A 57,140-nucleotide genomic window follows, 5' to 3' on the forward strand; every position below is an offset into this window, starting at 1 on the left:
TGCTGATGCACCGGCTCAGGGCATTGGGCTTCACACGAATGGTGCCCCCGCATCCGCCTGAGAACCGCAAGGGAGCGCCCAGGTCCTGCGCATCCTCAACCATGCTCTCCAGCAGGGAATCTATATCGACGACTGACCATTCCTCCTGTGTTTCCGTGCTGGCAGCCAGGTCCAACCCTTCCTTGACCAGCGTCTGCATCGCCTGATGGTCCTGCAACAGCCGCGCGCGAAGGTCGTCATTCTCGACAAGTTCGAGCCGCAGCCTCAACCGGGTGAGCGGCGTCTGCAGATCATGGCTGATCGCCGCCAGCAACTGCGTACGCTCGGCAAAACCCGCGCGGGCCCGCCTTTGCATGACATTGAATGTCGATAGCGCCGCCCGTACTTCCTCGGGACCGCTTTCGGGAATTTCCTCGGGATCGAGCGACAATGAAAAGGACTCGGCGGCATGTTTGAGCCGGCGCAAGGGCTCGGCCACGATCCGCGCCACGACGATGGCGAGGCCCGCAGAGGCGATGACGATCAGCAGCATGTAGAGCGGGTTGGCCATCATGCTTGCGGGCCGCTCCATGCGCGGCAGGTTGAGCGCCAAGGACCTTCGCGCACCTGTCCTGTCGGTGAAGCGCACGATCCAGCAGGAAGGGCGTGGCGCGTCCACGACGCCTGCCGCACCTACCGAAGGATCATAGCGTTGGCGGGGGAAGCAAAGGCCCGCGGGGACCTGACTCGCCTCCGGGTTAGATCCGCGTCCAAACCTTACCCTGAGCGCTTTGGCCAGCGCCGCGTCCGGTTCGGCTACGGCGATCCCTTCGGGCGCCAGAGCTGCACCCATGATCTGCTGGGACGCCAGCATGGCCTCCACCCTTTTGGGATCGCGTTGCAGGCGATGCGCGATGTCCTCGGCGCTCGCGACGACGCGCTGGATGCGCCAGCTTTGAAAATCCCGGCTGCGGCTATGTTCGGCGACCAGCAAGGCGAGCATCGCGGCCAGGGACATGCCGATCGTCAACAACAGGAATATGCGCCCGGTCAGCGACCGCAAAAAGCTCCGGACGCGATGCCACAGCGGCCGGATCATTCGAAGGATACCGGACTGGCAAGCACATAGCCTTCACCCCGCACCGTCAGGATGAGCTCTTCGCCCCCCGGCATCGCCGCGAGCTTCTGCCTCAACCGGCTGACCTGAAGATCGATGGACCGATCGAAGGCGGCCGTGGCGCGGCGCTCGGGGACGAGGTTCTCGCGGGAGAGCACGACATTGGGTTCATCGATGAAGCGCGACAGAAGACGGAATTCAGCGGACGACAGCATGACGAGGCGGCCATCCTCCGCGATCAACCTGCGCTGAAACAGATCAAGCCGCCAAGGCCCGAAGCTGGCCGTTCGCGCGCTCTTGTCGCGCTGCCGTTCCGGATCGTCGATTTGGGCGCGGCGAAGCAGGTTGCGTATCCTCACCAGCAATTCGCGCGGCTCGAACGGTTTGGTGAGATAGTCATCGGCCCCCAGTTCAAGCCCAAGCACCCGATCGATCGCGCTGCCGCGCGCCGACACCATGATGATGCGAACGTCGCTGCCCTGTGCACGTAATTCCCGGCACAGGTTCAGGCCATCTCCATCGGGCAGGTTGAGGTCCAGCACGATAAGGTCGGCAGAGTGCACGGCAAGCGCGTCCTGAAGCTCCGCCAGGCTACCGGCAGGCACGACATCATAATGTTCCTGCTGAAGCTGCCGGACGATCAGGTCGCGAATATCAGGGTCATCATCAACAACGATCAGGCGTGCTGGGCGGCTGTTCATCTGGTCAGGCATGGCCGCCTTCTAAGGCTTTAGGCAGGAAAAGTCTGCCCATCTCAAAGGGGCTGATACGTGCTGATACATTCCGACATATTGCGATGCACAATGGAACATCATCGGCCTTTTAATGGACCTGCCGAAGAGCGAATAGGAAGCGTCGGAGCATGGCCCGTGACGCTCGTCATCAAGGTCGGCCCGTCCTTCACCCGGCGCTCCCCCCTCCCCCTGCGCCGGGTGAAGTTCTCGCAATTGTTGATTTCCTTATTGGATTTGCCCGCCGCCATGCCGCTGCGCTTCGCTCCCTCATCATTCCCCGGCGTTCAATTGATCCTAGCACTATGCATGCTCGCGGCCGCCTGCAGCCAGAACAAGCCGCCGGAGAAGAAACAGGTCGAGGTCGGCGTGGTCACGCTCCGCGCTCAGGATGTGACCGTATCAACCGAACTTCCCGGCCGCACAGTTTCAACGATGATGTCGGAAGTACGCCCACAGGTGGCAGGTGTCGTCCAAAAGCGCCTTTTCACCGAAGGCTCATACGTCCGCGCCGGTCAGCCGCTCTATCAGATCGATCCGTCGCTCTATCGCGCGTCCCGCGACGAGGCGCAGGCCGCCCTCGCCAACGCCCAGGCTACGGCGGTTGCGGCTCAAGCCAAAGCGCGCCGCTATCAGGCTCTCGGGAAAACCGAGGCCGTAAGCGCTCAGGAACGTGACGATGTGGTCGCCGCTGCCCGGCAAGCGGGAGCGGCGATCCAGCAGGCCCGTGCTTCGCTTCAGACCGCGAACATCAACTTGCGTTTCACGGAAGTCAGGGCGCCGATCAGCGGTCGGATCGGCCGATCCTTGTTCACGCCCGGCGCGCTGGTGACTGCCAGCCAGGCGAGCCCGCTCGCCACCATCCAGCAACTCGACCCCATTTTCGTCGACATCACGCAATCGAGCGCCCAGCTGCTTGCACTCCGGCGCAGCCTGGCTGCCGGCAAGACGCTGCCGGCAAGCGCGACCATCCGTCTGAAACTGGACGATGGCAGCGAATACCCGCTCGAAGGGCGCGTCGAGTTTGCAGAGCCCATCGTGGACCCGAACAGCGGCACGATCACCCTGCGCGCGCGCTTTCCCAATCCCGACAGCCTTCTTCTTCCCGGCATGTTCGTGCGCGTCGTGGCGCCTCAAGCCGTGATCCCCGGAGGCATACTTGCGCCCCAGCAAGGCATCAGCCGTGATCCGAAGGGAAATGCCACGGCATTGATCGTCAATCGCGCGAACAAGGTCGAGCGCCGGACAGTCACCGCGGCTCAAGCCATAGGCGACAAGTGGCTGATCACCTCAGGCCTCAAGGCTGGTGAGCGGCTGATCGTCGAGGGGACCGACAAGGTAAAGCCGGGCGACACAGTCCGCGCCGCCACGATCAGCCAGGGGCGTTAGGACCTCGAAATGATCAGCCGCTTCTTCATCGATCGCCCGATTTTCGCATGGGTTATCGCCATCGGCATCATGCTCGCCGGCCTGGGCGCCATGCTGTCATTGCCGATCGCACAATATCCCGACATTGCCCCGCCCGCAGTCAATATTCGCGCGAATTACCCGGGCGCTTCGGCGGATACTGTCGAAACCAGCGTTACCCAGGTTATCGAGCAGCAGCTGACCGGCATCGATGGCCTGATGTATTTCTCCTCGACCTCCACGGCCAACGGCCAGTCGCGCATCAACGTCACCTTCAACAAGGGAACGGACCCCGACACCGCACAGGTGCAAGTTCAAAACAAGGTGCAGCAGGCGCTAAGCCGCTTGCCGAATGCGGTTCAACAGCAAGGCCTGACGGTCACCAAGTCGCAAACCGACTTCCTGATGCTGGTCGCGCTGTACGACCGCACCGATCGATCCACTCAGGCCGACATTTCGGATTATCTGGTCAATAATTTCCAGGATCCCATTTCCCGCCTGGAAGGCATCGGCGACGTTCAGATCTTTGGTTCGCAATATGCCATGCGCATATGGCTGGACCCCTATAAGCTCGCCACCGTCAAATTGATGCCGTCGGACGTGGAAAGCGCCATCCGGTCGCAGAATATCGAGGTCTCCGCTGGGCAGATCGGCGCTGATCCAGCGCCTGCCGGGCAGCAGCTCAATGCTACCGTGCGGGCCCGCTCCCGCCTCCAGACGCCAGAGCAATTTCGCAACATCATCGTCAAGACGCAGAATGACGGTTCGGTCGTTCATCTCTCCGACGTCGCCCGGGTTGAACTTGGCAATGAAAGCTACACGTCTTCCGCGACGCTGAATGGGCATCCGGGTTCAGGCATCGCGCTGCAGCTTGCCCCCGGCGCGGATGCGCTGAAAACTGCCGAACTTGTAAAGGCCAAGGTGGAAGAATTGTCCACCGGACTGCCCTATGGCTACAGCATCGCATTTCCCCGCGACACGACACCTTTCATCCGGCTTTCGGTGAACGAGGTCATCAAGACGCTCATCGAAGCGGTCGGGCTGGTCGTCGTCGTCATGTTCGTCTTTCTGCAAAGCTGGCGCGCGACCCTCATCCCCGCAGTCGCAGTGCCCGTGGTCCTGCTCGGGACCTTCGGTGTGCTTGCGCTCTTCGGCTATTCCATAAACACACTCACCCTGTTCGGAATGGTGCTGTCGATCGGCCTGTTGGTCGATGATGCCATCGTCGTCGTCGAAAATGTCGAACGCTTGATGCACGACGAGGGGCTGGATGCGCGATCCGCGACGATTAAGTCGATGGAAGAAATTGGCAGCGCCCTGGTCGGCATTGCGCTCGTCCTGTCGGCCGTCCTGTTGCCGATGGCGTTCTTTGGCGGATCGACGGGCGTGATCTACCGGCAATTCTCCATCACCATCGTCTCTTCCATGCTCTTGTCCGTGGTCGTGGCGCTCATTCTTTCGCCTGCCCTGTGCGCCACGCTACTGAAACCGACGAGCGAAGAGCGCCGCCAGCAGGGCTGGGCTGGCAAATTCAACCGCTGGTTCGAACGTGTAACCGGCGGCTACATGCGCCGGTTGGAAAAGGTCATGCATCGGCGTGCCCTTTTCTGGGGTGTTTATGTGCTGATCCTTGGCATCCTTGCCCTGTTGTTCGTTCGCCTTCCGACCAGCTTCCTGCCTGTCGAGGACCAGGGACAGGTCATGGTGCAGATGACGCTTCCCGCAGGCGCCAAGTCAACCCGGACAAGGCAGGCGATCGACAGCGTCCGCAACTATTTTCAAAGCGAGGAAAGCGAAAACGTCGGGAGCGTCTTCATCGCACAAGGTTTCAGTTTCGCTGGGCAAGGCGAGAATACCGCACAAGGCTTCATCAATCTGAAGCCTTGGGAAGATCGATCGGGCAAGGCGAACAGTGCGAGCGAGATCGCGAGCCGCGCCACTAAGCAACTGGCAGCGGTGCGTGACGCAAAAATCCTCGCGATGACGCCGCCTGCCATCCGCGGCCTGGGGCAATCAAATGGCTTCACCTTCGAGTTGCTCAACACGGGCGGTCTCAGCCGCGACGAGTTCCTGGCCTTGAGGAATCAATTGCTTGCTGCGGCTGAGGAAAGCTCCCTTCTTGCCGGTGTCCGCGCAGCGACGCTGGAGGACACGCCACAGCTCAAGGTCGATATCGATAGTGAGAAGCTTGCGGTACTTGGACTTACGCAGAGTGACGTCGATGACGTGCTGAGTTCTGCCTGGGGAAGCACCTATATCAACGATTTCATCGACCGCGGCCGTGTGAAGCGGGTCTACATGCAGGCTGATGCGCCATACAGAGCTTTGCCGACCGACATCGACAACTGGCAGGTCCGTTCGGCGGCGACAGGAGAAATGGTTCCTTTCTCAGCATTCGCGACGACGCATTGGGAGATGGGTCCCACGAGCGTGGCTCGCTTCAATGGTCAGTCCTCCTATGAAATACAGGGTCAGGCCGCGCCTGGCGCAAGTTCCGGCGAAGCCATGGATGAAATGGTGAGGTTGCAAAAGCAACTGCCCGCCGGCACAAGCTACGCGTGGAGCGGCCTTTCCTATCAGGAACAATTGTCGGGTGGGCAGGCGCCATTGCTCTATTCCCTTTCGGTGCTCGTCGTGTTTCTCTGCCTCGCCGCGCTGTACGAAAGCTGGTCAGTGCCGCTCGCCGTGCTGTTCGTTATTCCGCTGGGTCTGATCGGTGCAGTCGTTGCGGTATGGGGGCGCGGTCTGGAGAATAATGTATTTTTCCAGGTTGGGCTGCTCACCACCATGGGGCTCGCCGCGAAGAATGCGATCCTGATCGTCGAGTTCGCCGAATTCGCCTATCGGGAGGGCAAGGACGCCATGAGCGCGGCGATCGAGGCCGCCAAGCTTCGTTTCCGCCCGATCATCATGACGTCATTGGCGTTCATCGCGGGCGTTCTCCCGTTGGCGCTTGCCCATGGCGCAGGCGCGCAGAGCCGGGTCGCTATCGGCACAGCAGTGGCGGGGGGCATGCTGACCGGCACGGTGCTGGCCATCTTCTATGTGCCTTTGTTCTTCTTCACCATCGCGCGCCTGTTCACCCGCAAGCGTGCCTCGCCTGCGCCCGGTTCGGAGGTGCCCGCATGAGGCGCGTCCTCCTCCTTGGCCTCACCGCGGCCTTGACTGCCTGCAATCTCGCGCCAACCTATAAGCGGCCTGCCGCGCCCGTCCCTCCAGCCTGGCCTGCTGGAGCAGCCTATCCTGCGGCGATCTCCACGGAAGAAGCAGGGCTGCCATGGACGGCGCTGCTGGGCGATCAGCGACTGCGAACCATCATCGGGCGAGCGCTCGCGAGCAACCGCGATCTGCGCGTCACGCTGGCAAATCTACTCGCCGCAAGAGCGCAATATCGCATCCAGAGAGCGGCGCAGCTGCCCACGGTTACGGCGGATGCAGGCGCTACCTTCTCGCGCCGCAATGATCAACGGCAGGATAGCTACAGCGCCGACATCGGGTTCAGCGCTTTCGAAATCGATCTGTTCGGCCGATTGCGCAACTTGAGTGAATCCGCGCTCCAATCCTATCTGGCGACCGAAGAGGGAGCGAGGGCAGCCCGCATCGCACTCGTCGCGGAAACGGCCAGTGCCTATGCGGTGCTCGCTGCTGATCAACAATTGCTTACTGTCGCGCGCGACACGCTTGCCAGTGCAGAACGAACGCTGGCGCTCACCAGATCGCTCAACGGGGTAGGCCTTTCCGGTAAGCTCGACGTTCACCAGGCTGAGACCGTGGTAGAGCAGGCGCGGTCCGATGTCGCGGCCGCTGTCACACAGGTGGCGCAGGACCGCAATGCACTGGACCTGCTCGCCGGAGCCTCGGTCGAAGAAGCACTCCTGCCCCTCTCCCTCTCATCATTGATCGGAACGACCGCGCAGGTGCCCGCAGGGACTTCATCGGACGTCCTGCTGCGACGGCCGGATGTGCTGCAGGCTGAGCACCAACTGCAAGCTGCCAATGCCGACATCGGCGCAGCGCGCGCCGCGATGTTCCCGCGCATCAGCCTGACCTCAGCAATCGGCGTGGCGAGTTCTGCGCTATCGTCTCTTTTTACAGGCAATGCCTTCACCTGGTCAGCAGCGCCCTCCGCCAGCCTTCCCATATTCGGTGGCGGCGTCAGGGCCAATGTCGAGTTCAGCAAGGCGCAGCAGCAGGCAGCGGTCGCCAATTATGAAAATGCCATCCAGAACGCATTCCGCGAAGTAGCCGATGCCTTGGCCCGCGCTGGCACCATAGGGGAACAACAGCGGGCTCAGCGGGCCTTGGTTGTTTCCAACGAGAACGCCTATGCTCTATCCGAGCAGCGATATCGCGCGGGCATCGACCCGTTCCTGACGACACTCGTCAATCAGCGATCGCTCTATTCGGCGCGGCGGAGCGCGATCGCCACGGATCTTGAACTGCTGCAAAACCGGATCACCCTCTATCGCGTGATCGGCGCCGATTTTTAGCGGGATATTGATAGTCTCCTTCCCGGCTAAAAGCTGAAGTCACTTAATTGCTAATGACTTGCATCATACCCCCATCGCAGTATGAAGGGGGCATGAAAGCGAAGGCTGGACCCCCTGCTCAGAAGCGCTGGAGCCGCATCCTCTTGGCAGGACCAGGAGCGATCTGCGTCACCGTTATCGTGATGGCGGGCATGACCTTGTGGTTGCCCGGAGGAAGGGCGGGAATCGACAATCTGGTCTTGCCGCTCGTGCTCGCGCCATTGATCTGGGCTGTGCTTTTCTTTCACGCCTGCCTTGATCGCAGCGTCGGCCGTGTCGCGCTCATTGCGCTGGCGCTGCTGCTGACACATGGCGGGCTGCTCGCGCATAAATGGGCCAATTGGCCATCCACAGCCAAGGAGGGAGGCAGATGATCCATCTCCCGAAGAATGAAACCAAGCTGATGGTGGCTGTCCATGGCTGGTCTGGGATATTGCTCGGCCTTATCCTCTATGCCGTGGTCCTGACTGGCACGGCTGCCGTGTTCGCGGAGGAAATCGGCATTTGGTCTTCGGGTCATATGTCCAGTACATCAGCGTTCGAGCGCCCGATCGGGCAGAGCGTCCAGGCACTGGGAAGCCAGACCCCAACCAAATATCATGAAGGCGTCGATCTCTTCGAGGTTGGCGACCATGATCTTGGCGCCTTCTTCCACCGGCATGAGATTGACCCGGACGGTGAACTGGTAAGCAGGGGCATCTTCTACAGGGTCAACAGCAATGGCCAAGTCATCGATCGTCAAGCCGGCACCAGCGAGGAAGTATTTGGTCCACGCAACGACGACGCGCTCAGCCATTTTCTCGTCGACACACATGTCCGTCTACATTTGCCCAATCCTTGGGGCCTGCTGCTGACCGGCATACTCGGACTGGCGATGCTGGTCGCGGCGGTGTCCGGCCTGATGATACACCGCCACCTGTTCAAGGACATATTCACCCTGCGGCGAAAGGCAAATCCGGTGCTTTTCAATCGCGACCGGCACAGTGTCGCGGGCACGTGGAGCTTGCCCTTCGCCTTCATCCTCGCTTTCACGGGAAGCTTCTTCTCCTTCTTTGGCACGGTAGGCGTTCCGATCGTTGCCATGGCCGCGTTTGGCGGCGACGTTCAGGCTCTCAACAGCAGCGTATTCGGCAATCCGGGGCAAGCGGACCCCCGCCCGGCCCCCACCAGCGGCATTGATAGGATCACGCGCGACGCCATCCAGCGGACCGGTGAAATCCCGACCTTCGTGACGATCGAGAATTTCGGCCGCGCAGATGCCAAGGTCACGACTTTTCACCCGCCGGAGAAAGGCGGCGTCGTGCCCATCAGCCTGCTATATGACGGTGCGGACGGCCGTTTCGAGCAGGTGAAGCCGCTGATTGGGACAAGGCCGTCCGCCGGTGGCGCCCTGGCAGGGATCATGTCGCCACTGCACTTTGGCAATTTTGCTGGCATATTGTCGAAAGCGGTCTGGTTCGGGCTTGGCTTTGCGATGTGCTATGTGACCTTGACCGGCCTGCGCCTTTGGGTCGTTCGCCGCGCAAACGAGACTAGGTCATTGGGCTGGCTTGATCGGATGGTTACAATCGTCGGTCTCGGGCTGCCGTTTGCACTGCTTTGTACCGCTGTCGCATTCCTGTGCACCACCTCGTCCGGAAGCGCCCTTTTCTGGACACCGGCTGGTTTCCTGATGGCTTCCGCTCTGGTGATAATAGGCGGAGCATTCATCAGGGACCGGATAAAGCTCAGTATCCTTCTTGAATGCGGCATGGGCATATTGATGCTCATCCTGCCCTCCCTCCGCCTGTTCATGGGCGGTCCGGGATGGGTCATCGCCATGAAAGCAGGTCAGCCCATTATAGCCGCGGTCGATATCGCACTTCTTATCGCAGGCTTCTGGATGCTTGCCCGCCATTTCCCGCAGCGCGCCCCGCGTTCAGGCGAACTTACACTTCAGGCGGCCGAATGATGATCTGGTTTGTCCTCGCCGCAACGGCATTTTCCGTCGGCCTGCTCACCATCCTGGGCCTTGGTGATCCCAAGCGGAGGCGGGCTGCGGGATTGCACGGTGGCCATGGTCAGCCAATGCGCCATCTCTATGTAGTTGGCGCTATCGTGCCCGGAGTGGGCATCGCCTACACGGGCGATGCCGCGATGTGGTTGATCTGGTTCGGCGGCTGTGCCGTCGCGGGATGGATCGTGGCGCTTTGGCTCGCCCAGTCGGGTGCCGCGCGGTAATCGCGGCACCTGATGCCTTCGATCGTTGGGACGGCTTATGCTGCTAAGGCCTTCGAGGGGTGACGACGCGCAGCCGCCGGTATCGAGCTTCCACCAAACTGAACAACCCAAATAGCGCGAGTCCAGCGGCCACGATCAGCAGCAGGATCGGACCCTGATCCTGTTCGCGCAATTGCCTGAGCGCCGCGCCTAATCCGCCAGCCTCATCAGGATTGCGATGAAGCACGACATTGATCAAAAACCACCCGATCATCGCAAAGACCAATGCCCGTGCAGCATATCCGATCCGGCCGAGCCAACGCACTTGCGCCGGGGCTGGTACGTCGCCTGCCAAGTCATCGAAGCTGGCCTTGTAGGCCTTGAGCGCCTGAGCGGCCGCTGTCGCGAAGAATGCTATCGCCACCAGAGCCAGCAAAACCGGCCCGGCCGGCTGTTCGAGCAGCCAGGCGGACCAGCTTTGTGCTGCCTGGTCGCCGGGGCTCCCGCTCGCAGGCGCGGCCTGTCGCATGGCAAGCTTTGCAGCTGCGGCAGCCAGCCCGACATGGATGATCCCGCTCACGGCATAGCCCGCGCGCTCAAACCGGCCTTTCATGTTCTCGCCCCTATGTTCGGGGTCCAAGGCCGCCTCTGTAAGCCGCCAGAAAGCATAGCCAGCAAAGCCCAGGGCGCAAAGAACAAGGAGAAGTCGTCCCATCGGCGCTTCCGCGATCGTGCCCATCACCCCCTGATTGTCGCTGGGACGACCTCCATTGAGCGCAGCGTCCATGGCGAACACGCCGATCAACAGATACACAATACCGCGCGCGGCAAAGCCAAGCCGCGCCAACATGGTCAGCCAGCCAGCGGGATCTTCTCTCATCATTTTCATCAGCATCTCCTTCCGCCGCAACGCAGGGGAGCCGCCGAAGTTGCTGCGTTCATGACATCGATCATGCAACCGGATGCTCGAACATACGTTGCGCTAAAGCAACGGATCAGGAGATGCCGATGAAATACCTTGCCTTTCTGATCGCCGTGGCGGGAGGAGCTTCGATGGTGCAGGCTCAACTTCCAGCGGCAACGCCGGTTCTTACACCGGATGAAACGCTACTCGTGGTCAGCGGCGAAGGGCAGAGCCGGCAGGTGCCCGATCTTGCCGTTTTTTCGGCAGGCGTGGTCACGCAGGGAAAGACTGGAGGCGAGGCTCTGGCGGCCAATGCCACGCGGATGGATGAGGTGATCAAAGCGCTCAAACGTGCGGGCATCGGAGACAGGGATATTCAAACCTCGGCGCTCTCGCTTCAGCCGCAATATTCCAATCCTGAACAGGAAGCGCAGCTGAGGGCGCGAATGGCGCGGGAACCCTATGTCGCGCCCGTTCAGCCAGAGGCTCCGCGCATAATCGGCTATGAAGCGCGCAACAATGTTCAGGTGCGTGTGCGCAAACTGGGCGAGATGGGGCGCATCATCGACACGCTGGTATCGGCAGGTGCCAACCAGGTGGATGGTCCTTCCTTCACGCTGGACGATCCAAAGGCCGCATTGGACGAAGCACGGGTCGCCGCCGTCAAGGATGCTCACGCTCGCGGCGAGCTGTACGCCCGCGCGGCAGGCCTGAGGATTTCGCGAACCATCTCGATCAGCGAGGGCGGCGGCTACTATCCGGTTCAACCCATCATGGTGACAGGTCGCATGGCAGGAGCGCCCCCTCCCCCGCCTCCACCCAGTCCTGTAGCGCCTGGCGAATTGACTTTGGGTGCGACCGTCTCGGTCCAGTTCGCCTTAACCAGATGAAGTTTGAGCCACGCTGCGCGCTCGCGGCGTGGCTCAATTCAGTTCATGCAGATATCAAGCGCTGACCTGTACTTCGCTTATCAGGCTCAGCACCTGCTCGGCATGTTCCTTCCTGCAGATGAGCAGGTCAGGCAGATACACATCTTCCTGATTGTAGATCAGCGGACTGCCGTCGATGCGCGAACAGTGCAGGCCGTGCGCCTGCGCCACCGCGACCGGGGCCATGCTGTCCCATTCATATTGGCCGCCGGAATGGAGGTAGATGTCCGCCTGACCCAGGATCACGGCCATCGCCTTCGCGCCTGCCGAACCCATCGGCACCAGTTCCGCGTCCAGCCGTTCGGCGACCGCCACAGCTTCTTTCGCGGGGCGAGTGCGCGACACGACCATGCGGAGCTTTTCCGGCGCGTCCGGCAGAGGCCGCGGCTGATCGGACCGCAACACGGTGCCGCCTCCGCTGCCGGTGAGGTCGAGGCCCGGTAGCGCGACCGCGCCCAGCACGGCCTCGCCATCGACAGCCATGCCGACATGAACCGCCCAGTCGGACCGCTCTTCGCCATATTCGCGGGTGCCATCGACCGGATCGACGATCCAGACGCGGCTCTTGGCGAGCCGTTCGGGATTGTCCTTCTCCTCCTCCGACAGGAGGCCGTCTTCGGGACGGACCTCCCGCAGGGCGTGGACGAGGAACTGGTTGGCGGTCTGGTCGCCCGCCTTGCCCAGCGCCTTGGGGCTGAACAGCCCCGAGGCCCGCACGTTGATCAGGATCCGTCCCGCGACCTCGGCGAGGTGCGCGGCGAGATCGCCATCGCTCATCGCCTCGCTCATGGGATCAGCCTCGCGATGATGAGGTCAGCGGCCTGGTCTGCCGTCAGCGACGTGGTGTCGATGCGGATTTCCGGGTCCTCTGGCGGCTCATAAGGGCTGTCGATGCCGGTGAAGTTCTTGAGCTCACCAGACCGCGCTTTCTTGTACAGACCCTTGACGTCGCGCGCCTCTGCTTCGGCGAGTGGCGTGTCGATATGCACTTCGACGAACTCGCCAGGCTGCATCATTTGCCGCACCATTTCGCGCTCCGAACGGAAGGGCGAGATGAAGGCGGTGATGACGATCAGACCCGCGTCGGTCATGAGCTTTGCAACCTCGCCAACGCGGCGGATATTTTCCACGCGGTCGGCATCGGTGAAGCCAAGGTCCTTGTTGAGGCCATGGCGGACATTGTCACCGTCGAGCAGGAAGGTGTGGCGGTTCATCCGCGCCAGCTTCTTTTCGACAAGGTTGGCGATGGTCGATTTGCCCGCGCCAGACAGGCCCGTGAACCACAGCACAGCAGGCTTCTGGTTCTTGAGGCCCGCATGGAATTCGCGGGTGACGTCGGTCGCCTGCCAGTGGACATTCTGCGCCCGCCGCAGCGAGAAGTGCAGCATGCCCGCAGCCACGGTGGCGTTGGTGATCTTGTCGATCAGGATGAAGCCGCCGAGCGTCCGGTTCTGCTCATAAGGTTCGAACACGATCTGCTTGTCGGTCGACAGGTTCGCGACACCGATGGCGTTCAGGTCCAGCGTCTTGGCCGCCAGATGCTCCATCGTGTTGACGTTCACCTGATATTTGGGCTGCTGCACCGTCGCGGTGACGGTCTGCGTGCCGACCTTCAGCCAGTAGGGACGGCCGGGCAGCATTTCCTCGTCCGCCATCCAGACGATGGTCGCTTCGAACTGGTCGGCGGCCTGCGGCGGATTGTCGGCGAGTGCGATGACGTCGCCGCGCGAGCAGTCGATCTCATCGGCGAAGCAGATGGTCACGGACTGGCCCGCCACTGCTTCCTCAAGATCACCATCCAGCGTCACGATGCGGGTGACGGTGCTGGTCTTGCCCGAAGGCAGCACGCGCACGGCGTCGCCCGGCTTCACCGTGCCGGTCGCGATCAGGCCGGAAAAGCCGCGGAAGTCGAGGTTCGGGCGGTTCACCCATTGCACCGGCATGCGGAAGGGCTTTTCCGCATCGGTCGCGCTGTTGACCTCGACAGTCTCCAGATGCGTGATGAGCGACGGACCCTTGTACCAGGGCGTGTTTTCCGAAGGGCCAGTGATATTGTCGCCCTTGAAGCCCGAAATCGGCATGGGCACGAAATGCTGGATGCCGATCGACCGCGCGAACTCGGTGTAATCCTTGACGATGCCATCGAAGACCGCCTGGTCATAATCGACCAGATCCATCTTGTTCACGGCCAGCACGATATTTCTGATGCCGATCAGGTGCGCCAGATAGCTGTGACGCTTGGTCTGCGTCAGCACGCCCTTGCGCGCGTCGATCAGGATGACGGCGAGGTCCGCGGTCGATGCGCCCGTCACCATGTTGCGCGTATATTGTTCGTGGCCGGGGGTGTCGGCGACGATGAACTTGCGCTTTTCGGTCGCGAAGAAGCGATAGGCGACGTCGATCGTGATGCCCTGTTCCCGCTCGGCGGCGAGGCCGTCGACGAGAAGGGCGAAGTCGATCTCCTGCCCCTGCGTGCCCACGCGCTTGGAGTCCGCCTCCAGCGCCGCCAGCTGATCCTCGAAGATCATCTTGCTGTCGTAGAGCAGGCGGCCGATCAGCGTGGACTTGCCATCGTCCACCGACCCACAGGTGATGAAACGCAGCATCGTCTTGTGCTCATGCACCTTCAGATATTCGTCGATATCCTCGGCAATGAGGGCGTCGGTCTTGTAAATGGGTTCGTCGAGAGTGTCGGTCATGTCATCTGTCCCGTCATCCCAGTGCAAGCTGGGATCTCGTTGATCTGGTTAAGAGGGTTCACGCGGAGCCGCAGAGACGCAGAGAGGCCGCGCACGCGGCGAAGCCGCATTGCCGGACAAGTCGCAGCATCGGGCCGCACCATGGCCAAAAGGAGAAAGCCTGCGGCTTGATTGCAGCCCCTCCGCGTCTTCGCGTCTCCGCGTGAGCAAAGATGGGCGCACTGCCGCCATCAGAAGTAGCCTTCCTGCTTCTTCTTCTCCATACCCGCGCCGCCCGCGTCCTTATCGATGGCGCGGCCCTGGCGTTCGGATGTGGTGGTCAGCAGCGTTTCCTGAATGACTTCCGGCAGCGTCTGCGCGTTGCTCTCCACCGCGCCGGTCAGCGGATAGCAGCCGAGCGTCCGGAAGCGGATCGAGCGCATCACCGGCTCTTCGCCCGGCTTCAGCGGGAAGCGCTCGTCGTCCACCATCAGCAGCATGCCGTCACGCTCGACCGTGGGCCGTTTCTGCGCGAAATAGAGCGGCACGATCGGCACATTGTTGAGGTGGATATACTGCCAGATATCCAGCTCGGTCCAGTTGCTGATCGGGAAGACGCGGATGCTCTCACCCTTGTTCTTCTTGGCGTTGTAGAGGTTCCACAGTTCGGGACGCTGGTTCTTCGGGTCCCAGCCGTGCGAAGCAGTGCGGAAGGAGAAGATGCGCTCCTTGGCGCGGCTCTTTTCCTCGTCGCGGCGCGCGCCGCCGAAAGCTGCGTCGAAGCCATAGAGGTCGAGCGCCTGCTTCAGACCTTCGGTCTTCCACATGTCGGTGTGCAGCGGGCCGTGGTCGAACGGGTTGATCCCCCGCTCCTTCGCCTCAGGATTTTGATAGACCAGCAGTTCCATGCCGCTCTCCCGCGCCATGCGGTCGCGCAGGTCGTACATCGCCTTGAACTTCCAGGTCGTGTCGACGTGGAGCAAGGGAAATGGCGGCGGCGAAGGATAAAATGCCTTGCGGGCGAGGTGCAGCATCACGGCGCTGTCCTTGCCCACGGAATATAGCATGACCGGCTTTTCAGCCTCGGCCACAACCTCTCTCAAAATATGAATGCTCTCCGCTTCCAGGCGCGCCAGGTGGGTGAGCGTGTTATTGTCTGTCATCGTCTTTTCCAGCCTTTCGCCGATCCAGATGACAGAAGGTGCGAATCATCAAACCTCCCAAATGGGAGAGCTTCATTTTCTCTCGCAAAAGTCAGGCCCGGCGCGCTTTTGGCCCCAGGGATTGCAGATCCGCCTCGTAGCCCGAAATGATACGTTCCAATGTAATCCGGTAATCACCGAGGATCGCTGGCAGCGGATCCCATTCATTCTCGTCTTCAGCGATCAGTTGAGCGAGTCCTTCTCTCCGCATCATGCTGATCGCAGCGCCAATCACGACCTGGTTGACTTCGATATATGCGTCGACTGCCAAATTCGCAGGAAGGCCTCTGTTTTCCAGCATCATGAGCACCCTTGCTGAATAGTCGAACGAATGCTGCTCAGGTTCTTTGGCCATCAGGTTAGTGATGAGTTGAGGCAGAGATTGAAACAGCCGATAGGTAATCGTGGCATGCTCACGCAATATTTCTTGCCAGCTCTGCCCTTCATCCTTAATCAGTGCCTGCCCGACAAGGCGCTGCGCCACGAGTTCAAGCAGATGCTCGCGGCCACGGACATAGCCATATAATGTTGCGACGCCGGTATTCAGCTTTTCAGCGACCAGACTCATTTCCAGCTTGGCGATGCCGACTTCGCAAGCGGCATCGACAATCGCTTCCAGCGTCAGTCTTCGGGGACGCCCTACCGTCCGTTTCGACTGCCTAGGCATGCCGCTCTCCAACTCCATTTCAGAGCGATTCTAACGCTCCTGCCGATATTGACAACGCTTCCCGTCGGCCCAGACCGAACCGGTTGATCTAAGGATAGATTATATCGATGGCTTCATCCCGCCGGTCTGGCGTGTCCGCACGCCATCGCACAGAACCGGTCGGCCGTTCAAGCCGCCGCCGCACCCGACCTTCATTACTGCCCTCATGAAATATGTTGACCGCGTCTTCCACCTGCCGGTCGCTAATGGTCATGCGGTCGCGCTGGCGCAGATAGTCGCCCCAAGTCGGACAGTGATAATGTTCCGTCCAAAGCGCAGGATCGGCGATGTCGCGCGCCACTGACCAGCCAAAGGCACCGCTACGCAGGCGAGCACTGCGCAGCTTCTGCACGGCCGCGTAGAAATCGCGAGCCTTGTCAATATCGACCCTGTAATCGATCTCCACGATGATCGGCCCACTTCGCGGCGTCAGCGCCAACCCGACCTGAGGTTGATGGGTGAGGATGCTTTCTTCCAGGCCGTCAGGCAGCGATGGGGCAAGTGGAATGATGAGGCCCAGCAGCGCGCTCAACATCATCGCCGCTCCCGACAACATCATCGCTTCGCCAGTGCCGAATGCACTGGCGACCGATCCCCAAATCCACGCCCCCAGCGCGAGCCCGCCCGTCAATGCCGAGCCGTAGCAGGCAAGCGCGCGCGCCGTGACCCAGCGAGGTGCAGACATTTGAACCGCGACGTTGAACTGCGCGACCAGGATCATCCAGGCTGCTCCGGCGATCATCAATGCAGTGCAGGTGAGAAGCGTATTGCCGCTGACTCCCGCGAGGAGGATCATGGCGCCGAGCAGCAGGGACAGAGACCGGGCAGCCTTTTCCGGCCGCAATCTTTGACGGACAAAATCAAGTCCGGCAGCCCCCAACACAGCGCCTACGCCATAGGCGCCCAGCAGCAGTCCATAGGTGCTCGCCGTGCCCTGCAGCAGGTCCTTTGCGATGAGCGGCGTCAGAGCCGACACGGATGCCCCGGCAAGCCCTACGACATGGGTGCGGATGAGCACCACGCGGATGGATGGTGCGTGAAGTGCGTAGCGGACGCCCGATATGATCGCCCGGTCGATCCGCTCCGGCGGCAAGCGCGAAGGCTTATGCTCTCGCTGCCAAAGCAGGAAGGCGATGATCAAGGGGAGGTAGAAGACGGCATTGGCCGCGAAGGCGGCCATCGCTCCAAAGGCAGCCACGATGATGCCGCCGATCGCCGGACCGAAGCTGCGGGCAACATTGTAGCTGATCGTTCCCAGGGCAATGGCTGCAGGAAGATGTTCGCCGCTCACCTGCTCGCCGATCGATGCCTGCCATGCAGGCCCGAACAGAGCGACCCCTGCCCCGATCAGAAAACAGAAGAGCAGCAATGTCCAAGGAGAGAGCAACCCGGCGCCCGCAAGCAGCGTCAGTCCCACGGCCATCAAGGACGCGAATATGAGCCCGGCCAGCGCCACCTTGCGCCGGTCGAACATATCCGCGATCGCCCCAGCGGGGAGCGCCACCAGCATCAGGGGCAGCATGAGGGCGGTCTGCACCAGCGCCACCATCTGTGGCGATGCACTGAGCCGCGTCATCAGCCAGGCAGCACCGACGCCTTGGATCAACTGGCCGAAATTCGAAAAGAGGCTGGCGATCCAGATGGTGCGATAGGTCCGCTGCCGCAGTGGTTCCAGCAGGGTGAAGCGCCCTGCCGGGGTTGGCACTGTATCAGCCATGGTTCCGGCCTTGTCGCTCATCCCTATTCCCGTTTCCTGTGCTGAACCCGGTTCGCATGGCTGCTTGAACGAAATCGCGCTGACCGTCCTGGACTTTTCTAGCGCGGCGCGCGTCCTGCATCTTCGCTATCAGGTCCGGCGGAACTTGGGTGGGCGTTTTTCGAAGAAAGCGGCGAAGGCTTCCTGAGCTTCTTCCGACTCCAGCATCTGCTCGAAAAGCCGCGCTTCCTCGTCGATGCGATCAAGCAACAGCGCCTGATCACCCTTCAACAGACGCCGAGTGGCGGCCAAGGCCAAAGGCGGCTTTTGCATGAGAGCGGATGCCTTTGCGCGAGCATGCTCGACCAGTTCGCTGCCGTTTATGACAGCCGTTACCAAGCCCGCGCGATCTGCCGTTTCGGCGTCCATCGGTTCGCCCAACAACAACATCGCCGCCGCCTTCGCATAGCCCAGGGTGGCAGGCGCGAGCAGGCTTGAGCCTGCTTCCGGCACGATGCCGAGATTGACGAAAGGCATGATGAAACGAGCGTCGGGCGCTGCATAGACAAGGTCGCAGTGGAACAGCATCGTCGTGCCCACGCCCACCGCCAGTCCCTGGACGGCGGCGACCAGCGGCTTGTCGAAGCTTGCGATCGCGCGGATGAAGGCGAATGCCGCGGCGCCGCCCTGCGGGCCTTGCGTGAAGTCTTTAAGGTCATTGCCCGCGCAGAAGGCGTCTCCCTTTCCCGCGATCAGGACCGCGCCGATATCCTTCCGCGCCGACGCATCGGCAAGGGCGGCTGTCATGCTGTTGTACATGGCCGCGGTCAGCGCATTCTTCTTGTCCGGGCGATCGATATGGATTTCCAGGACGCCGTCCCGTTCGATGATACCGATCTCGTCGCTCATGTCAGTCTCCATTTCCAGACTGTCCACTAATCGGCGAATTGGCCCGGCGTCTATTCTTTTCCCGCCAGACTGCCTACAGCCGCAGGGATGAGCCGTCTTCGGGAAATTGCCGACCCATTCCTCATGCTGCTGATTGCGATGGTGGCGCTTGCCTCCTTCATGCCCGCGCGGGGAGAGGGCGCGCATGTCGTCGGGATATTTGCGGACGCGGGTATCGTACTCCTGTTCTTCCTGCACGGCGCGAAGCTGTCACGTGACGCGATCTGGAACGGGGCGAAGGCGTGGAAGCTGCATCTGGCGACGCTGGGAACGACATTTGCGCTGTTCCCGCTGATCGGACTGGCGACGCAGCAGGTGGAGGCGATCCCCGTTCAGATGCGGGCGGGATTGCTGTTCCTGACGCTGCTGCCATCGACGGTGCAGTCGTCGATCGCTTTCACGGCGATTGCCCGCGGGAATGTCGCGGCGGCGGTGGTGAGTGCGTCCTTTTCCAACCTTTTGGGCATCGTGCTGACGCCGTTGCTGGTGGCGCTGTTGATGCAGAAGGCGGCGGGAGGCGCAGGCAGTCTGATTTCCCTGTCGGCGATCGAGGGGATCGTGCTGCAATTGCTCCTGCCCTTCCTGCTCGGTCATCTGGCGCGGCCGTGGATCGGCGGCTTCGTGTCGCGGCACAAGGCTATGCTGGGACGGGTGGATCGGGGATCGATCCTGCTGATCGTCTACTCCGCATTCAGCGCGGCCGTGGTCGAGGGACTGTGGCACAAGGTTTCGCGAGGCGAACTGATGCTGATGGCGCTGTTGTCGATCGCTATCCTGGCGGTGGTGTTGCTGTTTACCTGGGGACTGGGAAAACTGCTGGGACTGTCGCGGGAAGATGCGGTGGTGTTGCAGTTTTGCGGGTCGAAGAAGAGTCTGGCGACGGGGGTGCCAATTGCGGGGGTTCTTTTTCCGGCAAGTGCGGTGGGACCGATATTATTGCCGGTCATGCTGTTCCATCAGATTCAGTTGATGGTTTGCGCGGGATTGGCGCGGCGGTATGGAAGTCGTGAAGGAAGTAGTGAATTAAAAGAGTTTTGAGGAGAACCCTCCCCCCGCCAACCGAGTTGTTGTACATATGTATAAATATGACGCGGTCATTATCGGGGGTGGGCATAACGGGCTGGTCTGCGCATTCTACCTGGCGCGGGCGGGGTACAAGGTGCGGATACTGGAGCGGCGCGGCATAATCGGCGGCGCTGCGGTGACGGAAGAGTTCCACCCCGGCTTCCGCAATTCCGTCGCGAGCTACACCGTCAGCTTGCTGCATCCCAAGGTGATCAAGGACATGGCGCTCGCCGATCACGGCTATCGCGTGATCGAGCGGCCGATCGCCAATTTCCTGCCGCTGCCCGACGGACGCTATCTGAAAGTGGGCGGCGGGCTGGAAAGGACGCAAGGAGAGTTCGCCAAGTTCAGCAAGAAGGATGCGGCCGCCCTTCCCCATTACCAGGCAACGCTGGAGAGGATCGCGGACGTGCTGCGCGGGCTGATGCTGGAGACGCCGCCCAATGCGGGCGACGGGCTGCCGATGCTGATCGCGGCCCTGTCGCAGGGCAAGCGGGTGGCGGCACTGCCGCTGGAGGCACGGCGCGACCTGCTGGACCTGTTCCTGAAATCCGCCCGCGCGTTCCTGGATGGCTGGTTCGAAAGCGATCCGGTCAAGGCGGTCTTCGCCTTCGACGCCGTGGTCGGCAACTACGCGTCCCCCGACACGCCCGGCAGTGCCTATGTCCTGCTGCACCATGTCATGGGACAGGTGAACGGCAAGAAGGGTGCGTGGGGCCATAGCGTCGGCGGCATGGGCGCGATCACGCAGGCGATGGCGCGGGTCGTACGGGCAATGGGCGTCGAGATCAGCCTAGAAGCGGCGGTCGAGCTTGTGCTGGTGGACGGCGGGCGGGCCGTGGGCGTGCGCCTGGAAAGCGGCGAAGAGGTAATGGGCACGGCGGTGATCGCCAATGTCGGACCCAAGCTGTTGTACGAACAGATGATGGACCCCGCCGACCTGCCGCAAGACTTCCGCAAGCGCGTGCGGAACTTCAAAGTTGGATCGGGCAGTTTCCGCATGAATGTCGCCCTGTCGGCACTGCCCGATTTTTCCTGCCTGCCGGGCAAGGGCGAGCATCTGGAAGCCGGGATCATCATCGCGCCGGACATGGACTATATGGACCGCGCCTTTTCCGACGCGAAGACAGACGGATGGTCTCGCGCGCCGATCGTCGAAATGCTGATCCCGTCGATCATCGACGACAGCCTTGCCCCGCCGGGATGCCATGTCGCAAGCCTGTTCTGCCAGCAATTTGCGCCGCAATTGCCCGATGGACGAAGCTGGGACGATGCTGGGCAAGCAGCGGCGGACGATGTCATCGCCACGGTCGATGCTTATGCGCCGGGCTTTGCCGCGTCGGTGATCGCGCGGGACATATTGTCGCCGCTCGACCTTGAGCGGAAGTTCGGCATGGTCGGCGGCGACATCATGCACGGCGCCATGACGCTGGACCAGTTGTGGGCGGCAAGGCCCGTGCTGGGCCAGGGCGCATATCGCGGACCGGTCGAGGGTCTTTACATGTGCGGCGCGGGCACGCATCCGGGCGGAGGCGTGAGCGGCGCGCCGGGACATAATGCGGCGCGCGCGGTGCTGAAGGACAAGGCGCTGGGTGGCCGGCTGTGGCAGCGGCGGAGCATTTGACCCGGCTTGAGGCGATCAGGAGTCGTCCGGGACGCCCGGGAATCACCATGGCGGAGAGAGGATCGGAAGGTCCGAACGGGCCAGGAGCGCTCTTCAACCGCCGGATTAGGTCGAATCCGGCATGAAAATGTCGGTTAATCGGCAAAAACCCCTCTAGTTGCGGGCGATAAGACAGGTTAAGACCCGTCGTCCACGAAAGGGAGACGATCGATGAACAATACCGAACTCGCCGAAGCAGTTGCAGCCGAGCATGGCCTGACCAAGGCCGACGCCCGCAAATATGTGGACGGCGTGTTTGCCGCTATCGCTGGCGCCGCTGCCAAGGGTGACGAAGTTTCGCTGAGCGGCTTTGGGAAGTTCAAGGTCAAGGACCAGCCGGCTCGTGAAGGCCGCAATCCTTCGACTGGCGCGACCATCCAGATCGCAGCGTCGAAGAAGCTGACCTTCACCCCCGCCAAGGCGGTCAAGGATCAGCTGAACGGCTAATAGGCCAGGCACTCGTCCGGACAGGATGCGTGCCGGATATGTTACGATTGCATGACTTGCAATCGAACTGCCGATCTAAACAATTGTCAGGAGGGGGCCGCGGCGGCAAATGCCGCCCTGCCTTTCAGGCATCCTCTCCTAAAAACTCATTAGGCCGGTCCTTCGGGATCGGCCCTTTTTTTTGCCGTCTTCGGGAAAAGCGGGATCATTGTCCCGCCAATAGGGTTTAGCCGCGATAAACCGAACGACACCGCGTCACGCGTCCGCTGTTCGATCCTGGGGGACGCTCGCCCAAGTTATTGCAGGCCGTAGACCATTCCGCGCAGCCGGAAATCAGAGGCGCTTCCGGTGCAGCAATGCATAGGATGATTACAGGCCCAATTCTAAGCTGAAGCATGTTCAATCACTATCCTTGCTTGCCGCGTCAACAATTCGGCGGGCCAAGATGAGCAGTCTAGTGAGGCGGCCATGGGCGCAAAACATCTGAATCGTCCATCATAGGGACAGATATCGTGAGACTAAAAGAGCAAAGCTTATTTACATTTGAATTGAAAGCGCGCAGAAGGTCGCCCCAGTTATTCGGTGTGGAGAAGCGTACCAATGTCTGAAGAATCGCAGCCCGACATCACGACGCTCACAGTTCAGCTTTTGAGTGCGTTTGTCTCCAACAATTCGGTTACGAGCGAAGGGCTGGCCGAGCTTATCCGTACGACGCGGATCGCCTTGACTGAAGATCCGGCGGCGGATGCTAACGAAGCGCAGGCGGCGACTTATACGCCCGCGGTTTCCGTCCGCAAAAGCCTGTCTTCGCCCGATCACATCCTGAGCATGATCGATGGCAAGCCTTACAAGACGCTGAAGCGTCATCTGGCTACGCATGGCCTGTCGCCCGATGAATATCGCGAACGCTATAACCTGCCCAAATCCTATCCGCTGGTCGCGCCGAGCTATTCCGAAGCCCGCCGCGCAGTTGCCACGCGGCTGGGCCTTGGCCGCAAGCCTGCCGCCGCCAACGGTGGAGAGAAGGCCGCAGCGCCCAAGCAGGCAGACGCCGCAAAGGCTGCAGCCGCAGACGCTGGCGACAAGGCTCCCGCGCGCAAGGCGGCCAAGCCTGCCAAGCCCGCAAAGGCAGCCGCAAAGCCTGCCGCCAAGGCTTCGCCCGCTAAGGCTGCCGACGCCGCCGGTGGCGCAGAGCCCAAGGCCGCCAAGGCGCCGCGCAAGGCGCGTGCCAAGGCAGCTCCGGCTCCGGCTGAAACCAACAGCTGAGATAGCGTCGTTCAAATCTTCCGGCATGTGCCTTTTAAGGTGCTGCCGGGAGGTTGAAAGAAATGGATATGAGGCGCGGTGCTGATGAGCATCGCGCCTTTTTTCTTGGCGATCGATGGGGGTGGGTCAGCGTTGTTCGAATTTGGGTAGCGACGGGCTCGGCCGGTGCGGCGAGGAACTGGCATCAGAGCGTTTGCACATGTCCCTTCTCTCCTCTGGGGAGAAGGATATGGAGCCTTGGCGGCGGAGCCGCTTAGGTGGAGTTGGATGAGGGGGAAGGAGCCGCATATCCTCTCTCTTCCACGCCGCCTTTTTCGCCCCCTCCCCCCTCGCCAAGTTCGCCTAGCTGCTGGCGCAGCAAGGCTTCCTATCCTCTCCCCTGAAGGGGAGAGGAGAAGAGAGGTGGCCTGCCGTCATTCATGTTGTTCGTATAATTGAACATCATGATAAATATTGAGTAGCGCAATTTATTGCTGAAGGAACTTAGACCTTTGGCTGAACTCAACCCAGTTCAGGTGATTTGTCCGCGACGATCGTGATGCCGACAATTATTCTCTTGGCTTGAAGACCTATCATCGCAGCCAATGCCGCAGTCCTGGTCTGCTTTTCGTGGACTCAACTCTGCGTAGCGGTAACGTGCGCCGTGATATGGCCGACGCGATGGATCAGTTCGGCGGGATCGGTCAACTGGAGCCGACCCGCGCGCAGGACGACCTCACCACGGCGGCGTAATTGCTGAAGCGTGCGGTTGACATGGACGGGGGTGAGGCCGAGCGTGTCGGCAAGGGCGCTTTGCGTCAGGGGCCATGCGAAGCCCCCGTCGCTCACAAGACCGCACAGCGTCAGACGGTCACGCAGTTCCAGCATGAGATCGACCACCCGCTCTTCCGCGCTGAAGCGGCCGAGGCGCGTGATCTGGGCCAGCAGATAGGCTTCATCGAGCGCGTGGCTGACATGATAGGCTTCTTCGAGCGACGGGGAGCCCGGGGACGGCGCCGCGCAAACGGTCAGCGGGCTCAGCGCCACGATGGTCGATACCGACAAAGGGCGGCTGTGGCGGCAATTGCCGATGAGGTCTCCGGGCAGCAGGAGGCTCATGATCTGCCGCCGCCCGTCGGTGAGGAAGCGGACGCGCGCGGCCCAGCCGTTGAGGATGAGCAGCGGATTGGCGATCGGTGCTCCTTCGGCGAGCAGTTCGCGCGCAGGCCTGAGCGCGCGGCTGCGCAGGGCGGCATCGGCAAGGGCAGTTCGCGCGGACGGATCGAGTGGAGCCAGCGCGGCCAGCCTGCGGATCGCCGGATGCGCCGGGTCGGCAAGGCGGGAGAAGGCGGTCATGTCTGATCGGCCGGACTGAGGGCCGTCAATTCATTGATCAACTGCGCCATTGCAAACGGCTTTCCGAGCCGGGGCACTTCCCGATAGGCGGGCGGGAGAGCCCATTCGTCATAGCCGGTCAGAAAGGCGAAGGGCACCGAACGATCGCGTAGCCTGTTCGCCAGCGGATAGCTGTGTTCGCCGTCCAGATTGACGTCCAGGAGGGCGAGGTCGATATCTTCCTCGGCCAGCATTTGCGCGGCCTCCATCGTGCCCGCCGGGCCGACGACGATCGCTCCCGCATCGGTAAGCGCCCGCTTGAGATCGGTAGCGATCAGATATTCATCCTCGATAATGAGGATGCGCTTGCCAGTGAGACCTTCGGTCATCGGCCGTCCTCCTCTTCCAGGATGGGGAAGCCGCTGTCATCGTCATGGATGACGAGCGGCATGATGATGCGGCAGCAAATGCCGCCGCCTGAAAATTGCGGACTGGTGGTGGCACCGAGCTGGCGGGGCAAAGCTTCCTCGATCAATTCCCGTCCGAACCCTTCTAGCGCTGGTCTGACCGGAACTGCCGGTATTCCCCGTTCCCGCCATCTAAGGTTGAGAATGGGATCGGCACTATCATCCATGTTAACAAGCCAAAGAATATCGCGCCTTGGCGAAGAGTCAGCGCCGCAGATGCGCGGCAAGAGGCCGGGCAGGCCGCTTTCCGCCTGCAACGGATGAGCGCGCCTTTGGGAAATGCCGGTCCGCATGCCGCTGACCTCCAATAACGCCCGCCGCCTTTCCTCCCCGAACGAGAAACACGGATAGTGCCTTAAGCTATGCGTGAGCAGAAGGGAAACAATGGGGAAGAGGATTGGCTCCCGCCCGTCGCGGCATAATCGACGGGTTAACCTAAAGCAGGGCCAGACAGGTGAAGGCCGACACGTGGAGACGCGGGGGACTTGTATCGCCGGGAGGCCGCGCTATGTTGCTTCAATAAATGAAGTGACTCGATCGGCGGTGGCTTGGTTTGGGTTGCAGGAGCGGTGGAATGAAGACGAAATCCTTTTCGGGGATGCGCTGTTCGATTGCCGGGGCGCTGGAGTTGATTGGGGACCGGTGGGCGTTGCTGGTGATCCGCGACCTGTCGCTGGGCCTTGCGCGCTATGACGATCTGCGGGCGAGCACGGGCATTCCCGCCGCGACGCTGGCGGCGAGGCTCAAGCATCTCGCCGCATCGGGCATCGTCGAGCGCGTGCGATATCAGGATCATCCGCCGCGCGATGAGTATCGCCTGACGCCCAAGGGCCGCGACCTGTGGAAGGTCAGTGTGGCGCTGCGCGAATGGGGCGACCGGTGGGACGCGAGCGGATTTGGCGAGCCCGCGATCGAGATGGTCGACCGGCAGAGCGGACACCCCCTCACCCTGGCGCTGATCGACGCGGAAACGAGCGAGGTGGTGCCGCTCCAACGGGCGCGGCTGCGGCCCGGCCCCGGCGCGGACGAGGCCATCCGCCGCCTCTTCGATACAAAAGGAGACGACTGATGCCTGTGACGATCGAATTTTTCTACGATTTCCGCAGTCCCTATTCCTATCTGGCCTTCACGCAGCTGCGGCAGCTGGGCGCGGCGATCGATTTCAAGCCGATGAAGGTTCTGGCCCTCATGGAAAAGGTCGGCAATGTGCCGACCACCCTCACCTGCGAGGCAAAGGGCGCCTATGCGCGCGTCGACCTTGGCCGCTGGGCGCAGCGCTATGCCGTCGCGATCAACCCGTCGGACATGAAGGCCAATGACGGGGCGGCGATGGCCCGCGCCGTGATCGCAGCCGCGCCGGAACAGCGGGATGCGGTGACATTGGCCCTGTATCGCGCGATTTGGAGCGAGGGGCGTACGCTGGGCAACAGCGCGGCGGTGCTGGCCGAACTTTCCGACGCAGGCATCGACACGGCCATGATCGCAGAGCGGATCGATGCGGCCGAGACGGCGGCGCAGCTCGACCGCTTCACCGAAGAGGCGGCTGCGCGCGGCGTGTTCGGATCGCCAACCATGATCGTGGGCGATGCCATGTTCTTCGGCAATGACCGCGTCGAATTCCTGCGCGAGGAGATTGCGCGTCTGGAGGGCCGCCATGACTGATCCTGCAAAGCCGCTCGCGCTGGTGACCGGGGTCGGGCCGGGAACGGGAACCGCCACGGTCCGCCGCTTCGTGGACGGAGGGTATCGCGTGGCGATGCTCGCCCGCGACGCGTCCCGGCTGGAGGCGCTGGCGAACGAGATTCCCGATACGATCGCTGTGCCGTGCGATGTGACCGATCAGCAAGCGCTGGCGCGGGCGATCGAGCGCGTGGGGCCTCCCAAGGTGGTGGTGCACAATGCGGTCGGGGGCGCGTTCGGCACCTTCGAACAGGTTGAGGCGGAGACACTCGCCCGCAATTTCGAGATCAACGCGCTGGCGCTGTTCCATCTCGCCCGGCTGACGGCGCCTGCGATGGTCGACGCTGGCGAAGGCGTGATCCTGGTCACCGGCAATGGATCTTCGCAACGCGGCAAGGCGGCCTTTGCAGGCTTTGCCCCGACCAAGGCGGCCCAGCGTATCCTGGCAGAATCGCTGGCGCGTGATCTGGGTCCCAAGGGCGTTCATGTCGCCTACCTCGTCATCGACGCGGCGATCGATGTGCCGTGGCAGCGCGAGCTGCAACCCGACAAGCCGGACGACTTCTTCATCTCACCGACATCGATCGCGGCCGAATTGTTCCATCTGGCCCACCAGCCGCGAGACGCATGGTCGTTCCTGGCCGAGGTGCGGCCTTTCCACGAGCCATGGTGAAGAGGACGGCGCCGATGAGCGAGGCCAGCGAAGCACTGCCGGATGGGCTGGCGCAAATCCGGGCGATGATCGCGAACGGCCAGCAGGCACCGATCGGCGAGACGCTGAACTTTCACCTGGTAGAGGTTGACCGAGGCCTTGCCGTTTTCGAGGGCACGCCCGACCGCAGCGTCTATAACCCGCTTGGCATGGTGCATGGCGGCTATTTTGCCACCTTGCTGGACAGCGCATGCGGCGTCGCGCTTCATACCATGCTGGATGCAGGGCGCGGCTACACGACGCTGGAGCTGAAGATATCCTATCTGCGTGGGCTGAACGTCGACAGCGGCACGGTGCGCGCGACCGGGCGCGTTGTGTCTTCCGGACGGCGCGTCGCTTTCACCGAGGCCAGCCTGCACGATGGTTCCGGGCGGCTGTGCGCCACAGCGACGTCGACGCTGCTGATCTTCGACGCAGAAGCAGGGACACGCGGCACGCTGGAGGCCCGGTCGCCATCGGGAGGCAGCCGATGAAGGCCTATGCCATCGATCATTATGGCGCGCTGCTGAAGCGTCATGACCTGCCCGAACCGGTGGGAGGCCCGGGCGAGGTCGTCGTCGACATCATGGCGAGCAGCGTAAATCCGCTTGACGAGAAACTTCGCAAAGGCGCGTTCAAGGCGATCCTGCATTACAAGATGCCGCTGGTCCTGGGCCATGACCTCGCAGGAATAGTCGTTGCCGTTGGCGAAGGGGTGCGAGATTGGCGGGTCGGCGATCATGTGTTCGCCTGCGTCGGCGGCGACCGTATCGGCACCTTCGCGGAACGTATAGCGGTCGCTACGGGCGATCTCGCCCCGATGCCGGTTGGCCTCGATCCGGCTGCTGCGGCATCATTTCCCCTGGTAGCGCTGGCTGCATGGCAGGTGCTGGTCGAGCGGGCGAAGGTGCAAGCGGGGCAGCGGGTGCTGATCCACGCAGGATCAGGCGGCGTCGGCACGGTCGCCATTCAGCTTGCCAGGCATTTGGGCGCACATGTCGCGACCACGGTCGGCACGTCCAATATCGCGCTGGCCCGCGACCTGGGCGCAGACGAGGTGATCGATTATCAAAACCAGGCGTTCGAAGAACTGCTGAGCGGCTATGACATGGTGTTGGACACGCTGGGTGGCGAGGTGACGGCAAAGTCGCTGAATGTGCTTAGACCCGGCGGCCAGCTGATCTCGATCGCCGGGCCACCCGATCCGGCCTTTGCGCGCATGGTCGGGGCGGGGTGGATCGTGCGTCAACTCATCCGGTTAGGCAGCGCGTCCATCCGCCGCAAGGCACGGGCACGCGACATCGACTACAGCTTTCTTTTCATGCATCCCGACGGGAGCCAACTGGCGCGGATCGGCAAGCTGATCGAGGCAGGCATATTGCGCCCCGTGATCGACCAGGGCTTCTCGTTCGACGAGACGCCGGCGGCCCTGGAGCGCTCAGCATCCGGCCGGGCCAGGGGCAAGGTTGTCATCCGGCGAATGATGTAGCGATAGGCCAAGGCCGGGAGACCACGACGAATAGCGGCGGAGATTTTTTGCATCTGGGCTGCCGCCTTTTTCCGGCACTGCTTTCCTGTCCCAGCTTTTATGCTCTCCTGTCCACGCAGGATCATGCGCGCCGGTCTATCCTTGATGCGCGAAGGGCCCCGCAGTGGCTCGCGATCTAAAGGGAGAGGAACATGTTCCTCAAAAATTGCTGGTATGTCGCAGCCTGGAGCAGCGAGATCGGCCGCACCTTGCTGGAACGGCAGATCTGCAATGAATCCATTGTTCTCTACCGTACCGAAAATGGCGATCCGGTCGCGCTCGGCAATGTCTGCCCGCACCGTTTCGCGCCACTGAGCGCGGGAAAACTGATCGGCGACGACATCCAGTGCGGCTATCACGGCTTCCGTTTCGGCACGTCGGGCGGCTGCACCCGGACGCCGTTGATCGATGGCATCATCCCCGCGAAGATGCGGGTTAAACGCTATGCCGTGGTCGACCGGTACGACATGATCTGGCTGTGGCTGGGCGATCCTGACCATGCCGACGAAAGCACGATTCCCGACTTTTCCTGCAACAACGATCCGTCCTTTCGCCGGATCGAAGGGATGATGGAGGTCGCCGCCAATTACGAGCTGATCAGCGACAACCTGCTCGACCTGACCCATGCGGAATTTGTCCATGAAGGCGTTTTGAACAGCGAGGCGCTGACCCGCAGCAAGCTTGAGACGTTGCAAAGCGGTACGACGGTCTGGTCGAACCGTTGGGCGCACGATGGGGCAGCGCCGCCTGCCTGGGCCGCCGCGTTCGACAATTATGCCGAAAATGTCGATCACTGGGCCTATATGCGCTGGGACCCGCCGGGCAACCTGCTGCTTGACGTCGGCGTGACGCCCGTGGGCAAGACCCGCGACGATGGCGTCTGGCTCTATGGCTGCGACCTGCTGACGCCCAAGGACGCGACCTCCAGTTGGTATTTCTGGTCCTTCGCCCGCAACTACAAGATGGATGACCTGTCGGTGGACGAGATGTGGCGTGCCGCGATCGAGATCGCGTTCGTCGGGCAGGACAAGCCGATCCTGGAACAGCAGCAGCGCATGATGGGCACCCGCACGTTAGATGAGATGGGCCCGGTGATGGCGTCCGCCGACGTCGCCGCGACCCGTGCGCGCCGCATCATGAAGAAGCTGATTGCCGATGAAGCCGCAGGAGCGCTGCCCCAGCCCGGTGCGGAGGCTCCGCTTGACCTGTTAAGGCGCAAGGCTGGCACGCGGCTGCCTGTCGAGCCGGTAGTCTGAGGCCGGTGATGGCCAGGATGGCTGAAGGCTTAGCGCTCGAAATCACAAGTCGAACACTGCTGGCTCCCGACATCGTGCGCCTGGATCTGGCGCGTGCGGACGGCGGGGACCTGCCGCGCTTCACGGCGGGCGCGCATATCGACATTTTGATCGATGATGGACTGGTGCGGCAATATTCGCTCTGCAATGATCCGGCTGAGCGGCACCGCTACCAGATCGCGGTCTTGCGCGAGCGGCAATCACGGGGCGGATCGGCGCGGGTGCATGACGCTTTCCATCCTGGGCGGCAGGTCAGCGTCGGCGCGCCGCGCAACCTGTTCCCGCTCGCCCAAGGGGGCGACCGCCACATCCTGATCGGCGGAGGGATCGGCATCACGCCGATCATGTCGATGGCGGCGACGCTGGCCCGGGAAACTACTCCCTTCGATCTGCATTATTGCTGCAGGACGCCGGAAAATGCTGCATTTGGCGATGCTGTCGTGGCCGTGGGCGGGCGTAGCTATTTCAGCCAGCATGACCGGCAGGCCCGTTTCGATCCGGCGGCAGCGCTCGGCCCGCCCGGCGCGGGCACGCATGTCTATATATGCGGCCCCGCAGGCTTCATGAGCGCCGTGATGGAAGAAGCGCTTCGGCTCGGCTGGGCGGAGGCCAGTATCCATCGCGAACTGTTCGAAGCGGCTGAGCCGCTGATGCAGGAAGGCGACCGGCCCTTCGAAGTGCGCATCGCCAGCACCGGCAAGACCTTCACGATTCCGCCGGGCAGATCGGCGGCAAGCGTCCTGATCGAGGCAGGGATCGACATAGCTGTCAGTTGCGAACAAGGCGTGTGCGGCACCTGTGTCACTGGCCTGTTGGAGGGCGCGCCGGACCATCGCGACAGCTATCTGACGGATGAGGAACGGGATGAGGGCAAGCTTTTCACCCCCTGCTGTTCGCGGGCGCGATCTGCGCTGTTGCTGCTGGACCTCTGACCCGACGTCCTTGTGGCGCATTTGGTCATTTGCCGCTATCATCGCCACCGAACGCGCGGCCAAAGGCGCGGGAAGGAGACGGACTGCGGGTGAATGGCCCCGGCTATCATGTATCGACCGCCACTCTGGACGGCGCACCCGCCTTTGATCATTGGCACGCAGAGGTTCAGGCGCATGTGACGCCGATCGACATTCGCGTGCCGGATCGGGCCGCATTCCGGGGCGAATTGCGCAAGCAGCATATCGGTGACGTGCAATTTTCCGTCATAAGCGCAGCCAGTCAGCAGGGGGTGCACGACGCCAGCGGACGCCATGGCGCGTCGCCACGCTTCGACCTCGTCTACATGCGCAGCGGCGGCATCACCCTGCGCCAGAACGGGCGTGAAGCCACGCTGGGCGCGGGTGAGGCGCTACTGTTCAGCCATCTCGACAATTTCAGCTTCGTCACCTCGGCATTTTCCGAGGCCTATCTGGTGGCGCTCCCCAGCGCCTGGGTCGAACGCTGGCTCCCTGACCCTTATGCCTGCACCATACGCCCGCTGGTCGGGACTTCGCCGTGGGGCGCTGCGTTCGACGGGCTGCTGCACAGTGTCGCCCATGCCGTGGAGGAAGGGCGGCCCCTGCCCGCTCATCTGATCGCCGACCAGCTGGGCGGCTGCCTGGCGCTGATGTGTGATGGGCTGGCGGGCGAGGAAACGACCCATCGTCGCCGTCTGTTGCACCAGATCCGCCGGACGCTGGCCAGCCGCTTCGCGGACCCTGACCTGACGCCAGCAGCCATCGCGGCGCAGCATGGCATATCCGTCCGCTATCTCCACAGCCTGTTCGCCGCAACAGGCAGCAGCGCCGGGCGAGAGCTGCGCATGATCCGCCTGGCGCGCGTCCGCGCGATGCTGGAGGATAGCGGATGCCGCAACCTGACCGTGAGCGAGATCGCCTATGCCTGCGGCTTCAACGATCCGGGCTATCTCGCCCGCTGCTTCGCGCAGGAATTCGGGCGGCCGCCGACCTCTTTCAGGAACGGGTGACGACGCGTCCCGCCCCGGCCGCGCCTCACCTCGACATCGATATGGTGACTGACGCCATGCCCGATGGCAGCGCGCGGGGCTTGTCGATCGTGACCTCTGCCTGCCGCACTCGGTCGAAGGCAAGGCAGGATCGAGCCAGTTCCGCGCCGAAGGTCTCGATAAGGCCGATGCGCTTTCCGGCCAAGGTCAGCGCCAGTTCGTGGACGCGGCGATAGTCGATCGTCGCGCCCAGCATGTCCTGCGTCACCGGATCGACCAGCAGCGTCACGCTGACCACCAGCGGTTGCAGCGTGCCGATCTCGTCGGGATTGATGCCGATGTCCGCCATCAGCGGCAGGTCGCGCACGGCGACCCGCGTCGAGGAGCAGGACTCAGCCAAGGGCCGCCGCCCGCCTGGCCGCCTGCACCGTATTGGCAAGCAGGCAGGCGATGGTCATCGGCCCTACGCCGCCCGGCACCGGCGTCACCGCACCGGCATGGCCGAGTTCGTCAAAGGCGCAATCGCCCACCAGCCGTTCCTTTCCATCCTCATCCGTCACGCGGGTGATGCCGACGTCGATCACGATCGCGCCGGGCTTCACCCAATCCCCTCGCACCAGGCGCGGGCTGCCGGCGGCGGCGACGACGATGTCGGCGGTTCGCACGATGCGGGCCAGGCCCTTGGTGGCGATATGAGTGACGGTGACCGTGCATTCGCGTTCCAGCAGCAGCATGGCGACAGGCTTGCCGACGATGTTGGACTTGCCGATCACCACGGCGTTGAGGCCGCGATAGTCCTCCACCACCGTATCGAGCAGCCGCATGCAACCAAGCGGCGTGCACGGCACCAGCCCGCCGATCCCGGTCGATAGCCGCCCGACATTGACCGGGTGGAACCCGTCCACATCCTTGGCCGGATCGATCGCGTCCAGCACCCGCGTCGCGTCGATCTGCCTGGGAAGCGGCAGCTGCACCAATATGCCATGGACGGCGGGATCGGCATTCAGCGAGGCTATCAGCGCCAGCAACTCGCCTTCGGCTATCGATGCGTCCAGCCGATGCTCTATCGACCGCATGCCCGCTGCCTTGGTTTCCTTGACCTTGCGGCGCACATAGACCTGGCTTGCGGGGTCCTCGCCCACCAGCACGACGGCAAGCGTTGGCAGCACCCCGGTGCGCGCATGCAGCTCCGCCGCCTGGCGTGCGGTCTCCACGCCGATGGTGCGGGCGAGCGCCCTGCCGTCGATGGTCCGGGCCACGCGCGGATCAGTTGCGGAAAACGACTGTGCGGCCGTCATTGACCAATACCCTGTCTTCCAGATGATAGGCGACCGCCGCCGCCAGCACGCGCCGTTCGATGTCCCGGCCCTTGCGCACGAGGTCTTCGGGACTGTCGGCATGGCTGATCCGCTCGACATCCTGATGGATGATCGGTCCTTCATCCAGGTCGGCGGTGACGTAATGCGCGGTCGCGCCGATCATCTTCACGCCGCGCGCATGCGCCTGGTGATAGGGCTTGGCGCCCTTGAAGCCCGGCAGGAAGCTGTGATGGATGTTGATGCAGCGGCCGGAAAGATAGGCGGCGAGGTCGTCCGACAATATCTGCATGTAGCGCGCCAGCACGATCAGCTCCGCGCCGGTTTCCTCGACCACCGCCTTGATCTGCGCTTCCTGTTGCGCCTTCGTTTCCTTCGTCACGGGCAGATGATGATAGGGGATGTCCCCGATCATCGTCGTGTTGAGCGTCGCCATAGGATGATTGGACACGATGCCGACGACATCCATCGGCAGTTCGCCAATGCGATGCCGGTAAAGCAGATCGCCGAGGCAGTGGTCGAACTTCGACACCAGCAACAGCACGCGCCGCCGTTCCGCCGCGTCGCGCAGGCTCCAGATCATCCCATGATCGTCCGCCACCATCCGGAAAGCCGCGCTTAGCTTGTCGATGTCGTTCCACGGCTCAGCCAGCTCCGCCACGACCCGCATGAAGAACAGGCCGCTGTCACGATCGTCGAACTGCTGCGCTTCGAGGATATTGCCACCGTGCGAAGCGAGGAAAGCGGCCACGGTGGCGACCAGGCCCGGCCGATCGGCGCAGGACAGGGTCAGGATGCATGTCTGGGTCAATCGATCCCCCTATGGATGATATGCGTCAATTCTGGTTCGACCGGTGCTGACCGATCCACTCTGCCGTGCGCGCCAGGCCCCCGAATGGATAGAAGTGCAGCCGCACCGGGCCATGGCCGGGGTGAAGGCCAGCGGCGATGTCGCCCACCAGCCGGTCGGGCCCGGCAGCCCCCAGCAGGCGCGACAGGGAAATGCCATATTTCGCAAGCACAGACGCGGACGCGCCGACACCGCAATGGGCGGCAAAGCGCAGCAGCGTCTTGATACCCGCTGGCCCCGGCACGCCGATCCGCACCGGCGCATCGATCCCCCGCCTCCGCAATTCGATCAGCCAATCCAGCACCGGTGCGGCATCAAAGCCGAACTGGGTGACGATCAGCGGGGCCATGCCGCGATCCGACACCTCCGCGCATTTGGCCAGAAGTGCGCTCCACCGGGCTTCTTCATCCATCACGGGATGGCCTTCCGGGTGCCCGGCAATGCCAATCGCCTTCACGCCATGCTTTTCAAACAGGCCCGTCCGCAACAAGGACAGCGCGTCCTCAAACGGTCCCGCCGGGACGGGGGGATCGCCCGCCACCAGGAACATGCGCCGGACGCCAGCCTCTTGCGTGGACCGGCGCACCGTCTGCTCCAACTCCTCATAGGAGCCGATCCGCCGCGCCGACAGGTGCGACATGGGTTCAAAGCCAAGGTCGCGGACCAGCTTCGCCGCAGCGATTCGCGCGTCGATCGTCTCACCGGGCAGGAAAGTGATGGCGATCGGCGTTTCGGGTGCCAGCATCAAGGCGGCGGCGCGCAGGGCATCGCAATCCTTGGCCGTCATCTCGATCGAATAGCCATCGGTGATCCGCTTGGGGATATGCTGTTCCCAGTTCGGGTGGATCGTCGCCGCGCCCGCCATGACCGCTCTCCTGAATATTCCAGCTTTTGCCGGGCAGCCTCTGCCGCTCGATCTTTTTGACATTTCTTCTCTAGCGCCAATCTCATAATTCGTATATAGGAAATTTCACGAATACGAATTGAAAGCGATTTGGCTCGTGCCGCTGTCTTCCTCAAAGCTCATCCTGCTACCCGGCCTTCTCTGCGATTCCCGCATGTTCGCGGCGCAGATGGAGCGCTTCCCGGCCGCTTTTGCAGTCGATGGTTTCGGGGCCTCTGACAGCATCGCTGAAATGGCGCGGCGCGTTCTCGCCTCCGGGCCACAGACCATGTCGCTGCTCGGCCATTCCATGGGTGCGCGCGTCGCACTGGAGGTCGTGCGGCTTGCGCCCGAGCGCGTCGAACGGCTGGCGCTGGTCAGCACCGGCGTCCACCCGGTGCGTGCTGGCGAAGCGGAAAAGCGCCACGCGCTACTGGCGCTAGGCCGTGAACAGGGCATGGCGGCGCTCGTAGACCACTGGCTTCCTCCCATGGTCGCCCCCGGCCGCCACGCGGATCGACGGTTGATCGAGCCGCTGCACCAGATGGCGGTCCAGGCGGGCATCGACGTCTATGCAGCGCAGATCACCGCGCTTCTCGGCCGTCCGGAGGTCGAATCGCTGTTGCCCCGCATCGGCTGCCCGACGCTGGTCGCGGTGGGCGAGTATGACCAATGGAGCCCGCCCGAACAGCACCGCTTGATCGCCGCGGGCATTCACGCGGCGCGACTGAAGATCATCGCCGGGGCGGGTCACATGCTGCCCGCCGAAGCGCCTGATGCCCTTAACGAAGCCATAGCCGGCTGGCTGGAAATGCCCGCCGGTTCCGAAACCATGATGGGAGAAGATGAATGACTGACAGCCTGCAAAATCTGATCGAGGGCAAGGGTGACCTGATTCACTTCCTGCGCAACCAGCAGACCGGCCCCAACGCCTATCCCGGCGTTCCGGCCGAATATTCCAATTGGCGCAACGAACAGACCGCTTGGGCGCAGACTGCGGTGCTGTTCAACCAATCCTATCACATGGTCGATCTGGAAGTCAGCGGGCCGGACGCCTTCGCGATGCTGAACCATCTCGGCATCAACAGCTTCAAGGGCTTCATTCCCGACCGCGCCAAGCAGTGGGTGCCTGTTACGCCCGACGGCTATGTCATCGGCGACGTCATCCTCTTCTACCTTGAGGAAAACCGCTTCAACCTGGTCGGCCGCGCGCCCGCGATCGAATGGGTCGAATATCATGCCCAGACCGGCAAGTGGAACGTCACCGTCGAACGCGACGAGCGCACCGCCGTTCGTCCCGATCCGGAAAACCGCAAATCCTATCGCTATCAGTTGCAGGGGCCGAACGCGATGCAGACGCTTGGGGCGGCGATGGGCCAGACCCCGCCCGACCTCAAATTCTTCCACATGACCACGCTCGACATTGCAGGCTGCAAGGTCCGCGCGTTGCGTCATGGCATGGCGGGCCAGCCGGGCTATGAGCTGTTCGGCCCGTGGGCGGAACGCGAAACCGTACGCCAGGCGCTGATCAAGGCGGGCGAAGCGTTCGGCCTGACGCTGGTCGGTGGGCGGACCTATTCTTCCAATACGCTGGAGTCGGGCTGGATCCCCTCCCCGCTGCCCGCAGTCTATAGCGGCGAAGCGCTCAAGCCTTATCGCGAATGGCTGACCGCCAACTCCTATGAAGCCAAGGCGTCGATCGGCGGCAGCTATGTCCCCGACAGCATCGAAGGCTATTATCTGACGCCATGGGATCTTGGCTATGGTCCCTTCGTCAAGTTCGACCATGACTTTATCGGCCGGGAAGCGCTGGAGAAAATCGCGGCCGGACCGCACCGCAAGAAGGTGACGCTGGCGCTCGACAGCGAGGATGTCGCCCGTGTCATCAGCTCCGCCTTCCAGAAGGGCGACCGCGCGAAATATTTCGAATTTCCCTCGGCGGTCTATTCGATGCACCCCTATGATTCGGTGCTGGTCGACGGCAAGCAGGTCGGCCTGTCCACCTGGGTCGGCTACAGCGCCAATGAAGGCCGGATGCTGACCCTCGCCATGGTAGACGCGGAATATGCGGAACCGGGCACGAAGGTGACGCTGCTGTGGGGCGAACCCGATGGCGGCACCAGCAAGCCGACCGTCGAGCCGCACATCCAGGTCGAAATCCACGCCACTGTCAGCCCCGCGCCCTATTCCGAAGTCGCGCGTGACAGCTATGCGGATGGATGGCGGACCCGCAAGACCGCCTGATCATCGACCGGCGGGGCGTTTTCTCCCTGACGCCCCGCCGGATTTTTTTGGAGCGGGAGCGCGCCATGGTGCTGCTGCAATAGCAGGCCCTTCAGGCGATATCGAACAACGCAGCCGTCCGTGTCAGCGCGGAAACGACGCGGCGGTCGAGTTCTTCATCGAACCGGACCACCGGCACGGCGACGCTGAAGGCGCCCGCCACTTCACCGTCCACCTGCGCGGCATAGGCAAGGCCGTAAATGCCCGGCGTGCTTTCTTCCCGCGTGCGCGCCACGCCCGTCTGCCGGACCAGCCCGATCTCTTCCCGCAGCGCATCCGCGTCGGTGATCGTCGTCGGGGTCAGCGCCTCGCGACGGCTTTCCTTCAGATAGCGTTCGAACTCGTCATCCGGCATCGCGGCGAGCAGCGCCTTGCCCGCCGAAAAGCAATGCAGCGGCGTGCGGCGGCCGGTCTGCACGGCATAGCGCAAGGCATGGTCGCTGGTTTCGGTGACGAGCGCCTCCATCTCCCACCCCTGGCGCACGAAGAAGGAGCTGGTTTCGTTCAACTGGACGCGGAGCGACCTGACCAGCGGCGCGGCCCGTTCGGCCAGCGAAAAGGCGGGCGTCGGCCCTTGCAGCCGGGCCAGCCCCGGCCCGGCGCTATAACGCCGCCCTTCGCGTTGCAGATAGCCGCGCTCCGTCAGCGTCGCGAGCAGGTAGGACAGGCTGCTGACCGGGATCGACAACGCCCGCGCGATCTCCTGCGCCACCAGCGGGCGGCGGCATGATACGACATATTCGATGATGTCGATCGTGCGCATGGCGGATTTGACGGTGGGCGAAAGCGTTTGTTCGTTCATGACGCGACTGTAGCATCAGGAATGAAATGGAATAGCCTCACGCGGAAAAGATGAGCGATCCGGTGCGCTCCTGAAAGTGCCAATCATCACCGATGCGGACGAGCCATTCCGTGAATGACCTTCCCAGCAGAACGTAATCATCCGCCGGGGGAGGGCCAGCCCCCGGCGGATGCCCCCCCTCAGAGATAGAGTTGCGGGTTGATGGGCAAGTTGTTTTCCCGGCAGTAGCTCTCATAATGGTTGATGAACCACCACACGTCGGCGGTTTCCACGAACTGGCCTTCCTCGTCGTAGAATTCGATCGGACCTTGCATCCATCCCCACAGCTTGCCGCCCTGGGGATGTTCGCTGACCAGCGTGTGGCGTTCGCCCGGCACTTCCAGAAAGAAATCTCCCGGACCTGCTACCCAGTCATGTTCCAGATAGCGCAGGCTGCCCTCCAGGCACATCATGACCAGCCGCCCGCGATGCTTGTGGGTGCCGAGCACGCCGGGCCCCTTCAGCCAGAGCACGTTGCAATAGATGTTTTGGCGGACGTCGAAGGCCAGGTGACGGATGGCGGCATTGTCGCCAAAGGGCACCCAGGGGCTTTCCGCCTCCGACGGCCCGACGAAGCTGCCTTTCACGCCACGCGCGTCGATCACATGGGACAGATTTTCGGGAACATCGACGATCTTGAAGGCGGTCGACGGCGGGGCAGTCATTGTAGTGGACATGATGATGCGATCCTGCTTGCGTTATGTGGGGTTGATCAGAACTTCACGCCCAGCCTGGCGTACCATTCGGCCGGACGGTTATAGGTGCCGTAGAATTGCCCCCCGGCAATCTGCGCCTGACCGGTGGTCAGGAAGCGTTCGTCAAAGATATTCGTGCCGCCCACGGTGACGCTGTAGCGGTCGTCGGGCAGTCGCAGCGTCACATTGGCATTGACGACGTTCGACGCCTTGCGGTCGAGCAGGAATGTACCTTCGGTATCGTTGCGCATCCGGGACGTGTAGGTCCAGTCGGCCAGCATGATGAGCTTCGCGCCGCTGCTGCCGACGTCGAGCTCGATGCGCGGGCTTACATTGACTTTCCAGTGCGGCGTCTTGGGCAGTTCGGCACCGACGAACACGCCGCCCTGGATCACGCTGGGCGCGACCACAGCACCCGGCAGCACGTCGGTATATTTGGCGTCGATGTAGCCGACCGAAGATGTCAGGGTGAAGGCGCGAACGGGTGCGAACACCGCCTCGGCTTCGAAGCCCTTGATCCGGGCGTCACCGGCATTCTGGATCGTCGGCGACACGCCCTGCTGGAAGTTCAGCTGGATGCCCTTATAGTTGGTGGTGAACGCCGCGAAGTTCAGCTGCAGACGCCGATTAAGCAGCTTCGACTTGAAACCGATCTCCCAAGTCGTCGCCTTTTCTTCGTCAAAGCTCGGCGCATCGGGCAGCGGGTTGGACAAGCGCGTCGTCCATCCGCCGGTCTTGTACCCCTTCGACCAGGACGCGTAGGCCATGAAATCGTCGGTGGGGTAGAATTGCACGCCGATCTTGGGCGAGAAATTGTCGAACGTCTTGCGGTTCACGCCACCAGGATAAAGCTGTAAGGGCGCGTCGGCATTGGGAAAGCCCGCAGCAACGCGGCAATCGTCGCTGATCGGCGTCAGCGACGCGCAGGGCGGCACGCCAAAGCCGTTCAGTATCTTGTAAGTCAAGCCATTGCGATCGGACTGGAACCCTTCGAAAGCCTTCTTTTCCTTGGTATAGCGCGCACCGACCGTGATGCCGATCAGGTCGATGGGCTTGAAGTCCAGCTGGCCGAAAAGAGCGCCATTCTTGGTGCTCAGGATATTGTTGCCGTCGACCTGCAGCAATCCTTCGGCAAAGGTCACATAATCGTGAAGATTACCCGATTCCTTGAAATAATAGGCACCCAGCACATATTTCAGGCGATCATCCAGCGCTTTACCCAGAAGTTGGAATTCCTGGCTGAACTGCTTCTGGTTCATCTCGAAGCTGATCTGAAGCATGTTGAGCGGCGACCCGTCATTGTCCATCCCCACTTTCCAGTGCAGTTCGCGATAGGAAGTGATGGACTTGAGCGTCAGGCTGTCGGACAGGTCATATTCGATCGTACCTGCGCCGCCGTAAGATTGCATGCGTGCGAAGTTAAGCCCCGTCGCATAGCTGCTGTCCTTGTCTCCGGTGACAAAGCGATTATCATAAGGCAGGCGATTATTGTCGGGGTTCGCATCGGCATTGACGCCGAAGATCGCCGGCAGATCGAACAGCCCGGTGCGGCCAGCGCGACGATAGGCATAGGCGAAGGACGGCGGACCGTTGCCGCATCCGGTCGACTGCCCCGCAATGGCGCAATTATAGCTGCCCGCGAAAACGTCGAAAGCGCCACCCGCGACATTGGGCGTTGTGGCGAGCAGCGTGTTGGGAAGCTGTTCCTGCTTGCTGCTGCTGTAGTCCCCCGTCAGCGTCACGCGCACCGCGTCGCTCGGCTCCCAGCGCAGCTTGGTGCGCAGGCTCCACGCGTCTTCGCCACCTTCGCGGCCTATCCCGGTATTTTCATAACCGGCTCCGGCATAGGCCGTAGAAGGCTCGACATCATAGGTGCCCGGCTGCGCGCCCGGAAAGGACCTGCGCTTGAAATAGCCGTCGCGCGTCTTGACCGAGAAAGACACCGAACTCGACAGCGTATCCGCGATCGGAATGTCCGCCGTGCCGCGCGCCTGGAACAGCTTGTAGCTGCCCACCGTCGCATCGCCGATGAAACGGAATGTATCGCCCGGATCATGGGTCACGATGGAAATCGCGCCGCCGATGGTATTGCGGCCAAACAGCGTGCCCTGCGGACCTTTAAGCACTTCGATCCGCTCGACATCGCCCAGTTCCTGGTTCGCGCCGACCGATCGCGCCAGATAGACGCCGTCCAGATAGACGCCGACGCCCGGATCGATGTTGAAGGCGAAATCGTTGGACCCGATTCCACGGACATAGGCGGCAAGCACCGACGACGACCCTGAAAAGGGCGTACCGGCGTCGAAGGTGACGTTGGGAGCAAGCCCCGAAAGCGCGGCGACACTCTGCACCGCGCGTTCCTGCAACGCATCATTGGTGAAGGCGGAAATGGCGATCGGCACCTTCTGCACATTTTCCGACCGGCGCTGGGCAGTGACGACGATGTCCTGAATGCCGCCGCTTTGTGGCGCGTCTTGCGCGGCGGGCGCGGGTGCCGCCTCCTGGGCGTAAGCGGGCGCCAAAGTCCCGGCTGCTACAGCCAGCACCGACGCAACGGGCAATGCGGCAATCATCTTGATCATGGTTCCTCCCCTCGGCAATGGACGCTTTTCGCGCTCCACTGACGACATGACAGAAACCGCTCCTCCCCGCTTGCACTGGAGCGCGGCCGATCAGGATTCCAACGCAATTTGATTCATTTTCGTGAAATTTCATGAATGCGAAACAGCATCCCTCAGTTCGCCAGATAGCCGCCATCGATGGGGATACACGCGCCGGTGATGAACGCAGCCTTCTCAGACAACAGGAATGCCGTGAGATGACCGCACTCCTCTGGTTCCCCCAGCCGCTTGATCGCCTGGGGCGCCAGCAAGGCTTCCAGGAACTCCGGCGATGTGCCGTCCAGCAGCCTGGAGCGGATCGCGTTGGGCAGGATGGCATTGATGCGCACGTTGACGTCGCCATTCTCTCCCGCCGCCGTTCGGGTTAGGCCAAGCATCGCATGCTTCGTCGCTGAGTATATGCCCGCTTCCCGTAATCCCACGGCTCCGGCAATGGATGATATGTTGACGATACTGCCGCCCTTCTGCCTTCGCATGATTGGAAGCACGGCACGCATGATGCGGAAACAGCTTTTGAGGTTCACGTCATTCATCCGGTCCCACAAATCCTCGCTGCTGTCCGCCAGCATGGATTTCAGGCCGATGCCTGCATTGTTCACGGCAAAATCGATCCGCCCGTTTATCGTGCATGTCTGCGCGATCAGCGTTTCGACATCAGCGCCGCTGGTCACGTCGGCCGCGATGAAGCGCGCAACGCCGCCTGCCCCCTCGATCTCGGCAACCGCATGGGCGCCTTCCTCCGTGGATGAGGAAAGATCGCTCAACACGACATTCGCTCCCTCCGCCGCCAGCACCTTGGCGATGCCGCGCCCGATCCCGCTGGCCGCGCCGGTCACGAAACCCGTCTTTCCGGTAAGCAGTCCGTTCGTCATCCGCGTCACTCCTATATGCTGATGCTAAGCGCGCTCCAGCGACAGGAACGGCCGATGGACGATCTTTGTGGAATTGGCTCTGTCAGGCGCGCGCGATCTGGCGGCCTTCGCGAGGTGAAAAGCCGTGCCGCTTGCGGAAGCAGCGTGCGAAATACGCAGGATCATTGAAACCAAGCTCAAGTGCGATCACGGTGATATTCGGCGCCCGGTCAGCGGCCAGAATTTCCAGCGCCCGCTCCATCCGCCTGTCCAATATATAGGCGCGCAGTGTCGTGCTTTCAGCGGCGAACCAGGTCTGGATCGTGCGGGGGGAAATGCCTACTTCCCGTGCAATGGATTCGGTGTCGAGTTCAGGATCGCCCAGCCGCGCTTCCACGATAGCCTTGACGCGGGCCAGCCCCCGTCCATCGACATTGGGCCCGCCCCGAACAGCGCTGCGCAGAGCCAGGCCGAGCAGGTCGAGCATGAGCGTTTCAGCCCCTTCCGCCCAGCTCGGATCAGGCGCAACGGCACGGCTCTTGGCTTCCCGCCATAAGGCGAGCGCCAGTTGATGGAAGCTGTGGACGGTCGGCGAATTGCCCGGCGTCGGGCTACCGATGTGGAGGTCCAACTGCGGCACCCGCCGTTCAAGTTCATGGCGGGCGACATCGACAACCATCATTTCGTGGGATGCAACCTCCATCCGCATCGGCGCCGCTGTGGTGCAAATGGATAGATCTCCCGGACGCAGCAGGCATTCGCGGCCCGATTGCCGCTGTTCGCTGAGACCCAGGGTCTGAAGGTGCACCAGCAACCTTTCCTCGCCATGATAGCGGGCGCTACGCGACACGATCGACGATTCTGCCCGCGCCTTGAATATGGTGAGGTTGCCCAGCGTCCAGCAGCCCAGCTGCCCCAGAAATTCGCGGTTGGAACTGTCGATCATCAGCCCGGCGGACCGGCCAGAGGCAACGCTGTTCCAATAGGCCAGGCGTTCACGCCTGGCGACATCGCGCGTCGAGAAATGCTCGATCATTCACCGCTCTCCTGATCGGAACTTTTCACATAAATCAGGAAAAGGGAATAGCTCACGCTTTGACGCGGCACGCTCCAGATCGGCTTTGATCACTGTGCGGTGAAGACGATCCCAGAAGCCAAGCCATTGATAGTCAAAGATATAGCCTAGCCTCTGGCTGGCGTGGCTATTTTGTTTCGATATGACAATTAGAATAAATTTATACATCAGGATCAGTTCGAATGAACGTCCTTTCGCGGTGTGCGGCCAAAGCGGGCCATGGCATTCCTTCCGGATCTGGACCGGCCCTTCGTGCTGCTGGACGATGCATCCTCGCCCAGTGGCCATGTCACGCTTTTTTCCGATCCGTTGCGAATGATCGAAGCCGAGACTCTGGCTGATGTCGTTCCGGCTTTGGACGCCGTGCGCGAGGCGACAAGAGCAGGCGCTCACGCGGCCGGGTTCGTCAGCTATGATGCCGGGGCGGCCTTTGATCCCGCCATGCCGGTCACTCCCTCGCAAGGGCCGCTTCTCTGGTTCGGGATATTCGAAGCTCCGCGCACACTGCCCTCACACAGGTTCGCGGAATTGCTGCCGGGCGGGGACGCGGTATTCGACCTGGGACCGCTCCTCCCCGGAACGACAGAAGGACAGCATGCGGAGCGGATCGCTGCCCTTCTCGACCTCATCCAGGCAGGCGATCTGTATCAGGCAAACCTGACTTTTGCCGCCAACATGCAGTTCCATGGCGATCCGCTGGCGCTCTACGCCCGGCTGCGGCAGCGGCAGCGGGCGCCCTATGGCGCGATCCTTTCCACTGGCACCGGGCTCATCTTCTCCTTCTCGCCTGAACTGTTCTTCACGCTCAAGAGGCGCGACATTGCCTGCCGTCCGATGAAGGGCACGGCGGAAAGGCATCTGGATCCGGATGCGGATGCCGAAGCGGCAAGGTCGCTCGCGGCTGATCCCAAGCAGCGGGCCGAAAATCTGATGATCGTCGACCTGATGCGCAATGACCTTTCACGGGTGGCGGCAGCCGGATCGGTGCAAGTGCCGCAGCTTTTCGCGGTCGAAACCTACCCGACCGTGCACCAGATGGTTTCTGCCGTGACGGCGCGGCGGCGCGAGGATGTGGATGCCTTCGATATCCTGGCCGCGCTGTTTCCTTGCGGATCGATCACCGGAGCGCCCAAGATCCGCGCTGCGCAAGTGATCGCGCATCTGGAGGACAGGCCGCGCGGCGTCTACACTGGATCGATCGGCCATTTCGCCCCGAATGGCGACGCCAGCTTCAACGTGGCGATCCGCACACTCACTTTCGCTCCAAAGGATGCGCGGCTGACGATCGGCCTCGGCTCTGGAATCGTCGCTGATTCCGATCCGCTGGCGGAGTGGAAAGAATGTCTGACAAAAGCGCGGTTCCTGGGATAGGGACTTCACCGAGTCATGCTGTCCCGTACTGGAGAATGAGCGGAAGCCCGTCAGCCCGCGTCAGAATGACCTGCCTCATCCACGCTGTTGAATAGTGTCGCACGGCTCTGCGGCGGCGGCGCGCCGCGCTCACGCAACAAGGTGATGGCCGCGTCGGCCGCCGGACTCAAACCCGCGTCGCCCGCCTCCTGCAGCGCGGAGATCTGCGCCCGCATGCGGGGGTCCCAGAAACTGGCAATGTGATCGGCAACCGCCTTTGCCGCATCGTCATGGCCGGTGCCTTCCAGATTGCGGGCGATCTGGTTGGCCATATAGACCAGGCGGGCCTGGTTCGACATCATCACGCTATCGCCGCCGCTCATCTTCCTTCACTCCGCCGCATGCGCCACGTCGATCCGGCGGCTGTGGCGCGCCTGCTCCTCATAGCTTTGCTGCCAGTCGCTGGGGCCGTTGGATGCGGAAACCTGCACCGCCGTGACCTTATATTCGGGGCAGTTGGTGGCCCAATCGGAAAAGTCGGTGGTGACGACATTGGCCTGTGTCTCGGGATGATGGAACGTCGTGTATACGACGCCCGGCGCCACCCGGTCAGTGATCAGCGCCCTTAGCGTCGTCTCTCCCGCACGGCTGCGCAGCGTCACCCATTCGCCATCCTTCAGGCCCCGGTTTTCCGCGTCGCTCGGATGGATCTCCAGCCGGTCTTCCGGATGCCAGGCGGTATTGGCGGTGCGCCGCGTCTGCGCGCCGACATTATAGTGGCTAAGGATGCGTCCGGTCGTCAGCAGCAAGGGAAAGCGCGGGCCCGTCTTCTCGTCCGTCGGGATATAGCTGGTGACGACGAACTTGCCCTTGCCGCGCACGAAGCCGTCGATATGCATTGTCGGCGTGCCCTGCGGCGCGCTGTCGTTGGCGGGCCATTGCAGCGATCCTTCCGCGTCCAGCCTGTCATAACGCACCCCGGCAAAGGTGGGGGTGAGCGCCGAAATTTCCTCCATGATTTCAGAAGGATGCTTATATTTCCAGCCCAGCCCCATGGCGTTCGCGACCAGTTGCACGATCTCCCAATCGGCATAGCCGTTGAGCGGCGCCATCACCTTGCGCACCCGCTGAACCCGCCGCTCCGCATTGGTGAAGGTCCCGTCCTTCTCAAGGAAGGTGGAACCCGGCAAGAAAATATGAGCGTAATTCGCGGTTTCGTTCAGGAAAAGATCCTGCACGACCACGCACTCCATCGCCGACAGCCCCGCCGCGACATGATGCGTGTTCGGGTCCGACTGCAAGATATCCTCGCCCTGGATGAAGATGCCCTTGAACACACCATCGGTCGCTGCATCCAGCATGTTGGGGATGCGCAGGCCGGGCTCCGGGTCCAGCGCCACGCCCCAGGCCTGTTCGAACAGGCGCCGGGTGTCGTCGTCCGAGACATGACGGTAGCCGCTATATTCGTGCGGGAAACTGCCCATGTCGCAGGCGCCCTGCACATTATTCTGCCCCCGCAGCGGGTTTACGCCAACACCCTCGCGCCCGATATTGCCGGTCGCCATCGCCAGATTGGCGATCGCCATCACGGTCGAGCTGCCCTGGCTATGTTCGGTGACGCCGAGGCCGTAATAGATGGCCGCGTTGCCGCCGGTCGCGTAGAGGCGGGCAGCGGCGCGTACCTCATCCGGCATGACGCCAGTCAGCGGTTCGATCGCTTCGGGCGACCGGCTGGGGTCGGAAACGAACTCCGCCCAATCGGCAAACTCGTCCCAGTCGCAGCGTTCGCGGATGAAACTCTCGTCATAGAGCTTCTCCGTTACGATCACATGCGCAAGCGCCGTCAGCATGGCGACGTTAGTGCCGGGGCGCAGAGGCAGATGATGTTCTGCCTCCACATGGGGCGACCTCACAAGATCGATCCGGCGCGGGTCGATGACGATCAGCTTCGCGCCCTGCCGCAGCCGCTTCTTCAGACGGCTGGCGAAAACGGGATGCCCGTCCGTCGGGTTCGCCCCGATCACCAGGATCACGTCCGCCTCCATCACGCTGTCGAAATCCTGCGTGCCTGCGGACGTGCCGAATGTCGTTTTCAGGCCATAGCCGGTCGGGGAGTGACAGACGCGCGCGCAGGTATCGACATTATTGTTGCCGAAGCCCTGGCGGATAAGCTTCTGCACCAGGAATGTCTCTTCATTGGTGCAGCGGCTGGATGTGATGCCGCCGATAGAGCGGGCACCATATTGCGACTGTATGCGGCGGAACTCCGACGCGGTGTGGGCGATCGCCTTTTCCCAGCTGACCTCGCGCCAGGGTTCGTCCACCGACGCGCGGATCATGGGTTTCAGGATACGGTCCTTGTGCTGGGCATAGCCCCAGGCGAACCGCCCCTTGACGCAGCTGTGGCCACGGTTCGCCTTGCCGTCCTTCCACGGCACCATGCGGACCAGCTCCTCGCCGCGCATCTCTGCACGGAAAGTGCAGCCGACGCCGCAATAGGCACAGGTGGTGACGACCGCGCGATCAGGCGTGCCGGTTTCCACCACCTTCTTCTCGATCAGCGACGCTGTCGGGCAGGCCTGAACGCAGGCCCCGCAGGACACGCATTCGGAGCCGAGAAAATCCTCACCCTGCGACGGCGCTACCTTTGATTCAAAGCCCTTGTTCTCGATAGTCAGCGCGAATGTTCCCTGCACCTCCTCACAGGCGCGCACACAGCGGGAACAGACGATGCACTTGCTCGGATCAAAATCGAAATAGGGGTTCGACTGGTCCTTCGCCTGACCCATATTGGTCGCGCCATCATAGCCATAGCGCACGTCGCGCAGGCCGACCGCGCCCGCCTGATCCTGCAATTCGCAGTCTCCATTCGCGGCGCAGGTCAGGCAGTCGAGCGGATGGTCTGAGATGTACAGCTCCATCACCCCGCGCCGCAGCTTTTTCAGCCTTTCGGTCTGGGTGCGGACCACCATACCCTCCGCGACCGGTGTGGTGCAGGATGCGGGATAGCCGTTGCGCCCCTCCACTTCGACCAGGCAGAGGCGACAGGAGCCGAAGCTTTCGACATTGTCCGTCGCACACAGCTTTGGAATGGACCCGCCCAGCAGCGACGCGGCGCGCATGATGCTGGTGCCTTCGGGCATGGTGACGCTTTGGCCATCGATCGTGAGTGTGACGGACTTGCCGGTCGCCAGCGCAGGCGGCGTGCCATGGTCGGTTTCGCGGGAAAAGGTCATTCCGCTGCCTCTTTCGCCGGTGCCGCTGCACCGAAATCTTCGGGGAAATGATCGAGCGCGCTCAGCACTGGATAGGGGGTAAAGCCGCCCAAGGCGCAGAGCGAGCCATATTTCATGGTGTCGGCGAGATCACGGAGAAGGCTCGTCTGCGCTTCGATCGATACGTCGATGCGATCGGGAGAGCGGGAGTAAAGAGCGCTATCGAGAAACCGCTCTACCGCTCGCTCTGCCACAGGCTCAGCCCGAACGGATCGAAGGGAGTCACGCGTTCCGATGATCCGGTCGATAATCTCCACCCCGCGCGTCGAGCCGATGCGGCAAGGCGTGCATTTGCCGCAGCTTTCCGCCGCGCAGAATTCCATGGCGAAGCGGGCCATGTGCGCCATGTCGACGCTGTCGTCAAAAACCGTGATCCCCGCGTGGCCGATGAGTCCACCCGCTTGCGCGAATGCCTCATAGTCGAACGGCAGGTGGAACATGGACGGCGGGAAGTAAGCGCCGAGCGGTCCGCCGACCTGCACCGCGCGAACCGGGCAGCCACTTGCCGTGCCGCCGCCAATGCCGTTCACCAATTCGCCCAGCGTGATGCCAAAGCCGATCTCGTATAGACCGCCATGCTTTACATTGCCTGCAAGCTGCACCGGCATGGTGCCGCGTGAGCGCCCAAAACCCACGGCAGCATAGGCATCAGCGCCTTTGGCAAGGATGAAGGGCACCGCCGCGAGCGACAGCACATTGTTGATGACCGTTGGCTGGCCGAACAGCCCCTGAAGCGCGGGCAGCGGCGGCTTGGCACGCACCTGTCCGCGCTTGCCCTCTATACTGTCGAGCAGCGCCGTCTCTTCGCCGCAGACATAAGCGCCCGCCCCTTCGCGCACCTCCAGTTTGAAGGGCGCGACCAGATGCGCCGACGCGTCGATGGCCGCGCGCATGGTTTGGCAAGCGAAGGGATATTCCGAGCGGATATAGATATAGCCGTGGCCCGCGCCCACGGCATGGGCGGCGATCGCCATGCCCTCGATCAGGCAAAAGGGGTCGCCCTCCATCAACATGCGGTCGGCGAAAGTGCCGCTGTCGCCTTCATCGGCGTTGCAGACGATGAATTTGGTGGAGGCAGGCGCGTCCAGCACGGTCTGCCATTTGATCCCGGTCGGAAAGCCAGCCCCGCCCCGCCCGCGCAGGCCTGATGCCTTGACAGTATCGACCACGGCTTGCGGCGTCTGCGCCCTTGCGGCCTCCAACCCCTTCCATCCGCCACGCGCGGCATAATCCGTCAGGCTGAGCGGATCGGTGATGCCGCAGCGCGCGAAGGTGAAACGCTGTTGGCTGGCGAAGAAGGGCAGATCCTCGACCTTGCCCAGCCTTCCCGGATGCGTCCCGTCCAGTACGGTGGCGACACTGCCCGTTCCTACTGGACCATAGCCGATGCGCCCTTCGTCCGTTTCCACCTCCACCAGCGGTTCGATCGAAAAGAGCCCGCGTGATCCAGTGCGGATCACGTCGCACCCGACCTGTTCGAACGCGTGCGCGACAGCGTCCGCGCCCAAGGCCACCGACGCCATATCGCGGCTGATGTAGACCCGCGTCATGCCGCGATCTCTGCCGCGATCCGGTCCAACACGGCGTTGTCGATCCGCGCCACCGGCCGACCATCGACCAGAGCGTTGGGGCCGATGGCACATAGGCCGAGGCAATAGACCGGTTCCAGGCTGACCTGCCCATCCGCGCGTGTCTGGCCAAGCGGCACGCCAAGGCGGCGGACTACCGCCGCCTCGATCGCCGCACCGCCCCGCGCCTGGCAACTTTCCGCCCGGCACAGCTTCACCACGTGACGGCCAGCGGGCGCGCGGCGGTAGTCGTGATAGAAAGTGATGACGCCGTGCACATCCGCACGGCTGAGGTTCAAGGCCTTCGCAACGGACGGCACCCATGCATCGTCGATATAACCGGCCTCTTTCTGAATCGCGTGGAGCAGAGGCAGAAGCTGGTCCCGCGTTGCAGAGTGACGCGCAACCCAGGCGCCGATGAACTCGTCCATCCCATCCATCCATTTCTATTCTGGGCGGAAGGGTGTGGATCGCCGGGGTTCCAGTCAAATCGAACCCCATGATGATCGATAGTCATTGTCTATCGACGAGCACCTAAGGGCTTTTCGGCAGGTGCAGTTCCCGCGCGACGCTCAGGACCGCTTGGGCGAGTGGGCTCATCGGCGCGCTGTCGGACACGATGATGCCAATGCGGCTTACTTCCTGCGGATCGGGCAGGGCGTGCAGCCGTATCCATTGCAACCCTTCCAGCAATCTGGTGTGGCTATCCGGTATGATGGAGCAGAGGCGGCCTTGCTGAACCAATCCCAACAGCGCCAAATAGCTGTCAGCGGTGATGATTGGGCGAAGCGCCAACGCGCGCTCAGCCAAACGCGCGTCGAGAATGCGCCTGTTCTGCATGCCCTGATGCAACAGGCATAATGGCAACTCGGCGAGATCGGACCAGTCAAGCGGATCTGGAACATGGACGCCATCGACGGCGCTGATCAACATTGCCCGTTCGGCATAGAGCGGAACGGTCAAGGCATGAGCGGGCGGTTCGAAATCCAGGTAGGTAAGACCTGCATCCAGTTCGAAGGCGGCAAGATCGCGTTCGATCTGCCGCGAAGTCAGCGCGCGGACCGCGATGTTTAGGCCGGGATGGCGCGCCAGCATGGCTCCTGCCAAATGACCGATGACCGGCATGGCAGCAGGTATCGCGCCCAACCGCAACTCACCTTTCAGAGCGCCGCGCGCTGTAGCCGAACTTTGCTCCAATGCTTCGACCGCAGCAACGATCTGCCGGGCCCATGGAAGGATCGCTTCACCTTCCGGCGTCAATCCCACAAATCGGCGGTCGCGCTGGATCAGCCTCTTGCCCAATTGTCCTTCAAGAGTGGCGATGCCCGCAGACAGAGTGGGCTGTGACACGTTGCAATATTCGGCCGCTCGCGCGAAATGCCTCTCCCGCTCGAGCGCGAGGAAATATTCGATGAAGCGGGTCTGCATGAGATGTTTCTATACAACAATCCATGCCGATAAAAATATGGATGATTGATTATCGAGCAGCTTGATTGGAGCATGTTCGATCTGTGCCTGATCGAACATGCTCCAAAGCTTTCTTTTGAGACCTGTGGCGGGAGCCAGCAGGTTTTCCAAAGTTCAGAAGGTGAACCCGGCGCGTATGCCATATTCGCGCGGCGCGCCGTAAAATTCATTGAGGCCGAACTGGCCGCTGACATAGCGCTTGCCGGTCAGGTTGGTGCCATAAGCCTCAATATGGAACTGGCCGGTGCGCAGGGTGACGAGGCCGGACAACAGGCCATAGCCCGCGATCCGATCCGACACCGGCGAATAGGCTAGATAGGTGAAGCGTGGGCCCACATAGGAATAACTCACGCGCGGCGTCAGAGTGACGTCGCCTCCAAGCTGGAATTCATAGGCCGCTGTGCCGCCATAGGTCCATTTGGGCGAATAGAGGTTGGGACCACCATCTGTGGTGATGATGTAAGGATTATAGTCAAAACAACCGGAGGTCTGACCTGGAACACATTGCGGACCAAGGTTTCCCGGCGGAATGGCCCGGGTGTTGATGAAGGTCAGCCCGGCAAGCTTCGAATGAACATAGGCGACATTGGCATCGAGACTGAAGCCGCCGAACTTGCTCTGCAACTGCGCTTCGAAGCCCTTTATCTTGCCCTGCGAGATGTTCTGGACGCCGTTGAAACCAGTAGTCGGCTCGATCACCTCGAACTGGAAATCGGAATAGTCATTGTAGAAAGCTGAGACCTGCGTGCGGACATGCTTGTCGAACAGGCTCGCCTTCCAACCGATTTCATAGTTCCACACCATTTCCGGCCGGAACTCGGAATTCACGGCGTTGAAACCGCCGGGTTTGTATCCACGCGCGACGAAGGCATAGAGCAGATGGTCGTCGTTCACCGTCCAGTTGATCGCCGCCTTGCCAGTAACACGACCATCCTGGTGCGATCCGTCAAGGCTCGCCACTGGAAAGCCGCCGGGCGGGAAGGTTGGGATGCCAGCGCCAATGCGCACATCACCGACGCCGCTCGCCTTATAGTGCGAATAGCGCGCGCCCAGCTGCAACTGGACATCAGGCGTCACGCGGTAGCTGCCCTGCGCGAAAACGCCCAGCGTCGTGCGGGTATTGTCGGGGTCGATGTCCGTCGGAAATCCGAACCGCAACTCGCGGATGCGCACCTTGATCTCGTTACGCTGGAAATAACCGCCTAATATCCACTCCAGCGTTTCGCCGGTAGGCGAGATCAGGTTGATCTCCTGACTATACTGACGTTCGCGGGCATAATAATCCTGCGTGACGCCGTCGGGCGCTGGCGATGCGTCGACATCATTGACGCCCTCGATCTTCTTGCTCTGATAACCGCTGATCGACCGTAGCACGATACCACTGGCGAATTCCTGCCGCAGCTCAAGGCTGGAGATGAACGCCTTTTCCCGGATCGCCACGGGCGTGTCGTAATTCAGCGTATAGATGTCGCCGACGCGGTAGGGCGCATATTGGGTTCCGCGGATCGGGCGATAGGCATAGCCGCCAATGTCCCGATCATTATACTGGACCTTCAGCAGCGCGCGAAAGTCTCCGGGTTGCCACAGAACGCCCACGCGCCCGCCCTTTTCGTCGAGCTTGCCCGCCTTGTTGTTGAAGGGACCGACGTCGTCGAAATAGCTGTCATGGCCCCGGTAGAAGCCAGCGCCGCGCACCGCCAGGGTCGAGGACAGCGGCACGTTGACCGCCCCTTCCAGCCCGAAATTGCCGCGATTGCCAGCGCTGCCTTCGGCATAGCCATTGACTTCGTTCACATCAGGATTGCGCGAATTGATGAAGATCGCGCCGCCGGTCGAGTTGCTGCCGACGAGCGTGCCCTGCGGCCCGCGCAAGACTTCGACGCTCGCCAGATCGTAGAAGCTGTTGGCCTGGACGATCGGCGGCTGGAACAGGCCGTCGACATAGGTGGCGACGCCTGCCGTCACATTGGGCGAGTTGCTGGCAAGGCCGATGCCGCGAATGTTGACGGCCGAGGTAATGCCCGCGTCGGAAATCGACAGTGCAGGCGTCGCATTCTGAAGATCGTTCAGCCGGACGACGGCATTCGCCTTGAGGTCGCTTGCATCAAGCGCGCTGGCGGCAACCGGCACTTTTTGCAGATTTTCCGTCCGGCGCTGGGCCGTCACGACTATTTCGCCCAGCGTGCCGGATGTTTCGGCCTGCGGAGCAGCATCCTGAGCCCAGACAGACGCTGTCCACAGGGTCATTATGGCGGTTGAGCCCGTCAGCAATATGCGCTTCATTCTTCCCTCCCTCATTTTGCTATCTTTCGCGATCATTTCGGTGACCAGGCCGACACCGCCTTCAGGAAAGCGCCGGTTTCCGCGGTCGGCTTTTCATCGCCCGGCGGGAAATAGCTGATCTTGACGACGACTGTGCGGGATCGCGGATCGACGTAGATGAACTGACCCTGCAACCCCACTGCCGAGTAGGCGCCGCTATTGTCGAGCAGCCACCATTGCATCGCATAGCCGGTCGGCATGCCCGGAACACTTGGATCGGCAGGCGTGGACGGCGCGGTCGATGTGCGGACCCAATCGGCGGGCACCACCTGACGCCCGTTGGCGCGGCCGCCGTCGAGCATCATCTGGCCGATCCGTCCATAGTCGCGCAGCGTGGCGTTAAAACCAGCGCCGCTGAATTCGCGACCCGTGCCGGGCTGTCCATCCATGATGTAGAAGCCGTCCTGTTCAGCGCCCAGCGGCTCCCACAATTTCTGCGCGGTATAGGCCGCGACGGTGGTCCCGCTGACCCGTTCGATCAGCCAGCCAAGCACGGCGGTATCCAGTGTCTTGTACTGGAACACGCTGCCCGGCTCGTGCAGCCGCTTCACCGTCCGCGCCGCATCAGCAAAGCGCGCGACATTCTTGACCAACGCGTCGATATGATTTCGCGCCGCGATGCCCGGATTGGCGAAGTCGTACCGTTCCTCATAATCAACGCCAGACCGCATCTGCAGGATCTGACGGATAGTCGCGCCATCATAGCCGCCGCCCTTCAGTTCGGGCAGATAAGTGGTGATATTGTCGTCCAGCGACTTGATCCGCCCCTCCGCCAGCGCACAGCCGACCAGCAGCGAAGTGACCGACTTGGTCATGGACCAGCCGATGAAGCGGCTGTTTTCATCGCTGTTGTTGCGATAGATCTCGCTGACGATCTTCCCGTCCTTCATCACCAGCAGCGCGTTGGTGTAGGTGCGGTCGAGGAAGTCCTGCGCCGTGTAGCGCTTGCCTCCGAAGGTATAGCTGACATCCAACGGCGCGTCGGCGCGCGGAAGGCGCCAGGGCGTCCCTGCATGAGCGACGGTGCGCGTGGTGAACAGGCGATCCATGCTGCGAAAGGTCAGTGAATTGATGTCGCCATCCAGCATGTGCCAGCGTGCGATCTGAACGGCGACCGGTACGGCAGACGGTGGTCCGTCGGCGAGCACTGCGGGCAATGTCTGCTGCGCCGACGCAGGCTGAACGGCTGCGCACATCGCGCCAGCCGCGAAACTCACAAGAAATCCTGATGCTTTGCGCACACGCACACCCTCTACTTTCGGGCCGGCTGATGATCGCCGGTTCTTCAAGACTGTTGTGAACCGACGGCGTGGCGAGCGCGGCTCCCAAATGGGATACGCCGCACGGTCGTTCACTCAATGCATGCTGCCATGCAGCTGGGCGATGACGGAGCCGTACAGCTTGCCGACAAGGTCTGCCTGGCGGCGGCTGTCGGTCTTTTCCAGAATGCGCTTCATCTGTATGCGCACGGTGCCAACCGATATGCCGCGGCGATCGGCATAGGCGTTCAAAGATACGCCCTGAGAAAGGGCGACCGCCAGTTGCGCCTCCGCAGGCGTCAGGCCGAAGAGCGAGGTGACGTGCCCGACCGACAACATAGGCGCCTGTGACGGATCGATCAGGATCAGCGCAACGCCGTCCCGGTCATCATCCCATCCCTCCGCCACATCCGCCTTGAACGCGCCGTTGGGCAGCGCAATGGCCTGCACCATGCTGTCGTCCAGATCCCCGAACGCCGCCGTAACCATGTCATCATCACGGGCAGGCGACAGGAGCCGTGCCAGCCGCTGACGGCTTTCGGCCGAGACCCCGCGAAGTTGGCCATGCCCCAGCGTCAGCGGCGCGCCGTTCGCCAGCATCGCGGCAGCCGCACGATTATGCCAGCGGACCTCCCCGCTGCCGGTGCAGAAGATGACGCCCGGGCGCAGGCGATCCACGATCGACGCCAATGTCGCCTGCGCAGAATAGGCTGCCTGCACTGTTGCTGACAGACGCGACAGTGCCAGAAGATGCGGTGCGATGTCCGACAGGAAGGCCGCGTCCTTCCCATCCCCGTCCGCCGTGTCGCTGATCTGCCGGTGCAGGATCAGGCTGAACCAGCGCGAGGGTTCGAATTCGAACAGCACGCCCGATCCACCCCTTAGGCCGATCTGCGCCAGACGATGCCGCGTTTCTTGCAATTGCGGCGATGTGGAATCGAAACGCTGCTCATCGGTGCGCACGGCAAGCTGTGCTTCCAGCCGATCGCGCGGGACGATGGCGAGCCGGGGATTGTCGGGATTGTTGATCCACCGGTCATGCTGGGCGGCGTTCGCGTGGGAATAGCTGTCCCGCTCCTGCCACCGCTGTATCAAATGGCCGCCGTCCTGCCGGTAGATCTGCACCGCCGCGCTGCGGACGCCAAGGCTGGCACAAATCTGGTCCAGCAGCGGCCGCCAATTTTCCGGACGGTCGCAGCATCCGTAGAGGGCGGGCAGTATCTGCGCGCTGAGATTGGCCTCCATTGAATCCCTCCCTGCTTGCCGCGCATATTTTTACTGCGGCGTTAGGCTCCCAAGTGACATACGCACTGCGGAGATGGCGCGGCCTACATGACTGCCGCTTCCCTCTCCTCATGCGTGGCATTTTCTTCCTGCTCCAGGATGTCCAGCACCGTCCGCAGCGCATCCTGATATTCAGGCGTCAGCAGGCGCGCATAACGGCGTTCATGCGCGGTCATGATCGCGTCCGCCTCGCTCCGCGCGTCTTCGCCCGCCGGACTGAGGAACAGGGCGAAGGAGCGCCCATCGACGGGCGACTTCTGCACCAGGTCCTTCTGGATCAAGGCGGCAATCAGCGGCACCATATTGGCCCGCTTGATCCCCAGCATGCGACCGATGTCGCTTTGGATGCAGCCCGGATTGGCTCCGATAGTCAAGAGGATGGTCGCTTCCACCGGCCGCAGTCCCACCAGTTCCAACGACGCACCCAAAGTCGCCATCATTGCCGAGGATGTCCGCCGCAGCCGGTATCCCAAACGCGAGGCGACAGGATTGATCAATCTTTGGTCGGAGGGACTCATGCTCATGCGTCATTCATAATGTTATTGCCCAGAACAATCAACATTGATATGAAACATAACATTAGGAGAGGACCTGACCAATGTCCGCATCACGAATTTCCCTGATTATCGGTGGCGAATCGCGCAGCGCCGATCAGCTTTTCGAACGAATGAACCCGGTTACCGGCACCGTCGCCACCCGCGCCGCCGCCGCCAGCGTCAAAGACGCCGTTGCCGCAGTCGACGCAGCCCAGGCCGCATTCCCCGCCTGGTCGCAAACCGGCCCAAATGCCCGCCGCGCCCTGCTGATGAAGGCCGCCGAC

Annotated in this window: 53 protein-coding genes (2 of these 53 only partly in view); 23 read left to right on the forward strand and 30 right to left on the reverse strand. The window is 62.3% G+C overall.

Annotation, left to right across the window (positions count from 1 at the left end; all coding sequences use genetic code 11):
• Both MU848_RS14250 and MU848_RS14255 read right to left on the reverse strand, forming a co-directional pair.
• On the reverse strand, positions 1–1,078 hold the 5' portion of the coding sequence (locus MU848_RS14250) for an ATP-binding protein (protein WP_247233588.1). The gene continues 293 nt to the left of window position 1, outside the view; only the first 1,078 of its 1,371 coding nucleotides appear in the window; it begins with the start codon at positions 1,076–1,078; the stop codon falls past the left edge of the window.
• Positions 1,075–1,809, reverse strand: coding sequence for a response regulator (locus MU848_RS14255; protein WP_247233591.1), 735 nt, complete (start codon positions 1,807–1,809; stop codon positions 1,075–1,077). Before MU848_RS14255 ends, MU848_RS14250 begins: the two co-directional genes overlap by 4 nt.
• Positions 1,810–2,136: 327 nt before the next feature.
• Between MU848_RS14255 and MU848_RS14260 the strand changes: the two genes are divergently transcribed.
• The 6 genes from MU848_RS14260 (at position 2,137) to MU848_RS14285 (ending at position 9,983) form a co-directional block, all read left to right on the forward strand.
• Entirely contained in the window at positions 2,137–3,216 is a 1,080-nt protein-coding gene (locus tag MU848_RS14260) for an efflux RND transporter periplasmic adaptor subunit (RefSeq protein ID WP_247233819.1), read from the forward strand.
• Between the two features lie 9 nt (positions 3,217–3,225).
• Positions 3,226–6,363: an efflux RND transporter permease subunit gene (locus tag MU848_RS14265; protein WP_247233593.1), complete on the forward strand. Its 3,138-nt coding sequence runs from the start codon at positions 3,226–3,228 to the stop codon at positions 6,361–6,363.
• Positions 6,360–7,724, forward strand: coding sequence for an efflux transporter outer membrane subunit (locus MU848_RS14270; RefSeq protein ID WP_247233595.1), 1,365 nt, complete (start codon positions 6,360–6,362; stop codon positions 7,722–7,724). The genes MU848_RS14265 and MU848_RS14270 overlap by 4 nt, the downstream gene beginning before the upstream one ends.
• A 92-nt stretch (positions 7,725–7,816) precedes the next feature.
• Positions 7,817–8,137 carry a hypothetical protein gene (locus MU848_RS14275; RefSeq protein WP_247233597.1) on the forward strand — a complete coding sequence of 107 codons (321 nt, stop codon included), beginning with the start codon at positions 7,817–7,819 and terminating at the stop codon, positions 8,135–8,137.
• Positions 8,134–9,714 carry a PepSY-associated TM helix domain-containing protein gene (locus MU848_RS14280; RefSeq protein WP_247233600.1) on the forward strand — a complete coding sequence of 527 codons (1,581 nt, stop codon included), beginning with the start codon at positions 8,134–8,136 and terminating at the stop codon, positions 9,712–9,714. The genes MU848_RS14275 and MU848_RS14280 overlap by 4 nt, the downstream gene beginning before the upstream one ends.
• Positions 9,711–9,983 (forward strand): hypothetical protein, encoded by a 273-nt coding sequence (locus tag MU848_RS14285; protein ID WP_247233602.1) that lies wholly within the window; start codon positions 9,711–9,713, stop codon positions 9,981–9,983. The genes MU848_RS14280 and MU848_RS14285 overlap by 4 nt, the downstream gene beginning before the upstream one ends.
• 43 nt (positions 9,984–10,026) lie before the next feature.
• On the opposite strand, the gene MU848_RS14290 is transcribed toward MU848_RS14285, so the two are convergent.
• Complete coding sequence (locus tag MU848_RS14290; protein ID WP_247233604.1) at positions 10,027–10,851, reverse strand: DUF1206 domain-containing protein; 825 nt, start codon at positions 10,849–10,851, stop codon at positions 10,027–10,029.
• Between the two features lie 119 nt (positions 10,852–10,970).
• Here MU848_RS14290 and MU848_RS14295 point away from each other — a divergent pair, with 119 nt between their 5' ends.
• Positions 10,971–11,756, forward strand: a complete 786-nt coding sequence (locus MU848_RS14295; protein ID WP_247233606.1) for an SIMPL domain-containing protein — start codon at positions 10,971–10,973, stop codon at positions 11,754–11,756.
• A gap of 54 nt (positions 11,757–11,810) precedes the next feature.
• Here the strand turns inward: MU848_RS14295 and MU848_RS14300 are convergent, their stop codons facing one another.
• The 6 genes from MU848_RS14300 to MU848_RS14325 form a co-directional block, all read right to left on the reverse strand.
• Positions 11,811–12,584, reverse strand: coding sequence for a 3'(2'),5'-bisphosphate nucleotidase CysQ (locus MU848_RS14300; RefSeq protein ID WP_247233608.1), 774 nt, complete (start codon positions 12,582–12,584; stop codon positions 11,811–11,813).
• On the reverse strand, positions 12,581–14,494 hold the full coding sequence (cysN, locus tag MU848_RS14305; protein ID WP_247233610.1) for a sulfate adenylyltransferase subunit CysN: 1,914 nt from the start codon (positions 14,492–14,494) through the stop codon (positions 12,581–12,583). The genes MU848_RS14300 and cysN overlap by 4 nt, the downstream gene beginning before the upstream one ends.
• Positions 14,495–14,724: 230 nt before the next feature.
• Positions 14,725–15,636 (reverse strand): sulfate adenylyltransferase subunit CysD, encoded by a 912-nt coding sequence (cysD, locus tag MU848_RS14310; RefSeq protein WP_247233612.1) that lies wholly within the window; start codon positions 15,634–15,636, stop codon positions 14,725–14,727.
• A 91-nt stretch (positions 15,637–15,727) separates the two neighbouring features.
• Positions 15,728–16,342: a TetR/AcrR family transcriptional regulator C-terminal domain-containing protein gene (locus MU848_RS14315; protein WP_201516033.1), complete on the reverse strand. Its 615-nt coding sequence runs from the start codon at positions 16,340–16,342 to the stop codon at positions 15,728–15,730.
• An 88-nt stretch (positions 16,343–16,430) separates the two neighbouring features.
• Positions 16,431–18,119, reverse strand: a complete 1,689-nt coding sequence (locus MU848_RS14320; protein WP_315862480.1) for an MFS transporter — start codon at positions 18,117–18,119, stop codon at positions 16,431–16,433.
• 108 nt (positions 18,120–18,227) lie between these two features.
• Positions 18,228–18,986, reverse strand: coding sequence for an enoyl-CoA hydratase (locus MU848_RS14325; protein ID WP_097093675.1), 759 nt, complete (start codon positions 18,984–18,986; stop codon positions 18,228–18,230).
• Positions 18,987–19,073: 87 nt separating this feature from the next.
• Between MU848_RS14325 and MU848_RS14330 the strand changes: the two genes are divergently transcribed.
• From MU848_RS14330 to MU848_RS14345, 4 genes are all read left to right on the forward strand, one after another.
• A complete protein-coding gene (locus MU848_RS14330) occupies positions 19,074–20,063 on the forward strand; it encodes a bile acid:sodium symporter family protein (protein WP_097093577.1) in 990 nt (329 codons plus the stop codon).
• 37 nt (positions 20,064–20,100) lie between these two features.
• Positions 20,101–21,714: a phytoene desaturase family protein gene (locus tag MU848_RS14335; RefSeq protein ID WP_247233614.1), complete on the forward strand. Its 1,614-nt coding sequence runs from the start codon at positions 20,101–20,103 to the stop codon at positions 21,712–21,714.
• A gap of 210 nt (positions 21,715–21,924) precedes the next feature.
• A complete protein-coding gene (locus MU848_RS14340; RefSeq protein WP_097093579.1) occupies positions 21,925–22,200 on the forward strand; it encodes an HU family DNA-binding protein in 276 nt (91 codons plus the stop codon).
• Between the two features lie 600 nt (positions 22,201–22,800).
• The gene (locus MU848_RS14345; RefSeq protein WP_247233616.1) at positions 22,801–23,466 is read left to right on the forward strand and encodes a MucR family transcriptional regulator; all 666 of its coding nucleotides are present in this window, start codon (positions 22,801–22,803) and stop codon (positions 23,464–23,466) included.
• Positions 23,467–24,081: 615 nt separating this feature from the next.
• Here the strand turns inward: MU848_RS14345 and MU848_RS14350 are convergent.
• The 3 genes from MU848_RS14350 to MU848_RS14360 are packed head-to-tail and all read right to left on the reverse strand — an operon-like array spanning position 24,082 to position 25,414.
• Positions 24,082–24,801, reverse strand: a complete 720-nt coding sequence (locus tag MU848_RS14350; RefSeq protein ID WP_247233619.1) for a Crp/Fnr family transcriptional regulator — start codon at positions 24,799–24,801, stop codon at positions 24,082–24,084.
• A complete protein-coding gene (locus MU848_RS14355; protein WP_247233621.1) occupies positions 24,798–25,169 on the reverse strand; it encodes a response regulator in 372 nt (123 codons plus the stop codon). Before MU848_RS14355 ends, MU848_RS14350 begins: the two co-directional genes overlap by 4 nt.
• Complete coding sequence (locus MU848_RS14360; protein WP_247233623.1) at positions 25,166–25,414, reverse strand: hypothetical protein; 249 nt, start codon at positions 25,412–25,414, stop codon at positions 25,166–25,168. The genes MU848_RS14355 and MU848_RS14360 overlap by 4 nt, the downstream gene beginning before the upstream one ends.
• Positions 25,415–25,821: 407 nt before the next feature.
• Between MU848_RS14360 and MU848_RS14365 the strand changes: the two genes are divergently transcribed.
• The 8 genes from MU848_RS14365 (at position 25,822) to MU848_RS14400 (ending at position 32,401) form a co-directional block, all read left to right on the forward strand.
• Positions 25,822–26,316 carry a winged helix-turn-helix transcriptional regulator gene (locus tag MU848_RS14365; RefSeq protein WP_201516039.1) on the forward strand — a complete coding sequence of 165 codons (495 nt, stop codon included), beginning with the start codon at positions 25,822–25,824 and terminating at the stop codon, positions 26,314–26,316.
• Positions 26,316–26,909, forward strand: a complete 594-nt coding sequence (locus MU848_RS14370) for a 2-hydroxychromene-2-carboxylate isomerase (protein ID WP_247233625.1) — start codon at positions 26,316–26,318, stop codon at positions 26,907–26,909. The genes MU848_RS14365 and MU848_RS14370 overlap by 1 nt, the downstream gene beginning before the upstream one ends.
• Positions 26,902–27,600: an SDR family NAD(P)-dependent oxidoreductase gene (locus MU848_RS14375; RefSeq protein ID WP_247233626.1), complete on the forward strand. Its 699-nt coding sequence runs from the start codon at positions 26,902–26,904 to the stop codon at positions 27,598–27,600. Before MU848_RS14370 ends, MU848_RS14375 begins: the two co-directional genes overlap by 8 nt.
• A 14-nt stretch (positions 27,601–27,614) precedes the next feature.
• On the forward strand, positions 27,615–28,112 hold the full coding sequence (locus tag MU848_RS14380; protein ID WP_247233628.1) for a PaaI family thioesterase: 498 nt from the start codon (positions 27,615–27,617) through the stop codon (positions 28,110–28,112).
• Positions 28,109–29,107: an NADP-dependent oxidoreductase gene (locus tag MU848_RS14385; protein ID WP_247233630.1), complete on the forward strand. Its 999-nt coding sequence runs from the start codon at positions 28,109–28,111 to the stop codon at positions 29,105–29,107. The genes MU848_RS14380 and MU848_RS14385 overlap by 4 nt, the downstream gene beginning before the upstream one ends.
• Before the next feature lie 191 nt (positions 29,108–29,298).
• Positions 29,299–30,402: an aromatic ring-hydroxylating dioxygenase subunit alpha gene (locus MU848_RS14390; protein ID WP_201516044.1), complete on the forward strand. Its 1,104-nt coding sequence runs from the start codon at positions 29,299–29,301 to the stop codon at positions 30,400–30,402.
• 17 nt (positions 30,403–30,419) lie between these two features.
• Positions 30,420–31,373, forward strand: a complete 954-nt coding sequence (locus MU848_RS14395; protein WP_247233631.1) for a PDR/VanB family oxidoreductase — start codon at positions 30,420–30,422, stop codon at positions 31,371–31,373.
• Between the two features lie 89 nt (positions 31,374–31,462).
• Positions 31,463–32,401, forward strand: a complete 939-nt coding sequence (locus MU848_RS14400) for an AraC-like ligand-binding domain-containing protein (protein ID WP_247233633.1) — start codon at positions 31,463–31,465, stop codon at positions 32,399–32,401.
• A gap of 25 nt (positions 32,402–32,426) precedes the next feature.
• Here MU848_RS14400 and MU848_RS14405 read toward each other — a convergent pair whose 3' ends face one another.
• From MU848_RS14405 to MU848_RS14420, 4 genes are read right to left on the reverse strand one after another with little or no spacing between them, the layout of a single operon-like run.
• On the reverse strand, positions 32,427–32,780 hold the full coding sequence (locus MU848_RS14405) for a dihydroneopterin aldolase (RefSeq protein WP_247233635.1): 354 nt from the start codon (positions 32,778–32,780) through the stop codon (positions 32,427–32,429).
• Positions 32,773–33,678 (reverse strand): bifunctional 5,10-methylenetetrahydrofolate dehydrogenase/5,10-methenyltetrahydrofolate cyclohydrolase, encoded by a 906-nt coding sequence (locus tag MU848_RS14410; protein WP_247233637.1) that lies wholly within the window; start codon positions 33,676–33,678, stop codon positions 32,773–32,775. Before MU848_RS14410 ends, MU848_RS14405 begins: the two co-directional genes overlap by 8 nt.
• Positions 33,647–34,507, reverse strand: a complete 861-nt coding sequence (purU, locus tag MU848_RS14415; protein ID WP_247233638.1) for a formyltetrahydrofolate deformylase — start codon at positions 34,505–34,507, stop codon at positions 33,647–33,649. Before purU ends, MU848_RS14410 begins: the two co-directional genes overlap by 32 nt.
• A gap of 25 nt (positions 34,508–34,532) precedes the next feature.
• The gene (locus MU848_RS14420; RefSeq protein WP_247233640.1) at positions 34,533–35,411 is read right to left on the reverse strand and encodes a methylenetetrahydrofolate reductase; all 879 of its coding nucleotides are present in this window, start codon (positions 35,409–35,411) and stop codon (positions 34,533–34,535) included.
• Positions 35,412–35,547: 136 nt separating this feature from the next.
• Between MU848_RS14420 and MU848_RS14425 the strand changes: the two genes are divergently transcribed.
• Both MU848_RS14425 and desA read left to right on the forward strand, forming a co-directional pair.
• Positions 35,548–36,282, forward strand: a complete 735-nt coding sequence (locus MU848_RS14425) for an alpha/beta fold hydrolase (RefSeq protein ID WP_247233642.1) — start codon at positions 35,548–35,550, stop codon at positions 36,280–36,282.
• Positions 36,279–37,673, forward strand: a complete 1,395-nt coding sequence (desA, locus tag MU848_RS14430) for a syringate O-demethylase (protein ID WP_247233644.1) — start codon at positions 36,279–36,281, stop codon at positions 37,671–37,673. The genes MU848_RS14425 and desA overlap by 4 nt, the downstream gene beginning before the upstream one ends.
• Positions 37,674–37,764: 91 nt before the next feature.
• On the opposite strand, the gene MU848_RS14435 is transcribed toward desA, so the two are convergent.
• From MU848_RS14435 to MU848_RS14455, 5 genes are all read right to left on the reverse strand, one after another.
• Positions 37,765–38,514, reverse strand: coding sequence for an IclR family transcriptional regulator (locus MU848_RS14435; RefSeq protein WP_247233646.1), 750 nt, complete (start codon positions 38,512–38,514; stop codon positions 37,765–37,767).
• A gap of 179 nt (positions 38,515–38,693) precedes the next feature.
• Positions 38,694–39,230: a 2,4'-dihydroxyacetophenone dioxygenase family protein gene (locus MU848_RS14440; protein ID WP_201516053.1), complete on the reverse strand. Its 537-nt coding sequence runs from the start codon at positions 39,228–39,230 to the stop codon at positions 38,694–38,696.
• 35 nt (positions 39,231–39,265) lie between these two features.
• Entirely contained in the window at positions 39,266–41,830 is a 2,565-nt protein-coding gene (locus tag MU848_RS14445; protein ID WP_247233648.1) for a TonB-dependent receptor, read from the reverse strand.
• 152 nt (positions 41,831–41,982) lie between these two features.
• On the reverse strand, positions 41,983–42,741 hold the full coding sequence (locus tag MU848_RS14450) for an SDR family NAD(P)-dependent oxidoreductase (RefSeq protein WP_247233650.1): 759 nt from the start codon (positions 42,739–42,741) through the stop codon (positions 41,983–41,985).
• Between the two features lie 82 nt (positions 42,742–42,823).
• Complete coding sequence (locus MU848_RS14455) at positions 42,824–43,756, reverse strand: AraC family transcriptional regulator (protein ID WP_247233651.1); 933 nt, start codon at positions 43,754–43,756, stop codon at positions 42,824–42,826.
• Positions 43,757–44,014: 258 nt separating this feature from the next.
• On the opposite strand from MU848_RS14455, the gene pabB reads away from it, so the two are divergent.
• Positions 44,015–45,166 carry an aminodeoxychorismate synthase component I gene (gene pabB, locus MU848_RS14460; protein ID WP_247233653.1) on the forward strand — a complete coding sequence of 384 codons (1,152 nt, stop codon included), beginning with the start codon at positions 44,015–44,017 and terminating at the stop codon, positions 45,164–45,166.
• Positions 45,167–45,216: 50 nt separating this feature from the next.
• Here the strand turns inward: pabB and MU848_RS14465 are convergent, their stop codons facing one another.
• From MU848_RS14465 to MU848_RS14505, 9 genes are all read right to left on the reverse strand, one after another.
• The gene (locus tag MU848_RS14465) at positions 45,217–45,528 is read right to left on the reverse strand and encodes a formate dehydrogenase subunit delta (RefSeq protein WP_247233655.1); all 312 of its coding nucleotides are present in this window, start codon (positions 45,526–45,528) and stop codon (positions 45,217–45,219) included.
• A gap of 6 nt (positions 45,529–45,534) precedes the next feature.
• Positions 45,535–48,381 (reverse strand): formate dehydrogenase subunit alpha, encoded by a 2,847-nt coding sequence (gene fdhF / locus MU848_RS14470; RefSeq protein ID WP_247233656.1) that lies wholly within the window; start codon positions 48,379–48,381, stop codon positions 45,535–45,537.
• On the reverse strand, positions 48,378–49,970 hold the full coding sequence (locus MU848_RS14475) for an NADH-ubiquinone oxidoreductase-F iron-sulfur binding region domain-containing protein (protein WP_247233658.1): 1,593 nt from the start codon (positions 49,968–49,970) through the stop codon (positions 48,378–48,380). The genes fdhF and MU848_RS14475 overlap by 4 nt, the downstream gene beginning before the upstream one ends.
• Positions 49,967–50,419, reverse strand: coding sequence for a formate dehydrogenase subunit gamma (locus MU848_RS14480; RefSeq protein WP_247233660.1), 453 nt, complete (start codon positions 50,417–50,419; stop codon positions 49,967–49,969). The genes MU848_RS14475 and MU848_RS14480 overlap by 4 nt, the downstream gene beginning before the upstream one ends.
• Positions 50,420–50,522: 103 nt before the next feature.
• Positions 50,523–51,416: a LysR family transcriptional regulator gene (locus MU848_RS14485; RefSeq protein WP_247233661.1), complete on the reverse strand. Its 894-nt coding sequence runs from the start codon at positions 51,414–51,416 to the stop codon at positions 50,523–50,525.
• Positions 51,417–51,569: 153 nt separating this feature from the next.
• Positions 51,570–53,738, reverse strand: coding sequence for a TonB-dependent receptor (locus MU848_RS14490; RefSeq protein ID WP_247233663.1), 2,169 nt, complete (start codon positions 53,736–53,738; stop codon positions 51,570–51,572).
• A 32-nt stretch (positions 53,739–53,770) separates the two neighbouring features.
• Entirely contained in the window at positions 53,771–54,994 is a 1,224-nt protein-coding gene (locus MU848_RS14495; protein WP_247233665.1) for a serine hydrolase domain-containing protein, read from the reverse strand.
• A gap of 138 nt (positions 54,995–55,132) precedes the next feature.
• Positions 55,133–56,281 (reverse strand): helix-turn-helix transcriptional regulator, encoded by a 1,149-nt coding sequence (locus MU848_RS14500; protein WP_247233667.1) that lies wholly within the window; start codon positions 56,279–56,281, stop codon positions 55,133–55,135.
• 83 nt (positions 56,282–56,364) lie between these two features.
• A complete protein-coding gene (locus tag MU848_RS14505) occupies positions 56,365–56,844 on the reverse strand; it encodes a MarR family winged helix-turn-helix transcriptional regulator (RefSeq protein ID WP_247233669.1) in 480 nt (159 codons plus the stop codon).
• Between the two features lie 74 nt (positions 56,845–56,918).
• Here MU848_RS14505 and MU848_RS14510 point away from each other — a divergent pair, with 74 nt between their 5' ends.
• A protein-coding gene (locus MU848_RS14510; protein ID WP_247233671.1) for an aldehyde dehydrogenase crosses the window boundary here: on the forward strand, positions 56,919–57,140 show its start. It continues 1,242 nt past the right edge of the window; 222 of the gene's 1,464 nt are visible here — the first part of the coding sequence; the start codon lies at positions 56,919–56,921; the stop codon falls past the right edge of the window.

The sequence above is a fragment of the Sphingobium agri genome (assembly GCF_023051225.1).
Lineage (GTDB): Bacteria > Pseudomonadota > Alphaproteobacteria > Sphingomonadales > Sphingomonadaceae > Sphingobium > Sphingobium agri.

Coding starts and splice junctions, on each gene's coding strand:
- MU848_RS14410 (WP_247233637.1), bottom strand. CDS start 33,678: ATGACGGCCGCACAGTCGTTTTCCGCAACTGATCCGCGCGTGGCCCGG.
- MU848_RS14435 (WP_247233646.1), bottom strand. CDS start 38,514: ATGAACGAACAAACGCTTTCGCCCACCGTCAAATCCGCCATGCGCACG.
- MU848_RS14275 (WP_247233597.1), top strand. CDS start 7,817: ATGAAAGCGAAGGCTGGACCCCCTGCTCAGAAGCGCTGGAGCCGCATC.
- MU848_RS14450 (WP_247233650.1), bottom strand. CDS start 42,741: ATGACGAACGGACTGCTTACCGGAAAGACGGGTTTCGTGACCGGCGCG.
- MU848_RS14375 (WP_247233626.1), top strand. CDS start 26,902: ATGACTGATCCTGCAAAGCCGCTCGCGCTGGTGACCGGGGTCGGGCCG.
- MU848_RS14300 (WP_247233608.1), bottom strand. CDS start 12,584: ATGAGCGAGGCGATGAGCGATGGCGATCTCGCCGCGCACCTCGCCGAG.
- MU848_RS14280 (WP_247233600.1), top strand. CDS start 8,134: ATGATCCATCTCCCGAAGAATGAAACCAAGCTGATGGTGGCTGTCCAT.
- MU848_RS14475 (WP_247233658.1), bottom strand. CDS start 49,970: ATGACGCGGGTCTACATCAGCCGCGATATGGCGTCGGTGGCCTTGGGC.
- MU848_RS14480 (WP_247233660.1), bottom strand. CDS start 50,419: ATGGACGAGTTCATCGGCGCCTGGGTTGCGCGTCACTCTGCAACGCGG.
- MU848_RS14340 (WP_097093579.1), top strand. CDS start 21,925: ATGAACAATACCGAACTCGCCGAAGCAGTTGCAGCCGAGCATGGCCTG.
- MU848_RS14365 (WP_201516039.1), top strand. CDS start 25,822: ATGAAGACGAAATCCTTTTCGGGGATGCGCTGTTCGATTGCCGGGGCG.
- MU848_RS14290 (WP_247233604.1), bottom strand. CDS start 10,851: ATGAAAATGATGAGAGAAGATCCCGCTGGCTGGCTGACCATGTTGGCG.
- MU848_RS14440 (WP_201516053.1), bottom strand. CDS start 39,230: ATGTCCACTACAATGACTGCCCCGCCGTCGACCGCCTTCAAGATCGTC.
- MU848_RS14360 (WP_247233623.1), bottom strand. CDS start 25,414: ATGGATGATAGTGCCGATCCCATTCTCAACCTTAGATGGCGGGAACGG.
- MU848_RS14260 (WP_247233819.1), top strand. CDS start 2,137: ATGCTCGCGGCCGCCTGCAGCCAGAACAAGCCGCCGGAGAAGAAACAG.
- MU848_RS14345 (WP_247233616.1), top strand. CDS start 22,801: ATGTCTGAAGAATCGCAGCCCGACATCACGACGCTCACAGTTCAGCTT.
- MU848_RS14255 (WP_247233591.1), bottom strand. CDS start 1,809: ATGCCTGACCAGATGAACAGCCGCCCAGCACGCCTGATCGTTGTTGAT.
- cysN (WP_247233610.1), bottom strand. CDS start 14,494: ATGACCGACACTCTCGACGAACCCATTTACAAGACCGACGCCCTCATT.
- MU848_RS14350 (WP_247233619.1), bottom strand. CDS start 24,801: ATGACCGCCTTCTCCCGCCTTGCCGACCCGGCGCATCCGGCGATCCGC.
- MU848_RS14500 (WP_247233667.1), bottom strand. CDS start 56,281: ATGGAGGCCAATCTCAGCGCGCAGATACTGCCCGCCCTCTACGGATGC.
- pabB (WP_247233653.1), top strand. CDS start 44,015: ATGGCATTCCTTCCGGATCTGGACCGGCCCTTCGTGCTGCTGGACGAT.
- MU848_RS14315 (WP_201516033.1), bottom strand. CDS start 16,342: ATGCCTAGGCAGTCGAAACGGACGGTAGGGCGTCCCCGAAGACTGACG.
- MU848_RS14380 (WP_247233628.1), top strand. CDS start 27,615: ATGAGCGAGGCCAGCGAAGCACTGCCGGATGGGCTGGCGCAAATCCGG.
- MU848_RS14265 (WP_247233593.1), top strand. CDS start 3,226: ATGATCAGCCGCTTCTTCATCGATCGCCCGATTTTCGCATGGGTTATC.
- MU848_RS14320 (WP_315862480.1), bottom strand. CDS start 18,119: ATGAGCGACAAGGCCGGAACCATGGCTGATACAGTGCCAACCCCGGCA.
- MU848_RS14490 (WP_247233663.1), bottom strand. CDS start 53,738: ATGAAGCGCATATTGCTGACGGGCTCAACCGCCATAATGACCCTGTGG.
- MU848_RS14335 (WP_247233614.1), top strand. CDS start 20,101: ATGTATAAATATGACGCGGTCATTATCGGGGGTGGGCATAACGGGCTG.
- MU848_RS14285 (WP_247233602.1), top strand. CDS start 9,711: ATGATGATCTGGTTTGTCCTCGCCGCAACGGCATTTTCCGTCGGCCTG.
- MU848_RS14445 (WP_247233648.1), bottom strand. CDS start 41,830: ATGATCAAGATGATTGCCGCATTGCCCGTTGCGTCGGTGCTGGCTGTA.
- MU848_RS14455 (WP_247233651.1), bottom strand. CDS start 43,756: ATGATCGAGCATTTCTCGACGCGCGATGTCGCCAGGCGTGAACGCCTG.
- MU848_RS14295 (WP_247233606.1), top strand. CDS start 10,971: ATGAAATACCTTGCCTTTCTGATCGCCGTGGCGGGAGGAGCTTCGATG.
- MU848_RS14420 (WP_247233640.1), bottom strand. CDS start 35,411: ATGGCGGGCGCGGCGACGATCCACCCGAACTGGGAACAGCATATCCCC.
- MU848_RS14465 (WP_247233655.1), bottom strand. CDS start 45,528: ATGAGCGGCGGCGATAGCGTGATGATGTCGAACCAGGCCCGCCTGGTC.
- MU848_RS14325 (WP_097093675.1), bottom strand. CDS start 18,986: ATGAGCGACGAGATCGGTATCATCGAACGGGACGGCGTCCTGGAAATC.
- cysD (WP_247233612.1), bottom strand. CDS start 15,636: ATGACAGACAATAACACGCTCACCCACCTGGCGCGCCTGGAAGCGGAG.
- MU848_RS14270 (WP_247233595.1), top strand. CDS start 6,360: ATGAGGCGCGTCCTCCTCCTTGGCCTCACCGCGGCCTTGACTGCCTGC.
- MU848_RS14485 (WP_247233661.1), bottom strand. CDS start 51,416: ATGCAGACCCGCTTCATCGAATATTTCCTCGCGCTCGAGCGGGAGAGG.
- desA (WP_247233644.1), top strand. CDS start 36,279: ATGACTGACAGCCTGCAAAATCTGATCGAGGGCAAGGGTGACCTGATT.
- MU848_RS14385 (WP_247233630.1), top strand. CDS start 28,109: ATGAAGGCCTATGCCATCGATCATTATGGCGCGCTGCTGAAGCGTCAT.
- MU848_RS14330 (WP_097093577.1), top strand. CDS start 19,074: ATGAGCCGTCTTCGGGAAATTGCCGACCCATTCCTCATGCTGCTGATT.
- MU848_RS14390 (WP_201516044.1), top strand. CDS start 29,299: ATGTTCCTCAAAAATTGCTGGTATGTCGCAGCCTGGAGCAGCGAGATC.
- MU848_RS14355 (WP_247233621.1), bottom strand. CDS start 25,169: ATGACCGAAGGTCTCACTGGCAAGCGCATCCTCATTATCGAGGATGAA.
- MU848_RS14395 (WP_247233631.1), top strand. CDS start 30,420: ATGGCTGAAGGCTTAGCGCTCGAAATCACAAGTCGAACACTGCTGGCT.
- fdhF (WP_247233656.1), bottom strand. CDS start 48,381: ATGACCTTTTCCCGCGAAACCGACCATGGCACGCCGCCTGCGCTGGCG.
- MU848_RS14505 (WP_247233669.1), bottom strand. CDS start 56,844: ATGAGCATGAGTCCCTCCGACCAAAGATTGATCAATCCTGTCGCCTCG.
- MU848_RS14370 (WP_247233625.1), top strand. CDS start 26,316: ATGCCTGTGACGATCGAATTTTTCTACGATTTCCGCAGTCCCTATTCC.